The sequence below is a fragment of the Ligilactobacillus sp. 110_WCHN genome (genome assembly GCF_030518115.1).
Lineage (GTDB): Bacteria > Bacillota > Bacilli > Lactobacillales > Lactobacillaceae > Ligilactobacillus > Ligilactobacillus aviarius_C.
In genome coordinates, this window is record NZ_JAULLI010000012.1 from 1 (window position 1) to 53,890 (window position 53,890).

Below are 53,890 nucleotides of genomic sequence, written 5' to 3' on the forward strand. Positions count from 1 at the left end.
AACTTTTGTCAAAAGACAACTGTTTAATAATATCAATTTAATAAATCGATGTCAACCATCTTCATTAAAATAAATTATCAAATCATTCATCTCTTGCGAACATTTATTATATTACTAGCTTCCTTTCTTTTCGTCAATCACTTTTTTTAAATTTTGATAACTTTTTCTTAAATAAAAAAAGGTTGAGCCACCAGCTCAACCTTTTAAGTAAACGTCAATTATTTGTTGTTTTCTAAAGTGATCTTTTCCATTCCATGCATGTATGGACGCAAAACTTCTGGAATCGTTACACTGCCGTCTTCGTTTTGATAATTTTCAAGAATTGCAGCTACGGTCCGTCCGACAGCTAATCCAGAACCGTTTAATGTATGAACGAATTGTAATTTACCATTTTCATCACGGTATTGAATGTGTGACCGGCGTGCCTGGAAGTCTTCACAGTTTGAACAGCTTGAAATTTCACGGTATTTATTTTGCGCAGGCATCCAAACTTCAATATCATGCGTCATCGCAGCACTAAAACTCATGTCACCTGATGATAAAGTAATTACATGATATGGCAATCCCAATTTATCCAAAATGTTAGTTGCACACTTAGTCATCTTTTCTAATTCATCATATGAATCTTCCGGTTTCGTAAACTTAACCATTTCAACCTTATTGAATTGGTGCATCCGAATTAATCCCCGAGTATCCCGGCCAGCGCTTCCGGCTTCTGAACGGAAGCATGGAGTTAACGCTGTTAAGTAGACTGGAAGCTTTTCAGTCGGAATGACTTCATCCCGGTAGTAGTTCGTCAGTGGAACTTCTGCTGTTGGAATTAACGTCATATCTTCCCCATTAACTTGGTAAACATCTTCCTTAAATTTCGGGAATTGACTTGTTCCATACATTGAAGCAGCATTCACAATGTATGGTGGCAGAACTTCCGTGAATCCTTCCTTAGCATGTTCATCAAGCATAAAGTTGTAAACGGCCCGTTCCAACTTTGCCCCGGCTCCTAAATAGTAAACAAACCGGGCACCTGAAACCTTAGCAGCCCGTTCGAAATCTAAAATTCCAAGATCTTCGCCGATATCCCAGTGATTCTTCGGTTCAAAATCGAATTCAGTTGGTTTTCCAACCTTATATAATTCAACGCTTTCTGCTTCAGTCAAGCCAACTGGAACCGTTGGATTTGGCAAGTTTGGTAACCGTGATGCAATGTCTTGTTCTTCAGCTTCAACCCGATCCAAATCTTCATCTAAAGCTTTGATTCGAGTTCCAACTTCCCGCATTTTTTCAATTTGAGCAGTTGCATCTTCTTTGTTCCGCTTAGCCTTTGCAATTTCAGCTGAAACATCATTCCGTTGTTTCTTTAAGTTTTCAGCTTCAACTAGTAAGTCACGCCGTTCTTTATCTTTTTCCAACAAAGCATCAATTTTTTCAGGTTCAACTCCCCGAGTTCCTAAACGTTTCTTGTATTCATCAGGATTTTTCCGAATTTGGCGAATATCTAACATTTTAACTTCCTCCGATAATTTTTCTAAAATAATTAAAAAATAAGCCTTTCATCCACCTATGGGACGAAAGACTTATTCGCGGTACCACCCAACTTTGTTATTTTCCAAATGCATGCAAAATAACACACTCAACTTAATAACGGTCTCCCGTGCAGCATTGCCTGCCCGTCGTTTAGAAAGCTGGAGTTTCGGTAACGGTTCACACCACCCACCGCTTCTCTGTGTACCTACTTATGGCGATCCATGACGTTTTAATTATTTCAAATTCATTTTAACCTTTTACCTATAATTAATCAAGTCTAGTGATCTTCAACCAAGGTGTCATCTTCCTCATCAAAATCCTGCTTGATATCCGGCGTTGTTAAATCAACCTCTTCAAGCGGAATCATGTGCGTATGATGCTTGATCTTGTAATAGAAGAATAAAATCAAGAACAATGGAACTGACATATACGTTACAAGCATTGCCTTCCAATCAAAATGAGCGACAGCTTGTAAATCTTGACCGATAATCACAAGAATACACATTATTAATGCGAGAATTGGTCCAAACGGGAACCACTTTGCCTTATAAACTAAATCATTGACATCGCGTCCTTGAGCAACATATGCCCGCCGGAACCGGTAATGTGAAATTGCAATTCCAACCCATGCAATAAAGCCGGTCAATCCACTGGCAGCAACCAACCATTGATAAATTTGATTTCCAAAAATACTTGTCAGGAATGTTAACAAGCCAACAAAAGCTGTTCCAAGCAATGCAGCCATTGGGACTCCACGCTTATTGACCTTGGCAAAAATCTTTGGAGCATCCCCATCCTGAGCCATTGAATATAACATCCGCGTTGAAGCATACATTCCGGAGTTGGCAGATGATAACACGGATGTCAAAATAACCGCATTCATTACGCTGGCAGCGGCGGCTAATCCGGCACGCTTGAAGACCAATGTAAACGGACTGATTGCAATATCCGAAGCACTTGAACCAAGCAAATACTTACTTGTATATGGAATAATTGCCGCAATTACAAAAATTGATAAGATATAGAACAACAAGATCCGCCAAAAGACTTGCTTAATTGCTTTTGGAACACTTTCTGCCGGATTTTCTGATTCACCGGCCGTTACCCCAACTAATTCAGTTCCTTGGAATGAGAATCCAGCAACAACGAAAACGCTCAAAACTGCTGGAATTCCACCAACGAATGGAGCTTTCCTATATGTAAAGTTGTGTAAATACGTTGCCTTGCCGCCAAGGATCCCGAAAATCGTTAAGACCCCAACTGCAAGGAAAATAACAACCGTTAAGATCTTGATCAACGATAACCAGTATTCCGTTTCCCCAAACGACTTAACCGATATCGCATTGATCAAAAATACAAGCAACAGGGCAAATAAACTAAAGACCCATCCCGGAACGTGGGGGAACCAGAACTTCAAAACCAGCGCACACGTTGAAACATCGACTGCGACCGTGATTGCCCAGTTAAACCAATAATTCCAGCCCATTGCGAACCCTAATGCGGGATCAACAAAGCGCCGCGAGTACGTTGCAAATGATCCCGAAACGGGAAGGTACGTTGCCATTTCACCCAATGAAGTCATTAAGAAATATACCATGACCCCGATTCCGATATAGGCAACGATTGCTCCACCAGGTCCTGCTTGTGAAATTGCCGATCCACTCGCAACAAATAACCCGGTTCCAATACTTCCACCTAACGCGATCATCGACAAATGACGAGTCTTTAATGATCGCTTAACTTGATTTTCCTCTGCCATAACTTTAACCTCCTAATATATATCCGGTCAAAGAGCACAGATTCAATCACTACAAAGCAAAATAAAAACGCGCAGTCCGAAGCATGCGCGTTGAAGTTCTACTAAGACTAAAATTTTTAAATTTAAAATTAAAAAATATCATAATAATAGACTTTCGATAGCGCTCCGCAATGTTTTCACTGCGACAGTTCCTAGCCTCTTAAGCTAGACCCCAGCGGTTGACTTCTAAAGCAATCAATCACTTCGGCACCGATTCCTTTCACCTTCAATCATCATTGCTTTAGCAATTCATGAAGGCTACTGATAAGCAGTGCGACCTCTCTTCGATGTAATTATTATCGCTTTTAATTCTTATTAAATCAAGTCTAATTTACTCTTTTTTAAAATTTATTTTGCCGTTTTTTCCAATCTTCGACATTAAACGTATATGGGTTGTTATCCAATCGCGGCCCCATCATGCAAATAAACCAAATGAAAAATTGAGCGATCGGAATAAACCACAAAATTACAAACCACGCTGGCATTTGGATATCATGCAACCGTCGAATGATCGCGGTCAAGACCCCGAGACGAAAAACGACTGAAACGCCAGCTGAAAGCTTGAACATCGTCTTCATTGTCATTGGAATCTTAAAAAATGGTAGCAATTCAGATAATAACATGGCAGCAACCATACAAATCAGGAAGAAACCGAAAAAGCCCCACCAGAAGTCATTGACTCCAAGCCGCTTATTAACTTTGAACATGTCCCGGAAAAACAGCTTCGTTGAAGCAATCAATCCTGGCTTACCGGTTTCATTTTTTTCTTCTGGCTTGATGACCCGGACCTTGATTCCGGCATCTTGCATCTGCTTCATAAAATTATTCAGCGAATCCTGATCATCAAAGTTCGTATTCATTAATCCTTGAGCAAGTTTTTGTTCAGAAGTTAAATTCGAATTTGAATTTGACGTTGCCTTTTGATCGGCATCGTCGCGTTTAAGGTCTTCATTTAGGTTTAAAATTGCTTGGTCAGTTCCGCAATACGGACAAAAGTTAGCATTGACATAAATATCTTTACCGCACTTTTTACATTTTTTCGTTTCATAATCCTGATCGGAAAACCGTTTTTGAACCGCCCCGCAAAAGGCACAGCGCCGTTCATTTTCATCGAGCTTGTGACCGCACTTTTCACAATAATACGTCATTGATGTGATCATCCTTTCTCTTTATTCTTAATGGTATCATTTTTGTAACAATTTATAAATTTTGCTAAAACCGGCGATAGCTGCTGATCAGTCTTCCACACAAGGGCAAGGTTTGTTTGCCATGCTTCATGTCGAACAGGAATCAGTTTCACTTGCGAAGTCGCATACCGTTGAGCACACGTTGCGGGAACCAAGGCGACTCCGATTTCCCTTTCAGCCCACCGAATTCCAGTCCGGGCATCGTCGCATTCAAGCGCAAAAGTCGGTTGCAGTCCCCGATGTTCAAAGGAATCTTTGATAATGATCTTAAACCGGCGATAGACGATCAGCGGTAAGGTGCTCAATTTTTCAATCGAAATGCTTTTCCGTTTCACTAAATCAGTTGTCAATAAGCGTTCTGGAATGATCGCCATCATCGGTTCAGCCGGAAACATCCGCACTTGAAGGCCTTCCCGGTTAAATGGAGTTCGCAAAACCGCCACATCGATCAAATTCTTATTTAAAAGATCCAGTAACTGATAGGTATTACCTTCGCTTAACTCAAACTTAACCCCCGGGTATGCTTTGATAAGCTCTGCGGCCTGGTCATTTGGTAAAACGCCACCGCTAGTTGACGTTGCTCCGATTCGAAGCGTTCCTAAAAATCCCTGGTCGATATTTTTGACTTTATACTCCGTGATCTTGGTTAAATCAACGATTTGCTTCGCATATTCAGCCAGCGTACTTCCAGCCGGGGTCAGCTGAACTCCATGCGCCGTTCGTTTAAGCAGCTGAACTCCGAGTTCCTTTTCCAGCTGTTTCAGTTGATAACTCAACGGTGGTTGCGCAATGTTAAGCCGTTTAGCTGCGGCTGTAACCTGCTTTTCCTCGGCAACTGCAATAAAATACTCCAATTGTTTTAAATTCATAATTTAACTCCCTAAAATAATTACTCTCTATTATCATATACAATTTTTGCATATCTATCACAACAAATAAATATTTTTCTTTATGAAAGTTTAATGTTAGGATTTAAAAGGAAACAAAATGAGAGAAGGAATTTAATTATGCATACAGCATTTTTAATGTTGCTGATTGGTCTTTCTGCCGGGACCATGGGAGCAATTTTAGGAATTGGTGGGGGAATGATCATCACACCAATTATTACTTTAGGAATGGGCCTTCCAATCAAGTATGCGATCGGGGCAAGTATCATTGCCGTAATTGCAACGAGTTCAGGTTCAACCATTGCGTTTTTGAAAGATGATGTGTTGAATTTACGGGTCGCAATGTTCCTTGAACTTGCTACCAGTGTTGGAGCCATTGTTGGGGCCCTTTTAACCGGGGTCTTCAATCCGGCGATCCTTTACTTCTTATTCGGATGCCTGCTTTTATTTGCAAGCTGGAACATGGTTCGTAAATTACGTTCTGGAAAAGAGGTCCTTCACCGGGCAACGCCAGACAAACTGGCTGAAAAATTAAAACTGAATAACTCATATTATGACAAGAACCTCCACAAACAAGTCGATTATGAAGTTGAAAATGTTCCTGGTGGGATGACGATCATGTTCGGTGCCGGTCTTGCATCCGGTCTGCTCGGAATCGGTTCAGGAGCCTTTAAAGTCATGGCTCTTGATAATGTAATGAAGATGCCGTTAAAGCCATCAAGTGCAACAAGTAACTTAATGATGGGCGTTACCGCCGCTGCAAGTGCAACGATCTATTTCTTTAACGGCTCAATTCGGCCAGATATCGCGGTTCCATTGTCACTGGGAATCATTGTCGGTGCCGCTCTCGGAAGCCGAATCATGCAACACATGCCTTCAAGATGGTTGCGGATCATCTTCGTTCCAATTTTGGCATACTTAGGATTACAAATGGCATTCAAAGCGTTTGGGGTGACGATTTAAGATGAAAATGGATAAAAGAACCCAAGAAGAAATGAACCACATGGAAATCATTATCGGGAAGATCATGCGAGTCGGCGTTGCAACCGCTGCAGTCGTAATGCTGATTGGCTACATTTTAATGGTAGTTAAACACTCAACTGGATACCCTGGTGGAACATTTCCAACAACATTAACGGCGATTTGCCAAGGAATTATTCAGTTAAAACCATATGCAATTATGATGGGCGGAATCTTCTTATTAATCTTGACCCCCGCATTGCGGGTTGCAACTTCGATCTACACGTTCTTTAAGGAACACGATAAGTTGTATACGATCGTAACCACCGCCGTTTTAGTAATCTTACTGATTAGTTTCTTCCTTGGCCATGCTGACCATTAAAATCAATATTCATGATATAATGAGGTCAAATTGATTCTAGTAGATTATTTTGACTTTGCAATCATTCAAGGTCGTTAAATGCGACCTTATTTTTTTATGAGGGAGGAACCCTTATGAGTTTACATCGCTCACAACATGAAGAATTTGAAAACCAACCTGATGAGTTGGAGCGCGAAGAAATGATTTCGCGTCCCCGAAGAAAATCACGCAAAAAAACAATTTTCTTTTGGATTTTACTGATCTTAGTAATTGTACTCGGAATTGGTGGGCATGTGCTACACGAACACTACTTAAATGCCCGAAAAGCGGCCGATTCCGTTTATGCCCCGAACAGCGTTAAGAAACAGCGCGATGTTGATCGGTTACTTAAAGAAGGCAAACCGATTTCAATTCTGCTGATGGGAACCGATACCGGAGCGCTTGGACGGTCGTTTAAGGGACGGACTGATACAATGATGGTTTGCGTTTTAAACCCGAAAGATAAAACCATGACCCTTGTTAGTCTGCCGCGCGACGCCCTGGTTGCAATCAACGGTTATGAACAGTACTATCCAAGTAAATTAAACTCGGCATATGCTTACGGCGGTTCAGCAACGGCGGTCAAAACCGTTCAAAAATACCTCAACGTTCCGATCGATTTTTACGCTACGATCAACATGGGCGGTTTGGAAGGATTGATCAATGCCGTCGGCGGCGTTGACATTAAACCGTTGCTGTCGTTTTCGTTTGCCGGATACAATTTTGTAAAAGGTAAAAAGACCCACATGAATGGGACTGAAGCCTTACAATACTGCCGGATGCGTGATCAAGATCCATTAGGGGATTACGGACGCCAAAACCGGCAACGACAAGTTATCATGGCCTTGGCGTTTAAGGGAGTTCAATTAACCAGTTTGTTAAACGATGACTTCTTGAATTCGTTATCGAAACAGTTACGCACTGACTTGTCCTTTAACAACATGGTCTCCTTGAACATGAAATACCGGGTAGCAACTCACCACATGAAATCAACCCACCTTCAAGGAACAACTCAGGTAATCGGTGAAGCTGATTTTGAAGTTGCAAGCCGGAAAAACAAACAGGAAATTACGGATGTCTTGCGGAAAGCACTTGATTTACCGCATGCCGAAACCGGTGATACTTTGAAAGGCACTGACCTTGAATCGCCAAATCAGCTTGAAGGGACCGGAAATTCGAATGATGCGACTACTTCGACCGGACAAACATACCAAACATATCAAACACCTCAATATCAAGGACAATATTAAAAAGGTTGCGGCTTAAGCCGCAACCTTTTTTGCTTTCTTAAACTGCCTTATTCTTTACTGACCCTTTAATTCGGTAATACATGCGGGTAATCATTTCGGCAAGGAAAAAGCCCATTGCAATCGCGCCTGCAATCATAGCAACTTGTACAAGGTAATGCAAGGCAATGCTGTTTCTTCCAAATGCAAAGTTATAAATTGCTTTATACGATTGGCTTCCTGGAACCAGGGGCACCATTCCCGGAACGTTGAATAAAATCATCGGCATTTTTTTTGCACGCGCCATAATGGCTGCTCCCAGGCCGACAACTAACGCCCCGCTTAAATTAGCAAGCATCGTTCCTAAATGGGCGTGAAAAATCAAAATATATGTCATCCAGCCTAAACTGCCGACGGCCCCGCATCCCAACAGCGCATTATGCGGAATGTTGATCAAAATCCCAAACCCCATCGTTGCAATGTAGCTAAAAAGAAAATGAATAAGTAGGCCATCACCCGTAATCGGTAAAATATTCATTCAACCAACCTCCTAACTAAACCGCAAAACCAATGCAATTCCCATTCCAAGCGCGCATGCAGTGATCAATCCTTCAATCATTCGGGATGCGCCGCTTAAAATATGACCAGCAAGCAGATCGCGCACGGCATTCGTTAGCAACACTCCTGGAACCAACGGCATGATTCCACCAGTAATGATCATTCCCATATTCATTCCCCAATGAGCCTTGACGGCGCTGATTCCACAAATTCCAATTACCATTGCCGCAATGAATTCACTGGCAAATTCCGTTCTAAAGAACCGGTTTAAAATCACATAACTGGTATATCCTAAAGCAGCAATTCCCATCGTCAACAACATATCTGACCACCGGCCGCCATAAACAACTTCCAACGTTCCGCCAATTAAGGCTGCCGCAATCACTTTCAAAACAGGGCGAAAATCAGGGGTTGACTTATCGAGAATCACCAATCGGTCGTACATTTGCTGCAACGTTAATTTTTTCGCTTGAAATGCTCGGGAAGCATCGTTGACCCGCGAAATCCGTTCAAGGTCGATCCGCCGTTTGTCGATCGATTCGACCTGCGAATTTTCACCGCCCTGAATCGACATCATGATTCCCGTTGTTGTTTCGAAAATTCGCGGACTTTGAATTCCAGCATTCCGCGCGATCCGCTGTAAAGTATCATCGACCCGGGCCATATCTGCTCCATTTTCGATCATGATCTTGCCAGCCAATAAGACCGTATCGATAATTAAATTTGCATCCTCCATCCTTTTCACCTCGTTACTTTCTGCAGAATAAAACGATGAGGCATGACCGTCGTCAATGCCTCATTCGGAGTTTAATTCATTTTTATTTAACAAAAATATAGTGGGCCGCCTTATAGCCGATTCCCATTTTTTCACCGGTCTCTTCCACTTCGATCTCAATCGGTCCTTCAAATGGCTTGTGAGCTAAAACCTTGATCCGTTCACCCAATTTTAATTTAACCCCTGCTAAGTATGTCAATAAATCATGATTGTCAATAAAACGATCAACTTCAACGGTTGAGCCATCCGAAACATCCATCAAAATATCATGGCTATCTTCTTCATAATCGCCATTTTTATCCGGAATAACGCCGCCGTGCGGGCAGCGTTGCGGATGACCTAAAAACTCATCCAGATGATCCATTAAATTCCCGCTCGTTGCGTGTTCAAGCACTTCAGCATCTTCATGAACATCCTGCAATGAATAGTTCAATTTTGTAACCAAAAAGGTTTCCCACAAACGATGCCGCCGAATCAACTCTTCGGCAATCTGCACCCCGTTCGCAGTTAATGAAATTCCCCCGTAAGGTTCATGGTGAACTAACCCCTCTTTCACCAACTTACGCACCATTTCTGTTACTGATCCGGCTGCAACATTCAAACTCATTGAAATCTGCTTGTTTGAGACTTTCTTTTTCCGACCGCCTAGTTCAAAGATAATTTTTAAATAGTCTTCTTTTTTAGGTGTCATTGATTTCACCTCATTTTTTTAATTCGCATTCATTATATCAGAAACGGGCTTAATTTAAAGCCCCAATTAAGCCTGATTTTTTCGTAAATGAGTCAATGCGTCCTGAAAGTCATCCGGCAATGAAGCATTAAAGCTTTCAGGCTGACCAGTAAACGGATTGACCAATTCTAAATGGGCCGCGTGTAGCATTTGCCGGTGAATTAATTGCGTTGGTCCGCCATAAAGCTCATCCCCGATCAACGGAAATCCAAGATGGGCAAAGTGAGCGCGAATTTGATGTGTCCGTCCGGTATGCAACCGAACCCTGATCATCGTCGCGTTCTTAAAGCGTTCCTGAACCCAGTATTCAGTTTGCGAAGGCTTCCCATCCGGAGCAACGATTCGCCGCGCACTTTCATAACTTTCTTTTTTTAAAGGAAGATCGATCATTCCATGTTCATCCGGAAGCTCGCCGCTTACAACTGCAAGGTATTCCTTTTTCATCGTATGATTAGTGATTTGATCCTGGACCATGCTTTGAATAAAATTACTTTTGGCAAATAGAACCACTCCACTAGTATCAAAATCTAGCCGCGTCAGAATATGCGGAACATACGATTGTGACTGCTGCTGCGCATACCCCAACGCCCGATTAGCTAATGTTGTTGTTGAATTCGCCGGTCCGGGAACGCTTGTCGTTTGTGCATCCTTATTAAGTGCTAAAAAATATTGGTCCTCTGCAATAATTTCAATCGGTAACGTACTTTGAGCAACATTCGGATCCGGTTGTTCCGGTTTCAAATCCAAAATCAGGGTTGCTTGACCGTTGAGCTTCGTGCGTTCGGTGATCACCTTTTCTCCATTAAGGATCCGTCCTGCACCTTGCCGAATTTTCTTTAACGTTCTTCCACTAATTCCATTTTGCCGCAAGACATTTCCAGCAGTTTCCTTTTTTGAATCAGTTTTATAAATAAGATATTGCATTTCCTCTGTCCTTTGATTTGATTATTTTTATCATAATTTAAAAAATCATAAAAAAACAACTTTAATTAACAAAAATCCTGCGAGATAATGGTAAGATATTAAATGTAATTTTATTATTAATTGAGGTGAAACTTCTTGGACCTGAAAGAAAACAAAAATCGACCGATTTTAGCAACGGTCTATGCGATCATCTTTTTGATTCTCCTTTTATTGGTCAAATTAAACAGTCCAATTGTCCATGGGATCGATCATATTGTTCAGTCAATTGTTTTTTCATTCACTAATGAACATTTAACGGTTTTAATAAGTATTCTCACTAATTTTGGTTCGCCAGTTGTTTCGTTGATCCTTGCGTGCTTAGTATTGGCATTTGTCTTTTTCAAACGCGAATACGCCGCTGCAATCTGGGGATTCGGAACCTTGATCATCGGAAATGGTCTCGCATGGGTCTTCAAACACATCGCTGCCCGGCCGCGTCCAGCGCTTGCACAACGGCTTGCTCCTGCACACGGCTATAGTTTTCCAAGCGGTCACGTTTTTGGGACAACATTATTCGTCCTTCTTTTACTTACACTGATTGTTCCCCGGATCAAGAATCATACAACGCAGACGTTGATTCGAGTACTAGCAGTTATCTGGGTAGTTTTCATTATGCTTTCACGAATCTACTTACGAGTTCACTATCCAACTGATACATTCGGCAGTTTGTTGTTAGCCGGAGCAGTTTGGGAATTCGCCGTAATGGTTTGGATCAAGTTTTTCAAGAAAAAAGTTGATGCCGCCAATTCTGAAGGCCGGCACTTTCAATAATTAAGTAAACAAAAATGGTTGTGATGATTCACAACCATTTTATTTATGTTCTGATTTTAATGGATACGCTGGCATAAGAAACTGATCATTTTCATGTTTTAAATGTTTAGCTTTCGCATAGATCGAATCATAATACTGTTCTTTAATCCCGTGATATTTCAGAATTGAAGTCAAGAGCGTATTTGATTTAGCATAGTTCCCTTCTTCATTGCATTCAACCGCTTCATCATATATTTTTTCAAATGAAGCTAGCTGACTTTGAGCTTCTTCAATTTCAGTCGCATATGCACTGGAACGTCGAACTAAAACGTTTAATCCATGATCTGCATCAGCAGCCTGATCAAAAAACTTTTTGGCCTGATCATAGTTTTGCTGATTCAGGGCAGTTTTAGCTTTCATATACAAATCAAGCTGTTTAATATTGCGCTCGGCTTGCGGGTCATCTTGCTTCCGCTTAGCTGCATTTTGAAAGCTGATCTTTGCAGCCTGATACTCGCATTTTTTTGTTTGGGTCATTCCCCGTTCCATTGCTTGTTCATATTCCTTTTGGACTTCAACGTTTTTCGTAAACCCGAAGCCGATGAAAACAATCGCAAGAAGAATAACCCCTAATCCAATCAGAACTTTTTTTCGCAATTCAAATTCCTCACTTTAAATTAAAAGTTTTCGTGAAGCCATGTTTCCAATAATTCTGGCCAAACTTGCAACGTTGGAACGATTTGAGCGTCTTTGTTAGCTGTTTCCTTGGTTGCTAAACTGTGACCGTGTTGACCGTGTGGAAAGACGTGGAATTCAAAGTTAACGCCGTTCTTCCGCAAAGCTTCAACCATCATTAAGCTGTTTTCCATTGGAACCGTGGTATCTTCAGTTGTTGTCCAAATAAATGCCATTGGAGTATCCTTTGAAACATGCTTTTGAAGAGATAACTTTTCGCGTTCTTCTGGCGTTGCGTCTTCACCTAACAAGTGATCAAATGAACCTTGGTGGCCAAATTGTTGATCAGCTGTAACAACTGAATAACCCATAATCAAGCCATTTGGTTTAACATCTTCCGGATCGAATCCAAGGTCTTTAATTGTTTGTGAGTTCCACATTGTTGCGAGCATTCCTGCTAAGTGACCACCAGCAGATGTTCCCATCACAATGATCTTATTTGGATCAACATGCCATTGAGCGGCGTTGTCCCGCACCATTTTAACGGCCGTTGCTAATTGAGCTAATTGAGCTGGATGATGAACTGGCATGCATGAATAGTTCAACACGAATGCTTGAGCACCCATTCCTAAAAGTTTTACGGCAATTGGTTCCCCTTCGCGTTCAGAAACCATCTTGTAACCGCCGCCGGGACAGATAATAACTGCTGGCCGAACCCGATTTTCATCAATTTCTGGTGAATTATCTAAAACATATCCTGTTAATTCTGCATCTTCATATGATGTCTTAATTTTTTCCTTTAAATATTGCATCGCGATTAAACCTTTCTATTTAAAATCTATCTCAATTATACAACAAAAGTCACTGAATTTATTGAATCTGACCTCTTCAATCATTCAGTGACCCTTAACTTTTAGTATGTAATTATCCTGGAATTACCATTGACAATAAGGCAACCGCTGCGAGTCCTAACACAACTGAAAGCCCCATTGACCGTGATTTATATGCAACAACCATTACAATGACCGCTGCAAGCAATTTGGCCAAGTGACCAAATCCGATAAACGTATAGTGCGATGTATTAATGAAAATATCCTTCACGACTAATGCGGTAAACAGCGAAACCGGAACATATTTCATCCATTCATTGAACCATTCCGGGATTTTCCGTGTTGTAAAAAATTTCATTGGCAACAGTCGTGGTCCTAACGCAACCAACATTGATAAGATGATCAAAATAAAATGATCTGTACTCGACATATGCATAGCAAACTCTCCTACCTAAAATCACTGCTTATTCGGCTTGATGTTCTTCAACAAGAACCCTTTCTCACGACCATGTTTGCGTAAGTAATTTTCAATCGCAAACCCTGTCAATGAGGCAATGATGGTTGCAACAACCAGCCCCATCGTACTCTTAAGCAAGCACATAAAAATGACTGCCAAAACAGCTGAAAAAGCACTGATCAAAATCGTGAGTTTATTCCGAATCTGCATCACAATCATGTACAAGAATAACGATGTTAACGCAAAATCAACAATTTCCAAGTTGATCTTCGGTAACATTCCACCAACTAAACTGCCGATTACATTTGCAACCGTCCATGATAAAAGAGAATAGTGTTCAACCATCATCGCATCATTCGGTGACCACTCTTTATCAGTTGCAAACTTCAAATAGTTAACCGCATAGTTTTCGTCGTTCAACGAAATTGCAAAGAAGTAAATAAATTTCTTACTTGTTCCTTGAACATATTGTGACAAACTTGACCCTAACAATGCATACCGCAATTCAAGGAAGAATAACATGAATAAAATCGTATGCATTGGAGCATTTGCAGTTAACATCGACGCAATCAAGAACTGCGCCCCACCTGAGAAAACGAGCATTGACGCTAAGCCCGTCAAGATCGTATTAAAACCAGCTGCATGCAGAAGGACTCCACATGCAAGACCGATTGGAATGTAACTTAGGCAAAGCGGAAGTGCTACTTTGAGTACTTCCAACCAGCGTGGTTGTTCTTTAGTCACAATATACCTCCATTTATAAAAAAGTACCTATATTTTGAGTATAACATACTTCGAACAATATCCGCACTTAATAACTCATGACTAAAAGAGGTTGGTTACCCACCGCCATGCAATCTCAAAGATATTCGCCTTTTTAATGGCGGCCGTTGTTTGGGCATTAACCGCGCACTTCGTTCCGTTTACAGTTTCAAGGTTTTGCCCATCAACCGTAAACTTCATCGTCCCAACCGTTTCATGGTTCGATAATGGAGCGGCAAGCGCATTGCCTTTCTTGTTAAGCAGGCTCTTCTTCACGTTAACCTTGACTGCGACATTGTTAGCTTTCGTCCCCTTCTTTAACCAGAGACCTTCAGCCGATGCATTCGCAATTTTCACATTGACCTGTTTTCCATAATATACAGGTAAAGCGGCTGTCTTTTGGCCCTTCTTCAAGGTTACGTAATTGTATGTATGATAAATGTACGACATTAGTTTTTGAGTCTGAACAAACCGGGCCGGGTCAGAGTCGTTTTTGTGTGATGCGCCTAAAACAACCGTAATGATCCGGTGACCGTCTTTATTCGTTGTTCCAACGAAGCAAGCTCCCGCAGCATCGGATGTCCCGGTCTTAAGCCCATCAACTGGTAGTAAGGTGTATGAACATTGACCGCCTGGAAGCATCCAGTTCCAGTTCTTCATTTGGACTTGCTGATTGCCAGTATTAAAGCTCATTTCCTTCACACTTGAAGTCTTGACGATTTCTGGATATTCTTGCAAAAGTTTCATTGAAATCAATGCCATATCCTTGGCTGAAAACTTGTTTTCGGCATTCGGTGAAACTCCCGGATAAGCATCACTCTTCATCAATTTATTCGTTAATCCGTTGCAGGTATAAATTTGCGCGTCATTGATTCCAAGTTTCTTGGCTTCTTGCCGCATCATGTTAACGAATTTTTTTTGGCTGCCGGCAACTGCTTGGGCAAGGGCCATCGCTGCCCCGTTAGCTGAATAGATCAAAGTTGCCTGGTAAAGATTTTTTACTGAATACTGTTTGCCTTGTTCAAGCGGAACATTGCTCAAAGAAGTATCCTGACTGACAGCGCAGACATTATTCGATGGCTTAACCATTTGATTCCATGAAAGTTTTCCATCTTGAACGGCTTGGATAACGATGTACAGTGTCAATAACTTTGACAATGAAGCAACTGGAACTGATTGGTCAGCGTTTTGCTGATACAAAATCTGCCCCGTTTTCTCATCGATTGCAATCGCTGACTTAACGTCCAAATGCAAGCCCTGCGTCTGCTGAGCAGTCTTGGTCTTCGATGAAGCAGTTGTTGCTGAACTTGTCCTTGTCATTGCCGAAGAGCTTGCAGCTTGAACTGCCGCTGCTCCGCCCACAGCAAACACCGTTACTGCCGTTACCAATCCAATTAAAACTTTCTGTATTCTCTCCATTAAATGCATTTCTTAATCTCCAATACTAGTCAAGTTCTTCAACTTTTTCCTCTTTTGACGGTTGTTCAACCGGGAACCGCATGACAAAGGTTGTCAGGTGATTATTTGATTCAACCTTGATCGTTCCATGATGCAGTTCAACAATGCGCTGGGTAATCGCTAATCCTAATCCAGTTCCGCCGGTCTTTTGATTACGCGATTTTTCGACCCGATAAAAGCGTTCGAAAACTTGCGGCAATGAATCATGCGGAATCGGTTCGCCATCATTTGAAACTTGAACCTCAATTTCATCATCACTCATTCGCCGGGCCGAAAGATAAATGTTCTTCCCGCCCTTGCCATACTTCAACGCATTGGTGATCAAATTATTGACAATCCGGGCAAACTTTTCCGGATCGGCTTCAAGTTTTAGATCACCATCCGGCATTTTGGTTGAAATCGCCATGCCTTTTTCTTTGGCTTCCAGTTCAAAACTTGCTTCGAGCTGTTCAAAAAGCGACATCAAAGAGACCGTCATTAAATTCAACGGCGTATCAGCCTGACGGACCTTTGTATATTCAAATAGATCATTAACCAGCGACTTCATTTGGTTTGATTTGACAAATGCAATGTGGGCAAACTTGATCAAATCTTCTTCTGACTGATACTGTTTATTTTCGATCAGTCCTAAATATCCAATAATTGAAGTCAATGGTGTCCGAATATCATGACTGACATTCGTGATCAGCTCATCCTTTGATTTCTCAATTCGCCGTTCCTCTTTCATTGACTCAACGGTGCTATCAACCAAAGCATTAATGCTTTCAACTACCCGCTGCATTGATCCGTTAAGCACAAATGGAATCCGGTGGTCAAAATGACCTGACGCAATATAATGCAACTCAGAAATCACGTGATAAAGCTGAATTTGACGGTATTGGTGGACGATCCGCCAATACAGAATAAAACTGTCAAAAACAGTTGCAATGAACACAAAAAGCAATCCCCAGTTACCGAATTTAACGGTATTCGGTCCCAATGTAAGCGACATTTTGATATCAAAAATTCCACTGGCAACTCCGGGAATATGTCGCGTCCATTCATTCAATAAAATATAAATTGCGAAATCAGCTGCCAACAACAGGACAAGGGTAAACAAAATCTCCAAAAGAAGTTCCCGTTTTTCCTTGGAGGTCATTTTCAACTTCATTGTTGTTCGCCTTCTTCGCGCTCCCTATTTCTAATGTGTTTCAATTTTATAACCTACACCCCATACTGTTTGAATAACTTTCTCACCGTTTGTTGCTTCTTCGATCTTATCCCGCAAGTGACTCACATGAACCATAACCGTTTTTGCTGAAACAACTGATTCTTGCTGCCATACGCGTTCAAAGATCTCATCAGCAGAAAAGACCCGGTTGGGATGACTAGCAAGCAAGTACAAAATTCCAAATTCAAGTGCTGTTAGTTGAATTGGTTTGCCGGTTGAAGTCATCACTTCATGTGAATCCTTTTTGATAATAAGCGGCCCAATTTCAATTTGATCTGGTTCTTCATTGCGAACATCATGTTGTGACCGCCGGAGCAACGACTTGACCCGGGCCATTACTTCTAATGGATTAAATGGCTTCGTGACATAATCATCGGCCCCTTGGATCAATCCTTGAATTTTATCAAGATCGTCGGTTTTAGCTGAAAGCATTAAGACTGGAATTTGTGAATCTTTCCGGACTTCACGCAAGACAGCTAAACCATCCATTTGCGGCATCATAATATCTAAGATCATCAGTCCAATATCAGGATTTGTATTGAGCTTTGTAATTGCTTCTTTGCCGTTGTAAGCTTTCTCTACATCGTACCCCTCATTTGTAATGTAAATGCTCATCAATTCGACAATATCTTTATCATCATCAACAACTAAGATCTTCATATAGCATCTTTCTCCTATTCTGTGGTATCCAATCATCATTTAAATCTTCGATGACTGTCAAATAACCTAGTGTACTTTCCTATTTTAACAAAAAATTTAACTAAACGAAAAATTTATGTTGAATTTCATTAAATATTCTTATTTTTCTTTAAATTTATATTTTCCAAAATTTCAAAATTATCATAGAATAGAGATATAAAACTTCGAAGGAGGATCACTTGATGTTAGTCAAAGACTTTATCGATAACACGTTAACATCAGATAATTTTAATAAAATGGTTGTCAACTTGATCGGTCATTTTGGAACAATGGTCCGTGAAATCGAACACAACCGTCCAGAATTCAGTCAGATCATGGAACGGAAATTACTTTGGACAGATGATAACGCCCTTTTAGGTGCCAAGGACTTTCCTGCAAAATACAACGCTGAATACGGCATGTACTTCTCAACTGAAGCTTATGAAGACAACCCAACATTTCTTGCATTCAAAGAAAAACTAACCCAATTCCAAGAAGCAGTTAAGGCATTGCCTGCTGAAATCAGCAAAGAAGATGAAGGATTGATCAAAACTTCAACGTTGCGGAACCTCTTCCCCGTTGAAAAAGAAGACGACAAGGTTCAAATGCCACGGATTTTTGCAGCCAAAGACGGTAACGTTCAAGTCTTGACGGAAGAAAATTACGGCTTCAACGGTAAACGTGATCTTGATTTCTACGATATGTTCAACACTGGCGTATACTCATTTGAAGAAGTTGCTTACTACGAATTGAATAAGGAAGACGGCAGTTCACTTGAAGCAGCTGATTTAAAAGATTTCGATTGCGATACAATTCTTGGTCACTTATTAGTCTTCATGGTTCGTTACGGTTACACCGCAGCTGACTTTGAAAACTTTGTTGAAAACTTCGATATCATCGGCTAATTGATCAATTAAACTACGTTAAAAAGACGCGGAAAATTTCCGCGTCTTTTTTATTTTACAAGCCAAACCTGATCATTAATAAAATCAAACGGGCGATGATGCTGATTAAGCTGATCGATCAGCTGCAACCGCGCATTTTGCCAAAACTTTGCCGAATTGGTTGCGCCATTGCGTTCACCAATCACAATCAGATTCCCTTGAAAGTGATTTTGGCGCAAAAATTGCAAAATTTGCCAATCAACATCCCCACTATCCGGCGCCCAGGCCATAATGATATTATCCACATGTGAATAATATTGGCGAACCGCAGCGGCAGCATCCAACTTTTCCACCGCTGTCCACGGGCACGGCCGATCATTATCCTGCCCTTGCCAATCAAGGTTATCCGTCGCAATCGTATTTTTCAAGTTTGCACTGATCACGGCGTTGCCCGCCATGATCTCCAAATTGTGCGAATCCAATCCGCAAAAAGCTTGCAGATCATTGATCCACAACTGATTGCAAATATGCCAAATTCCAAAATTTTCAATCATTACCTGTCTTAAATTCTCAAATTGCGGTGAAACATCCATCAATTGCGGATATTCAATCAAATTATCGAAAATCAAATCCGTTGAAAGTTCCAATGCGGTTAATTCAACTTCGGGTAGCCGCTGCTGTTGATAAGCGTTAATTGTTGCTAAAATTTGATCACATTTTTCCACAACCGGGGTCAGTTTAAGACAATTTTGGCGAATTGCCTGCACTTGTTCCACATAATTATCAAGCTCCATTGTGATTTCACCTGCCATTATCCGGTATAATTAAATTATATCAAAGAAATGAAGTGAATCTTATGCAGTTACCCACAGTTAATCCCCATAAACAATATTGGACAGTTCATGACGTGATCCTGCTTTCGCTGATCGCGATTTTCTTTGGCTTAATCTATCAAGGATGGAATTACGTTTATTATCTGCTGGCAGCAACGCCGTTAAAGCCATATGCTAACGATTTAACGCTTGGAGTCTGGCTGATGGCCGGTCCGGTTTCTGCGCTGCTATTAAAGAAACGCAACGCGTGCTTAATCGGCGAGCTGCTGGCTGCAATTTTAGAGATGTTTATTTTTTCAAGTTGGGGCGTTGCCACAATCATTTCAGGGCTGATCCAGGGGCTCGGATCGGAATGCGGCTTTGCCCTTACTGGATACCATCATTTTGACAACCGCGGATTATTTTTATCCACAATTACGGCAACCCTGATCACTTTCGGGTGGGATCTTTTTCAAAGCGGGTATCTGCATTATCCACTGCATATGTTGATTACTCTGTTACTTTTACGCTTCATTTCAATCGGAATTTTTGCTGGGATCACGGTCGCGGCAATTCAAAAATTACTTATTAAGACAAAGGTGGTGGCTGCATAATGGACCTTGAAATTCAAAACCTGACTTTTGCATATCCAACGCAGTCATCCTTGCTGGAAAATACTACCTACCATTTTCCATCCACCGGGTTAACGGTCATTGCTAGTCAAAACGGCAGCGGCAAGTCAACTCTGCTTCAACTACTGGCAGGAATTCTTGCACCTTCGTCTGGAAAAGTTCAACTGAATCATCAAGATGTGAGTTTAATTGTGCCGGCGGCACGGGTTCAGCATCTCGCATACCTTCCGCAAAATACCCGCCACTTTTTTACGTTTAAAACCGGACGGGAACAGCTGACCTTTATGCTTGAAAATCTTCAAACACCAACGGACCAAATTCCCAAAATTATCCATCAAATCATTAGTGAAAATTCTTTGGAAGCCCTTGTTGACCAGCCGGTAACGACGCTTTCCGGTGGCGAATTGCAACAGATGGCACTTGCGATGATCCTCAGTCTTGATCCTGAATATCTGCTTTTGGATGAACCGTTTGCGAACCTGGACCGCGACCACCAGCTTCGGCTTATCCACATGTTAAAAAGCAAAAAAACTAACACTGCAATCATTGTGACGGATCATCAATTGCAATATTATCAAGATTTAGCTGATAACTGGCTCAGCGTTACTGCGCAAAAATTACAATCATTCAGTCCCCAGTTTCAAGATTTGCAGGCTGTTTCACGTGTAACCGCCGTTTTGCCACCTTCAACATCGTCCCGGCTCCAATGGCAAGAATTAACGTTTAATCAGTCCGGGCGACCACTCGTTGCTGAAAGTACCTTTAAGTTACCTCAAGGAATGGTTGGACTATTGGCTGGCAAAAATGGGAGCGGCAAGTCGACCCTTTTGAAGGTCCTTACCAAGCAGCACCCATATTCCGGCCAAATTGACTTTGATCAGCAAAATGAACAACGGGTCAGCGTCCGGAAATGGATCCAGCACATTACCCTTGGTTTCCAAAATAGCGAAGATCAATTTATCAAAACAACGGTGCGCGAAGAACTTCAAAGTGCACAACAAGCTTCGCATCACCCGGATTTTTGGACAGATGCGCAAATTAGTTCGTGGGTTCAAAGACTTAACTTGCAAGATGTCCTTAGTGAAAGCCCATATTTTATTTCCGGCGGCCAGCAAAAGAAAGTCCAGCTTCTGATCTTAGCAATCATCAGCAGTCCTGTAATTTTGCTTGACGAAATTTTAACCGGCCTTGACCACGCCTCCGTTGCGCTTGCATGGAAACTAATCGAAACCCTTAAGCAGCTCGGATGTGGAATCTTGATCATCGATCATCAATTTCAATCGTTTGAACATTATGACTATGTTCTTGAAATTCATAATGCACAACTTCAGCTTTTATCGAAGGGAGGAACCCTAAATGAAATCGACCGCTAAGCCCCGGCTGAACCCAACAATCGCCGTTTTACTAATGCTCGCTCTCGGGTTAATTTTGACGTTTGCTTCGAAAATTTGGTTAAACGTTGTTGTCTTCATTGGGTGTTTACTATATCTTTCGGTTTGTCGCGTTTCATTTAAAAAAATTGGAATTGCCCTTTTGATCGCGTTTCCGTTTGCCCTTGGAAGCTGGCTATCATTTGTTTCATTTAGTCACTCATTTACAAGTGCCTGGTTGTATGCCACCCGGATCTATACCTATTTTTCACTGGGAGCACTTGTTACCCTGTGCTATTCCTTGAAAACAGTCCTTTTAAGCCTGCATCAGCATTTTCATCTTTCAAATACATTTGTTTACGGGATTCTTGCTGCTGTGGGAATGGTCCAAAATGTAAAAGCGCAAATCAAAAAAATTCGGATTGCCGCCAATATGCATAATCAAACGCTGAATTGGTGGAATCCGATGCTTTATTTAAAAATTATTGTCAGTTGTTTGAATTGGTCAGATAACCTTGCCGTTGCGATGACGCTTCAAGGATTTTCCAACGATTATCCCCGCACCGAAACTTATCACGATTCGATTTCAATTTTTCAGTGGGGCCTCTTAATTCTTTTAGTCTTGATTTGCGACGGATTGGCGTTTTTTTAATACCTGATCGATCAAGTGCCAGTCCTTTTCAATTTCAGGGGCTAATTTTCGGTTATAAAAAACTGCTGCGGGATGGAACGTTGAAATCACCGTATATTCCCGATCAGATAAAATATAGCCGTCTCCCGTTGCATTTAACTGCTGGATTGGCTGGCGGAATACTTGACCATGATGGGTTCCAACACTAAATTTCGGTCCCAAAATACGCCGCAAACTCGTATTGCCAACCGTTACGATGACTTTCGGATCAACCTGTTCCAGTTCCCAATCAAAAAGCGGGGCATAGGCTAACACTTCTTTTTTCGTTGGTGTCCGGTTCGGCGTTTTGGTTTCAATTTCGCCAGTCTTTTTATTCTTAACTTTTTTGACCGAGTATGGACGGCTGCGAACAACACTTGTAATGTAAACATCATCCCGCGTCAGTCCGGTAATCGCTAATGACTTCATTAATTCCTGACCAGACTGCCCAGAAAACGGTATATGCGCCGTAATTTCCTTTCTTCCGGGGGCTTCACCAACAATCATCAATGGCGGATTGATTTTCCCTTGACCGGACAAAAAACCTTCAAGCCGATAACCAGCTGCCCGCTGCTTTACCCGTTCTACTAATTCTTCAGGATATTTCATTTTAACCTCTTAAAACACAAAAAGCCTGTCAGGCGACAATCACCCAACAGACTTAATTGTCTAACTTTCAATTAGATTATTTTTCACGAACTGAGTCAAGAACTTCTTTAAGTTCTGAAGCTGACTTGTGTAAGCCGGCCATTTCTTCGTCTGTGATGTGCATTTCAACAATGCGTTCTACACCGTTTTCGCCAACGATTGCTGGGATACCTGTATAGATGTCCTTCAAACCGTATTCACCGTTGAAGTATGCTGATGTTGTCAAGATTGCGTGTTCGTTTTCTAAGATTGCACGAACAAGACGAGCTGTACTCAAACCGATACCCCAGTTTGTGATCTTCTTACGATCAATGATGTAGTAAGCAGCGTCACGAACTGTCTTACGGATGTCTTCAAGTTCATCTTTCTTGATAACACCTTCGTCGCCGTCTTCGATCCAGTCCATTAATGGCTTGCCACCGATTGTAGCTTGTGACCATAATGGTTGTTCTGAGTCACCGTGTTCACCAACGATGTATGCTGAGATGTCGTGTGCGTCAACACCTGTCTTGTTTGATAATTGCATCCGTAAACGAGTTGAGTCAAGTGATGTACCTGTACCGATAACACGGTTTTGTGGTAAGCCTGATTCATCCCATGCAACATATGTCAATACGTCAACAGGGTTTGAAACGATAACTAAGTTGCCATCGAAGCCTGAACCCATAACTTCCTTAACGATTGAACGCATGATCTTTGCGTTTGTACCAACTAATTCCAAACGTGATTGACCTGGTTTTTGGTTGATACCAGCTGTAATGATAACCATTTGGGCATCTTTACAATCTGAGTAGTCACCATGGTAAACTTTGCAGTTTTCTGGTGCGTATGTAACACCGTCCATTAAGTCACGAGCTTCACCGTCAGCCTTGTCACCGGCAACGTCGATTAATACCATTTCATCAACGAGACCTTGGTTTAAGATTGAGTATGCACAACCCATACCTACACCGCCGACACCGACGATAGCAATTTTTCTTGATGTTCTTGTGTTAGCCATCTATATCACCTCATAAATTATTTAAGGAAAATCCTTAGAAAAAGTTTTAATTGCTTAAAACTTTCAACGACTATTATTTTACCAAATCAGATAAATAAATGAAAACATTTACGCCCAAATTTTGATAGAATTATTTTATTTTATTCTTTAATAATAATTAAAAAACTTATGGAACTCCTTATAAAAAAAGAGAAATCCGCATGAAACCAGATTTCTCATAAGATTATTTACTTTTGGTACGGACTATCTTTAAGAGCATTTGCGTAATAAATAATTTCTTGAAATACAATTTAGATAATCTCAACGTTGTATTCAATCTTTCTTACATCACATGATCCTTGATGTAACTCAAAAAACGAATGATCGAATCGAGCTCATCACTGGTAAAATCAGTCGAAATTTTTTCCTGAAGCTGGCGGTAAAGTTCTTGGTGCATTTCAGCATGTAAGTTGGCAATCTTTTGGCCTTCGGGGGTCAGTTGATAGTAAATGTTCTTCTTATTGTCTTCATGCCGCACAGCAACAATCAATTTTTCATCCTGCATTTTGCGAGCCGCCCGGGTAATTCCGCCACGGGTAACTCCCAGCTCTTGAGCAATTTTAATTCCGGTAAGCTCTTGATGCTGGCTTAACGTATCCAAAATATGATATGCCACAACTGAAAGTTTTGGAACCTTCTTCTTTAGTTCCGGATCCTTAACGTGCTCAAGCATCCATTCTTGGGCAACCGTTAATTCACTGTTATGTGCATTTTGAATTTGGGAAATTAAAATTGTAATTTGATTGATTTTATTATTCATTGATTAAAACTTCTCCGCGATCTTTGCAGCATCCTGCATTGCTTTTTCTTTAATTGTATCACGCCGATCACGAAACTGATCAACCCCTTCAATATAAAGATCAGTAAAGTCGTCCACACCAAACAATTTCAACGCTAATTTAAGATAGGTCCCACCAAAATCAAATTTTTCAAGTGGTGTTCCATGATAAACACTTCCGGCCGTTTGAATATGCAAGGCCTTCTTATTTTCAAGCAAACCAACCGGACCTTTTTCAGTATATTTGAATGTCTTCCGTGGAACTGCAATAATATCAACATACTGCTTCATTTCTGCCGGCAAAAAGAAGTTATACATTGGGTTGACAAACACATACTTATCAGCTTCTAAAAACTCGTTTAACCATTGATTATGCGCCGCAATTACCTGCTGTTCTTCATCAGATAATGGTTGACCGTTTCGTTGGTGCTTCCACGCTTTCATTGTCGTGTCATTTAACGGCGGGACTTTTTCGGCATATAAATCATGCGTAATGATCTCATCATCGGGATGAAGTTCCCGGTACTTCTTAATGAAATAGTCAGCGACACTGATTGAAATACTATCCTCAGCATGCGGATGCGCCTTGATTACCAATACTTTTGTCATTTAATTACCTCCCAAATTAATTTCCAAAAGTATTATCTAATTATTTTTGTTGCTCGTCAACATTAATGTTGATTGACAACAAAATTAGATGTGACAAAACGTTAAAAACGAGCGTGGCGGAAGCAGAAAAGCGAATGAATCGCGTCAGCATAGATTCAGAGGTTTGCGTCTTTCACTAGCTTCGCGTCGTAGCTCGTTTGTTTTGAAACCCGATTATGCAGTATAGCAAAGAGGTTGTGACTTGCGTCACAACCTCTTTTCATTTCTAAACTCAATTAAGCCTGATACCGTGACTTTCCATCCAAGTATGTTTCACTTAAAGTCATATCCGGATTCAGAATCAAGAAGTCCGCATCGGCACCTGGAACAATTGAGCCAACCTTATTTTCCATGTGCATGCTCTTAGCAGGAACTAATGAGCCCATCCGAACGGCTTCTTCTGGCGTTACAATGTTCCAGTCAACAACGTTCTTCAAGGCATCCTTTAACAGAAGAATGCTTCCGGCAAGGTTATTGCCAACCTTTAACCGTGCCATATCGTCCTTAACGTAAACTTCAAGTTCACCAAGCATGTAGTCGCCATCAGGCATTAAGCCGGCCCGCATGCAATCGGTAACCAACGCAACGTTGTCCGGCGTCTTTTGATCGATCAATACCCGAACAGCAGCTGGTGCATTGTGGTGGCCGTCACAGATGATTTCGCATGTTGTATCATCCATCGTGTAAGCAGCACCGACCATTCCAGGATCACGGTGACCGAATTCGTTCATTCCGTTGTATGTGTGCGTAAACATTGATGCGCCGGCTTCAATACATCGCTTTGCTTGTTCATACGTTGCTGAACTGTGACCGATCGAAACCACAACACCTTCTTTAACTGCTTGACGGGTAAATTCTGCGGCTCCCTTCCGTTCAGGCGCAATTGAAATCTTGTTCAATAATCCATGTGCGGAATCTTGCCACTTGTGGAACTCATCAATGTCTGGGTCACGTAAATACTTCGGATCTTGAGCTCCCTTATGTTCTTCCGTGAAGTATGGGCCTTCAAAGTGAATTCCACGAATTTTGGCACCCGTTTCTTGACCTTGATGATCGCCAATTGCCTTACATACATTATTCAATTGATCAAATGAAGCTGTAACCGTTGTTGGCAGCCATGAAGTAACCCCGGCTTTTAACAGCCCTTCTGACATTTCATTGATTGCATCCCAGTCTCCATCAGTAACATCATGACCAAGAAGACCATGAATATGCGTATCAAACAATCCAGGGGCAACCCACTTGTCGCCGTATTCAACGATTTTGCCAGCCGGCTTTGCTGATTCTGGATAATATGAACCAAACTTGCCGTCATCGGTAATTTCCAAGTAACCATTCGTTTCAGTTGTATTCTTTAAAAAGAATTTTGCTGCATGAATGTAATATGCCATAATATTCTTCCTCGTTTTCTAAATTAGTTTCGTTAAAATTGGAATAGACCATTTATTACAATCACTATTCTTTCACATTTTGTTATCGCTTGCAAGTGTTTTTGCATAATTTTCCTGTTTTATACTTCTTTATACTTTCATTTTTGTTTTATACTTCTTTATACTTTTAGGCAAAAAAGAAGATGGACCTAAAAAGTCACATCTTTCTTTTACTAAAACAATTGATCTAAAGTCACTAAAACCCCATCATCTTCGTTTGATGGACACACATGCTTGGCAACTCGTTTGACTTCTTCGCCAGCATTGGCCATTGCATAACTGTGCTTGCAATACCGCAGCATTTCAATATCATTTCCGCCATCGCCAAAGGCCGCGCATTGATCAGGCGTGATCTTCCACCGTTCAACCAAACATTTCAATCCCGCAGCCTTATGACAACCCGGAATAATTAAATCAATGGCCCCAAAGCCGCTTGAAGTTGGTTCAACTTTTCCCGCAAATTTCTCACGAAACAGCGCCATATACTCATCCGTTTTTTCTTCTGGTACATTGGCAGCAAATTTCAAAATCTGATCATCAACGTCACTAAAATCATCGACCCATTCTAAATGATGATAGTAAAAATTCGTCAAATCAAAAAAGGCTTGGTCAACTGTCCCGCGTTCACAATAGGCACTTTGCGCCCCGCACATTACCATTTTGATTTCGGAATGATGATGAGCAAAATCAATCATCGCTTGAATTGTTGGTTCTGCCATTTCTTGGGTAAAAAGACGTTCACCGTGGCTTTCAATTAAAGCGCCATTTTCAGAAATAAACGTAATTTGATCGGCACAGTCAGCAAATAAATCCCGAATCGTAAAATACTGACTGCCGCTTGCAACCACAAACTCGCATCCAGCAGCGTTCATTCGGTCTAAAATCCGTTTGAAACGTTCCAGATCATAAGTATGGTCAGCATGCGTAAATGTTCCGTCAATATCGGTTGCAACCAGCTTAATATCATTTTGCATTTTAAAATTCTCCTCGTAAAAGATTGAATCTCCTTCTCCGATACATTAAATAAACCAAAAAAAGAACCCAAAGGCAAGTTCCTTTGAGTTCTTCTTTATTGATCATTAAATTATGCGTTTGCTTTTTCAAATGTTTCTTCAAACAAATCATAGCTGAAATCAGCAGTTGTTGGAACAACCTTGTCAGCCTTTGCTAATTCGTTTGCGTCACCCACTGCAACGGCAACCATGCCAGCGTCTTTGATGGCTTGGACCCCAGCAACCGCATCTTCAACCCCGACGCATTCGCTTGGTTTCAAGTCAACAGCAGCCGCCCCAGCTAAGAAGATATCTGGAGCTGGTTTGCCATGCGCAACCTTTGCGGGATCTGCAATGGCATCGAATTTATCGAACAAGCCAAGTTTCTTTAAGATTGCCGGAGCGTTCTTTGAAGCTGATGCAAGTGACATTTTAACGTTGTGAGCCTTTAATTGAGCAATCAATTCAGTGATTCCTGGTAAAATATCATCTTTTGATAAGCCTTCGATTGCTTCCAAGTAATAGCCGTTCTTCTTAGCAGCTAATTCTTGAATATCATCGTCAGAAAATTGGTCAAGCTTGTTGCCATATTCCAAAATCTTCTTTAATGAATCGATCCGGCTAACACCCTTTAATTCAGTTTCAAATGAAGCTGGTAATTCGATGTCCAAGTTTTCCTTTGCTAACTTACTCCATGCAGCAAAGTGATACTTTGCTGTGTCAGTAATAACCCCGTCTAAATCAAATACTGCACCCTGCATTTGCATAAAAATCTGCCCTCTTTCTTCTTTCTGATGAATGAGACTCTGGAAACTTCCAGAGCCTCATTATTTGTTAACGTCTGACCGTTATTTATTATTTAACTTCAATTTCTTTGCCGTTTAACTTAACTGTTAATGGTTCACCCTTGATTAACTTGATTTCAGTATTGTCCTTGGCAACCTTAACTTCTAATAAGCGGCCACGGAATGTTAAGCGGAAGTTGTATCCGTTCCAAGCCTTTGGTACGAATGGCTTGAATTGCAATTCGCCGTCGTTGACCCGCATGCCTGCAAATCCTTCAACGATTGCTAACCAACCACCTGACATGGCTGTGATGTGCAAGCCGTCAACGGTATCGTTGTTGTAGTTATCCAAGTCAAGCCGGGCTGTCCGTTCATACAATTCAACTGATTTTTCTTCGTACTTCAAATCAGCAGCCATGATTGCATAAATTGAAGCTGACAAGCTTGATTCGTGAACTGTCAATGGTTCATAGAAGTCGAAGTTGCGCTTCTTTTGTTCTTCGGTGAAGTCATCCATGAAGTACCACATTGCTTGTAAGACATCAGCTTGCTTTACGTATGGTGAACGTAAGATCTTGTCCCATGACCAGTGTTGGTTGATTGGTAATTCATCAGCTGGAATCTTGTTGATTGGGTTGTTGTTTTCATCCAATGTGATGTTTTTGTCTAAGAAACCATCGTGTTGAACAAAGATTCCAAGTTCCTTATCTTCTGGTAAGTACATCTTATCAGCGATTTCTTGCCATTTTGAAACTTCTTCATCTGTGATGCCAAGTTTCTTAACTTGTTCATCAGAGATTTCCTTGGCAATTTTGGCTGTGTAATCAAGTTCCCATTTAGCAGTTACGTTGGTGTACCAGTTGTTGTCAACGTTGTTTTCGTATTCGTCAGCACCTGTTACCCCGTGAATCATGTATTGACCGTTCCGTTCTGAATAGTGAACCCGATCTGCCCAGAACCGTGCGATTTCAACTAAGACTTCGCTACCTTTGTTCAAAACATAGCTCTTGTCACCAGTTGTCTTTGTGTAGTTGTAAATTGCATAAGCAATATCACTGTTTCGGTGAATTTCTTCAAAGGTGATTTCCCATTCGTTGTGGCATTCAATTCCGTTGAATGTAACCATTGGGTATAAAGCACCCTTCAAGCCTTGTTGTTGGGCATTGTGATGGGCACCGTCTAATTGGTTGTAACGGTATAAAAGCAAGTTGCGGGCAACTTTAGGATCAGACGTTCCTAAGTAAACCGGTAAGCAGAATGCTTCTGTATCCCAGTATGTCGCACCACCGTACTTTTCACCAGTGAATCCTTTTGGACCAATGTTCAAGCGGGCATCGTTACCATAGTATGTTGAGAACAATTGGAATAAGTTGAACCGAATTCCTTGTTGAGCAGCTTCATCACCATCAATTGTGATGTCTGATTTTTCCCAACGTTCTGCCCATGCATTTGCCTGTGCATCTGCTAATTGGTCATATGTTTGTTCGCCGGCCTTGTTCATTAAGTCGTTTGTTGCCTTGTCTAAAGCATCAACCGTGTCGTAATCCCGTGAAGTTGTTACGATTACGCGCTTTTCAAATGAAACTGTTTGGTCAGGTTGGATTGAACCTTCAAAATTGTTAGCAACGTATTTTTCTTCATTTTCTGATCGAACTGCCTTCAAGTCTGTTTCATGACTCATTGCCATTTCAACAGTAAAACGAGGTGTGCCGAAGTTATTTTCAGCAGTCTTTCCAACTAAGCGGCCTGACTTGTCAGCAACTGACTTGTCGATTACGCCCCAGAATTGTTCGCCGTAGTTTGAATCTTCGTTATAAACATCAGCGTTGATCAATGATTGAACTTCGATCTTAACTGGTTCGTCGCTTAAGTTTGTAAATGTCAACTTGTTAGCGTACAATTCCTTGAATGCGATGCTAACAAACCGTTCAGATGTCACCTTGATCTTGTGACCATCTTTTTCAACGATGAATGAACGATCTAAGACGCCGCGCTTCATGTCTAAGCAAAGTTCAAAGTCTGAGAATGAATCCTTTGCCAAGTCAATTGATTCACCGTTGATCTTGATGTCAACACTGACAAAGTCGATAGCATTCGGAACCTTACCGAAGTATTCCGGATAACCGTTCTTCCACCAACCAACACGGGTCTTGTCAGGATACCATACACCGCCAAGATAAATTCCTTGGTGGGTGTCGCCAGAATAGTTTTCTTCAAACATTCCACGCATTCCCATGTATTCGTTCCCGATACTTGTCATACTTTCTTGAAGACGCTTATCTTCAGGATTAAATTCATGTGTTACGATCTTCCAAGGATCGATTTCAAAGATTCTTTTCATCTGTGTCACCTCTTATTATTTTTTAGTAACCTTCAACTTGATAGGCAATTTTGATTTGTTTATGTTCGCCAGCCGCTAACCGCACATTGCCGAATTCATCGTGATGCAATGCATCCGGTAACGTTTGAACTTCAGTTGCCAGCGAGTCAAAAATGCCTTGACGATCATTTTCGCCGTTTTGCGGATCAGCAGTGAAAATCACTAATCCGTTCCGGTCGCTGAAGACTTTAATTTTAACTTTTTGATCTTTTTTATTAATTTCAACAACAGGACTCGTCATTGACGGTTCAACCGCATAACCATTATCAAATCCTTTTTGATTTTCTTCTTTCCGCAACGTTTCAACGGCTTCTGCCAAATCACGCGGTTTCGAAAAATCAAACGCCGTTCCTTTATTCGTTAACAGTTTTCCAGTTGGAATCTTTTCCGCATCAACTTCTTGGCGTTGATCACCGTTGATTTGAACATCAACGTTCTTCAAGCCTTGCGGAAGCGCCCAGTAAATATGAATCGTTGGATCATAGACCGTTGCACTTTGGACGGTAATGTCATAGGTAACATCTAACCGGTCATTATCGTGCAAGATGTAATTGATCATCAGCGTTAAGTTCCCTGGGAACCCGTCAACCGTTGGATCCAAGTTCAAACTTAATGTCACTTCATTCGCTGAAACTTGATACCCATCAAAGATTTGCGTGCTTACGCCCCGGTCACCGCCGTGAAGACTGTTATGGTTCTCATTTGCGGGAACCTGAACTTCTTGGCCATCAAGTTCAAACCGAGCATCTTTGATCCGGCCAGCAATCCGCCCAATTTGTTTGCAAATTTGGTATGGATTATCAGCATATTCTTGAGCACTGTCAAAATTAACAACTAAATTTTCACGTTGACCATTGTGCATGATCGAATATTCTTGAATGATTCCGCCAAGTGACAAAATCGTTACCCGCGTATCATTCGCATTCGTTAACGTGAAACGTTCAATTTCTTTCCCCTGATACATCTCTTTTTTCATCTTTTCACCTGCTTAATTACTCTTCTTCAATTGGAGTATGTGGTTCTTCAGGTGCTTCAGCACTTGTTTCCTTAATTGCAAATACTGCGACGGCACCTAAAAGCATTACGATTCCTGCCAAGAGGAACATGTTGGTTTGCTTACCGCCAAGCAATGGGAAGATGACGAAACTGGCAAGTGAGGCAACAATTTGTGGCAAGCAAATTGAACCGTTGAACAAGCCAAGGTATGTTCCCATGTGCTTTCCTGACAATGCGTTTGTAACAATTGTCAATGGGTAAGTATTCATTGCAGCCCATGCAATTCCGACTAACGTGAATGAAACGATCAATAACATCTTTGAGTGAACAAAGAAGACTGAACCGAAGCCGATTGCACCAAGAGCTAAACTTCCAGCATAACCTAATTTGTGCATGTTGTTTGGCAACTTAGCCAAAACATATGACCAAATAACAGCGGCGATTGATTGAACGGCAGCTAAAACCCCATACCAGTTACCAGCTGCTTGGAAGCCGGCTGAAGCGGTGTTCGTTGTGTGCCATACGTTGGCAGCAATTGCCCCGTTTGAGTATGTCCATAAGTATTGGAAAGCAAACCAGCAGAAGAATTGAACTAATGTAACTGTCCAAAATGCCTTTGGGGCCTTCTTCAACAATGTGAACATGCCAACTTTTTCTTCGTTGTCTTCTTCAGAAATGCCATGGTACTTAGCATATGTTTGCGGATCATATTCGTGAACCCGGAAAACAGTGAACAAACTTGTAACGATTAAGATTGCAGCACCAATGTAGAATGACAGCTTAACTGACATTGGAACGTCGCCCTTGTGAGCAGTGTTAGCAACCCCAAAGAATGTTAAAACGAATGGGAAAACAGCTGCTAAAACTGCACCGGTATTTGATAAGAAACTTTGAATTCCATATGCGTAACTCTTTTGCTTATCATTAACCATGTCACCGATCATCATTTTGAATGGTTGCATTGCAACGTTTGATGATAAATCAAGGAAAGCAACAGTTACGGCAGCAAAAATCATTGCAGCCATTGATGCGTAACCCAAGCCTAAACTACCTGAGTTTGGTAACAAGCACATAACGATAACAGCAACGATCGTTCCTAAAAGAAGGTACGGAAGCCGCCGTCCACCGAGTTTCGGTGCCCATGTCCGGTCTGAGAAGTAGCCGACTAATGGTTGAACAACTAAACCAGCCAATGGTGGCAAGATGAAGAACCATCCTAAATCATTCGGGTTAGCCCCGATTGTTTGGAAAATCCGGCTCATTTGTGAACTTTGCAATGTGAAAGCCATTTGAACCCCTAAGAAGCCGAAGTTGATCATCCAAATGATACTTGGTTTCAAATTAGGAAGTCCTGCTTTCGGTTGATCGTTTTTCATTTCGCGATTCCTCCTAAATTGTTTCCAAATCGAGTACTTAAATAACTGTTCAGTTTATGTAAACGATTTCCAAAAATAATACAATTAAAAGTATACCGCTTTCTCGAATTTTGTGCAATCGGTTGCACGAAATTCAACACAAACATAAGTAATTTCTTAACAAAAATTACTTACCCTTATTAATGAATTTCAACCGCAAAAGCCTCATATGGCCGTAACTTATAATCATTCAAATTAATTTTTTCAATATTATAATTTGAAATCCAAGGCTGTTGGACTCCATAGTCAAGTTTTAAGGTCTGATCTTTCCCAGATAAATTAGCAACTACTAATAACTTTTGACCATCCATTTCACGAAGATATGCATAAACATCATCTGCAGTATCAACAAGGCTGTAACTTCCTTCAACTACTAATAAATGCTTTTTTCGATAATCGATTAGTTCTTTGTATGTATTATAAATGGAGTTTGAATCGCGAAGTTGATCATCTACATTTATTGTTTTATAGTTTGGATTTACATGCAGCCACGGCTTTTGACTTGAAAAGCCCGCATACTTCTGATCACCTTTCCATTGCATTGGTGTTCGTGCATTATCCCTTCCCCGGTGATTGATCAAACGAATGATTTCATTATCATTGAATCCTTCATTTTTCTTTTCATGATACATATTGATGCTTTCAACATCGTTAACTTCATCAATCGAACTTACAGGACAATTGGTCATTCCAATTTCTTCGCCTTGATAAATATACGGTGTTCCCTTCATCAAATGTAAAAGAATTGCAAGCATCTTTGCACTTTCAACCCGATACTCTTGATCGTTTCCAAATGCTGATACTGCTCGCGGTAAATCATGATTATTCCAAAAAAGGCTATTCCATCCTGTTGGGTTCAACCCGACTTGCCATTTATTTAATACTTTTTTCAATTCGTAAAAGTTCAGCGGTTTAATTGACCACTTTCCTTGACCATCTTGTTGATCCAATTGGGTATGTTCAAATTGAAAAACCATGCTTAATTCATGCCGTTGTGGATCAGAGTATAACTTTGCAATTTCAGGGGTTGCCCCCCATGTTTCACCAACCGTCATTAGGTTTTTCTTGCCAAAGGTTTGCTGATTCATTTCTTGGAGAAATCGATGCAAATCTTTTCCATTGGCCATCTGCATCGTATCCGGATTTTTTCCAATCAAGTCAATCACATCTAGTCTGAAACCACCAATTCCTTTTTCAATCCAAAAATTCATCATCTTATATATTTCCTGTCGCAATTTTGGATTTTGCCAATTTAAATCCGGTTGTTGCTTACTAAATTGATGTAAATAGTATTGACCTGTTTGTGAATCAAATTCCCATGCCGATCCGCCAAACGTTGATTGAAGCTCATTTGGTTCATGTCCGTCAACCGGATCGCGCCAAACATAGTAATCATGATACTTGTTGGTTCGATCTTGGCGGGACTTAACAAACCATGGATGTTTATCTGATGTATGATTAACAACTAAATCCATAATAATTTTAATCCCACGTTTTTGAGCTTCATCAACTAATAACTGCATATCTGCCATTGATCCATACATCGGATCAATTTGTTCATAATCCGAAATATCATACCCATTATCGATTCCCGGAGAACAATACACCGGATTAAGCCACAAAGCAGTTATTCCTAGATTCTCAAGATAATCTAAACGATTCATTATTCCCCTGATATCACCAATTCCATCAGCGTTAGAGTCTTGAAAGCTTTTAGGATAAACCTGATACACGACCGTGTTCTTCCACCAATCTTGTTCCATAAAATCCTCCTTTCTAAATTAGAGTGTAATCGCTTTCTTTTTAATAATCAATATCTTTTTTAACTTTATTTTTTTATTTCATATTTGTAAAATAGATACAAAATATAAAAGCGAGTGTAATTTATGAAACTAAAACAATTATTAAACTTATATCCTCAGGCTTCTGTGCAACAACAACCTCAAAACTCAGATACATATTTGAGTATTAAAGTTGACAACCAGTGGCTTATCCTTCCCAAAAAGGGATTATCTTCAACTGAAATTCAATTACTCCAAATTTTTTCTAACACAAGTGATATTCCGCAATCATTAAATCAAAGAAAACACCCATGGGCTGATTTTCTTTTAGAAGATGGCAGTCTCCCTACGACAAACGAGAAAAAAGTTCGTTTCATCCAAGCTTTTGTAACAGTTGACGACAACAGGGAAGAATGGGCAAATTCTTTTAAAACAATTTTTTCGAGTTCTAATGTCTGTGATTCATTCTGGCTTACTCCTCAAAAATATATCTTAGTTGAACAAATCAGTAATGAAAATTATTCACAAGAAGACTTTGCCGGAATCGCTGAAACACTAGACATCAATCTTAATACCAAAACTAGATTTTTCATTGGAAATTATTGGGAAACAACTGATCAACTTGTTTCGATTTTCAGTGAAGAACAAAAAATTACCGATTATGCGGTTACGAAATCAAACGAAACAGCAATCTCTATCAGCCAAGTTGCAATTGATTACTGGCTTAATAATTACATTAAAAAAAGCCATCTATTTTCCAATTATAAAAAACAACTGCACCTATCTGATCAAATGATTAAAGTTATTACAACTTTATACAATGAATGTGGAAACATTTCATCAACAGCTAAAAAATTATATATTCACCGAAATACCCTTCAATACCAAATTGAAAAATTTCGCCATCAAACTGGCTTTAATCTGAAGAATATGAACGACTTAGTATTTTGCTATCTTCTCACAATTTAATTTCGGCACTTTGCACAAATTTAATTCCTAAATTTGTGCTTTTTTCGTTTTATTTATGCAATCGCTTTCATTATTATAAAGATGTAATCAATTAGATGGGAGATTTAATTATGGTAAAACTAGATTTAGATCATGTATATAAAATGTATGATAATGCAGATTCATACTCTGTAACTGACTTCAACTTACACATTAAGGATCGTGAATTTATCGTTTTTGTCGGCCCTTCTGGATGTGGGAAATCAACAACTCTTCGGATGATTGCTGGACTGGAAGATATCACTAAAGGGACATTTAAAATCGACGGTCGGGTCGTTAATGACGAAGCCCCTAAGGATCGCGATATCGCGATGGTTTTCCAGAACTATGCTTTATACCCGCATATGACTGTCTATGACAACATGGCGTTTGGATTAAAATTGAGAAAATATGATAAAGATGATATTGATAAACGGGTTCATAAAGCAGCCTCAATTTTAGGACTGGAAGAATATCTTCAACGGAAACCAGCCGCATTATCTGGTGGACAACGGCAGCGGGTTGCTTTAGGACGGGCAATTGTGCGTGATGCACCAATCTTCCTGATGGATGAACCTTTATCAAACTTGGATGCTAAACTCCGGGTTTCAATGCGTGCTCAAATTTCAAAACTTCACCAAGATTTAAAGACAACTACCATTTACGTTACTCACGATCAAATCGAAGCAATGACGATGGCTGACCGAATCGTTGTTATGCGAGACGGAAAAATTCAACAAGTTGGAACTCCGCAAGAAGTTTACGATCAACCAGCCAACGTATTTGTCGGCGGATTCATCGGGTCACCCGCAATGAACTTTTTCAACGTAACCTTAAAAGATGGAAAAATCGCAGATGAAAATCACGACTTTAACATTAAAGTTCCTGAAGGGAAACTTAAGGTCTTACGCGAAAAAGGCTATGATGGTAAGAAGCTCATCTTTGGAATCCGGCCAGAAGACATTCATACAGAACAAGCTTTCTTTGAAGCATTCCCTGACGCAGTTGTAACGGCTACCGTTTCAGTTTCAGAGTTACTTGGGGCTGATGCCCAAATTTATAGCAAGGTCGGTGATACCGAATTCGTTTCTAAGGTTGACGCTCGCGACTTTGTTCAACCAGGTGATAGTATGAAAGTCGGATTTGATATTAACAAAGCTCACTTCTTTGATCCAAAAACCGAATTAACATTAGATGAATATTAATCAAGGTGATAATCATGCAGCTTATTGATGTAACTAACAGTTATGCCACAACAATTCGGCAGCAGCTTCTTAAAACAACCGCCCATTTTATCAAAATATACACTTTAGGTAATTCACGGGTTGTATATCGCAAAAAGCGGGACGTCGCTGAAATCGTAATTTCCAATAAAGTTCGTCCAATCACTGAACAGGAAATTGAATTTGTTAAAAATAATTTGCTCGGCGATGAAGCTAATCAGGCTGTAACAACTAAGCAAGGCAAGTTGGTTGAAATAAGTATTAATATTTAACAATAAAAAATCCACTCACGTTTGATTAAACGTGGGTGGATTTTTTTATAAACTATTCCTGAATCATAAACTGGTTAGCAACATATTCATCATTAAAGTGTGTTTTACCGTAGATCATTAACAAATAAACAACTGCTACTAGAGTTTCAACCATCATAATCATTGAAATATCGAACTTAAAAAAGCCTACTATTGCAGTGATAAAGCATGATGGCCCGATCACATAGTCAAATATTGCACAAGCTTCTTTAAACGTTGCAATCGTTGTAAATGAACTTTTACGAGTTAGCCATAAGAAGAATGCCCCAACAAATAGGAAAATAAGGTTCGTAAATAAAATAATTGCTCCTAGCATGTACATCGTTGAAAAGGTTACACCCATTCGATTAATACGGAACCATGTTTGAGAAACTTTAGAATAGAAGTTTCCTTTACTTGGATTAATATCCTTCATAAATCGAATTGTCGATGTCGTCCCATTTTCTTTTAAAACAATTTCTTGATTCCTCAAAAACATGCCATTTTGATAATGCTTTTCCAAATTTGCTGGAATATTAATGCCAATAATTCCATTTGAACCATTTTCAATTATCTTTTCGCCTTTGAAATCAAATGTTCCATTATGATATGGAGTTTGATGAATTGTCTTTTGCAAATCCTGATTCTTCAGCATTCGGTTAACCTTAGGCATAAACATTCCCAAATTGACACTTGACTGTCTTGCATAATATGCCGGAACCGTCAGTAAAATCAGCGCAAATGAAAATACCAACGTTAAAACCATCTGTCCCCATGATAATTTCTTTCGGTTAGTAAACATTTTTTGCGGATTGATCCACGTTGAAAAGTAGCTAAATGGAAATTTATCAGTCATTTTAATACGCTCCTTGAAAAATTCTTACAATATAAATTGTATAACATTATCTTTTTAATAGAAAAGGGACTGCCAACGCAGTCCTTTTCTATTAACGTTGTTAAAACTATCCTTTGGCACCACCAGCAGTAAGGCCTGATACGAAGTACCGTTGTAAGTATAAGAACAATAAACAAATTGGTAAGGCAACTAAGATTGCTCCTGCAGCAAACAGTGCAAATTGCTGGTTTTGAGCATCGCTAATGAAGCTTTTCAGACCAACTGCAACTGTCCACTTGTTTTGTGCACGAAGTAAGTAACTTGCGGTCATATAATCTCCGAACGGTCCCATGAAAGCCCATAAAGCTTGCACAGCTACCATTGGTTTAACTAATGGAAAGACGATCTTCCAGAAAATCGTAAAGTTTCCAGCTCCATCAAGTTTAGCAGATTCATCAAAATCATATGGAACAGTATCAAAGTAACCTTTCATCAGATAAGCATTCATTGGAATCCCGCCACCGATGTAAACTAATGTGATGTACCAGAAACTGTTCAATCCATGAACTAATAATCCTAATACGAAGAAAGCAGTTAAAGCAGCCATTGTTGGGATCATTTGAACAACCAAGAAGAAGATCAATGACCACTTTTTCCCTGCAAAGTTGTATCGACTATACGCATATCCTGCCAATGTAACGGCGGCAACCTGAACGACCATTGTCATTACAGAGATAATCAAAGTGTTCATGTACCACGTTCCATATAATGTCGTTGAAAATAGTTGCTTAAAGTTATCTAATGACCACGGTCCGTTAAAGTTCAACGTGAACGCCTGTAAGTTAGTGTTCTTAAATGCTGAAATAAACGTAATTGCTAATGGATACAAGATGATAATCGATAAAATTATCATATACAGATACGTAAAGAAATGTTGGAAAAATCTTTTACGCTTAATTGAACTTGTCGTTGTTTTCTTTATTTTTTCAGCCATTTATTTCATCCCCCTTAATCCATATTAAAGGCGTGGGTCTTCTTGAAGACAACCAGTGATACGCCGATAACAATTGCTGAAATCAACAATGTGATTGCTGAAGCCAGTCCATATTGCGGTGTATTACTTGTTGTTAACTTATAAATCCAAGAAATCAAAATATCTGATCTTCCGGCACCGCCGCCAACATCTCCAGGACCCCCATTATTAAACAGGTAAATGATCGAGAAGTTGTTGAAGTTAAATGTATATTGAGTTACAAACGTTGGAGCTGCAACCGCCAAAATTGCTGGCAATGTAATGTGGTTAAATTTTTGGATTGCCGTTGCCCCGTCAATTGTTGCGGCTTCGTATAAGTTTTGGTCAATTGACTGCAAAATTCCTGTAACTAAAACATAAATATATGGGAAACCGAGCCAACCTTGAATCATAATCAAAGCAACCTTTGTCCAAAGCGGATTGGTCATCCATGGCAGACCATGTAAGTGCAAAAATGGTAATAAGTGATTCAAAAATGGAATAACTTGAACATTGATCGCACCAGCCGAGTCATTGAAAATATTTGAAAAACTCATAATTGTTACAAATGCCGGAACGGCCCATGGAAGCAAGAAGATAATTCCAAACAATCGTTTTCCTTTAATAAAACTTTGGTTAGCTACAATTGCTGTAAATACCCCTAAAGTAATTTGAAGGGTTGTTGCTGCAAAAGTCCAAATTAAAGTCCATCCAAATACTGAAAGGAACGTTGCACGATATGAACTTAAGAAGAACATGTCGTGGAAGTTCTGAATTCCGATCCAACTAATCAAAGACTGCGGCGGAACGTGGTTGAAATTATAGTTGGTAAATGCCATGAATAAAGTAACAAGAACCGGTAAAATAATAACAAAGATCATTAAAGCATATGCCGGGAAAGTTAACATATATGGGAACCCATTTGTTGCTAATGAATCCCGAATACCTTTCCATCCATCTTCAACTTCTTTTCCCTTTTGAATTCGAACCGCGGTTTGATATGCATCGCGAATTTGAACGCCATAGAAGAAAAGCGCAATAATTGTTACCAATAATTGCAATGTCCCTTGAACCATCAAGAACATTGAATTATCTACCCCTGGATTAGTTCCCAAGGTAATTAATCCAACAAGTGCATTTCCTCCAAAGAAGATCATTTCAATTACAAACAGAATGAATAACCCTAGGAAAATTCCACCTTTTACTTTTTGTCCGTTTTTAAACTGGCCCAGTCCCGGGATGATGGACAACAAGGCCGAAGTCCGCGGACTTTGCTTATTTTCTTTCATCGTTCTTCTCTCCTTGTATGAGATTCATAAAGAAAAGAGTTTAAGGATCTGAAATTCTTAAACTCTTTCACACTTCTATCTACATTAGTTTACGTGATACTTCTGCTTGATTTGTTGCTTAATTTGCTTTGTAGCTTGTTTTGCAGCTTGTTCAGGTGTTTCCTTGCCAGAAGCAGCATTTACAAGTAGATTTTGTGCTCCAGTCCAAACTTCTGTCATTTCAGGAATGTTTGGCATTGGGTCAGACTTTTGATATTGATTATTAACAGCAACTGCTAATGGATCACCTGATTTAACGGCTGCTGCACGTGATTGGTCATTAGCCGGAATTTCTCGTGTATCCTTGTAGAACAATGTTTGATTCTTTTCAGTTGTTAAGTAGTTAATAAACTTCTTAGCTAAAGCTTTTTGATTTGAACGAGCATTGACTACCCACGCTTTCCCACCAGCAAATGGTTGGTATTGTCTGTTACCTGGTAACATCGGTAATGCTGCAACACCTAAGTTATCTTTCATTCCGTCTTTCTTGTATGTTTGAGCCGTCCAAGGGCCATCAATTACAACTGCTGTCTTCCCTTTTGTGAATTGTGATGTAATGAAGTTTTCATTTGATGTTGTTGCTTGCATCCCTTTTGGCCAGATATTGAACCAACTTGTCATGTACTTGATTCCGTCGACTGCACCTGGAGTATCCAAGCCTAATTGCTTTGGATTTGTGTTATTGTTGCCAAATACATAACCACCGTATGCTTTAATTACTCCGTATGCATTGTAGAAGTTTGTCCATTGGCAAAGGAAAGCAACGTTCTTTGACTTGTCATGAGCGTATGCATATTTTGGATCTTTTGCCATTTGTGATAATTGATCAAATGTTGTTGGTGCATCCTTAACTAAGTCTTTGTTGTAATATTCAACTAAAGTTTCAATCGTTGCAGGATCTCCGTATTGCTTGCCTTTTAATGTTACGTTTTGCTTATCACGACTATTGTAACGACCATCAGTCGGTAAAGTTACATTTGCAAGTAAACCTTGCTTTGCCAATGTTCCAACTTGATCATATGGTGCAAGCATTACATCAGCAGCGTTTCCTGATTGTTCATCTTGTGAAAGTTTTTGCAAAGTATCCATCGTTGGATTCTTCTTTACAACAACCTTGCAGTGATTTTCTTTTTCGAACTCACCCTTTACGCTTTCAGCGTATTTGTAGTAGTTCTTATCAACTGAAACCGTGATTGTTTTCTCACCACTATCAGCTTTTTTACTATTGCCACACCCGCCAAGTGCAAGTGCAGTTAAGCCAGCGGCAACAGCCACAATCCCTAACTTTTTAATACCCTTTTTCATAAAAATACCTCCTTGGGCTTTGAGCCATCTTCTTTACACTTATAGTATTAAACTTTTCTTACATTTTTGCAACCGTTTTCACAATGTTAGCGTTAACAAGATTTAACATTTGTAAAAAAATCCCCATCTTTCTTATAAGACAGGAATTTCTTAAAACTAATTTTTATAAATAATCAATCCTTGCGGCTGCAAATGACCATCTTCAAAGTTTTGATTCAGAATTGGTGAGTCAACCCCATCAACTGCAATTCTGTCTTGACCAAAATTAAAAATGCCCCTAACTTTTTGACCATTCAATTGCCGTTCAATTTCAATTACTTTATGAACATCATCGACTTTAAGCCACCGTATTTCACCCTTACTTAAAAGTTGGGAATTCTCTCTCCGGAATGCAATCAACTTTTGAATAAATTGAAACATCTTGTGGTCCTGTTGGGGTGAGTCCCAAATCATACATCTTCGATTGTCCGGATCAAATCCTCCAGTCATTCCAATTTCAGTTCCGTAGTAAATACATGGACTTCCAGGTTGGAGAAACATCAAAGTTAATGCTTGACGGGCCAAATCTTTGTTTTCCTTACATAATCTTAATAGTCGAACGGTATCATGGGTATCGAGAGAATTAAGCATTACCTGATTGGTTTGATCTCGATAAAGCATCAACTGTTCGTTTAACATCGATACCATTTCTCTTAATGTAATTTCCTGTAACACGGTCCCTTGAATCAAAGATTCTGTATATGGATAATTCATCGCTGCGTCAAATTCATCATGCCCGACCCATTCTTGAGCTGAATGCCATACTTCACCAACTACATAGAAATCGGGTTTGATCGCATGAGTTGCTTGATAAAATTTTTGCCAGAAATGGTGATCAATTTCATTTGCAACATCCAGTCTCCATGCATCAATATCAAATTGTTTGATCCAATAAGTTGCAATATTAAGTAAATAATCAATTACTTCCGGATTAGCAGTATTGATTTTCGGCATATGTGGAGTATTCGCAAACACTTCATAAGTGATATCAGTGGCAAACTCATTATTTTTTGTTTTTTTATATGAGACCGGAAACTTTTTTATGTGAAACCAGTTTGCAAAATGTGACTTTTCGCCATTCTTTACTACATCTTGCCATTGCATCGAAAAATCGCCCATATGGTTAAAGACTGCATCCAGCATTACTCTCATTCCGCGAGCATGTGCTTGATCAACTAATTCTTTAAAGTCTTCCTTGGTACCGAAACTCGGATCGATGTTAAAGTAATCGATTGTATCATACTTGTGATTCGACGAGGCAGTAAAAATCGGACAAAGATATATGCCATTAATTCCTAAATCTTTTAGATAATCTAACTTCTGTGTTATTCCGCGTAAATCACCGCCAAAGAAATTCTCACGCGTTGGTGCTTCACTTCCCCATGGAAGAGTTCCTTGCGGATCATTTTGAGGATCGCCATTTGCAAACCGTTCTGGAAAAATTTGATACCAAACAGTCTTTTTTACCCAATCCGGAGTCTTAATCCGATCAATTTGATGTAAGTAAGGCATCCGAAAACATGTTAATTTTTGAACCGCTTCATCAGTGTATTTAACAACTTTTCGGTCATCATATAAATATTCATTGCCATTGTTTCCCACTAAACGAAAAGCATACTGTAACCGATTAGTCGGAACCTTGATATTAGCAATCCAATAATCGTGATATTCAGATTGAAACTTTCTTTCCATTCCTAAAACATTGTGTTCCCACTCACTTTGATCTTTTTCATTAACTTTCGTACCATATGGATCGCCGTATAATAATTCTACTTTTTTTAAATCATTATGCTTTGTTCTTAATCGAATCTGAAACAAATCTTCATTAACTAAATATGCCATTTCACTATCTGGCCGATGATAAATTGCTGAGATTTCCATTCTACTTCGCTCCTATCATAAATACTCCACTTGCGTATGGGCTTAAATACAAACTATCTTCGCTAAATTTAATATTTCCATTACTTAAAATACATTTTAATTTGTTTTGAACCTTACTTTCATACTTTTGTTCATTACCTGTAAGATTACAAATCACAATTGCTTCTTCATTCTTCAAAATCCGATGATATACATAAAGATCATCGGAAGTATTCTCTAAATAATATGTTCCATCAATAAACAACGGCTGCTTTTTAACTTTCAAAACCTTGCGATAATGTTCGAGAACACTTGTCGAATCTTTTAGTTGCTCAATTACCGGTTGAGTATTATCTTTACCGTAATTCCATGGAACTGCTGTCGAAAATCCACCATACTTTTGGTCATTCCATATCATTGGTCCACGAGCTGCCATTTTGTGTGCCCTGCTAATAATCTTTAGTGCCTCACTATTTGAGTATCCGTTCATAATAGCATGTTCATAAAAGCCATAGGCCTGCTGATCATGAAAATCTTTGATATCATCCATTAACATTGATTTCATTCCCAACTCTTCACCATAGTAAATACATGGAACTCCTCTTTGAAGATACATCAACGTTGCTAACATTTTAGCAGCATCCTTCGCATAGGTCTCCTTAACATTGACCTTGGTTAGAATGCGTGCCATATCATGATTATTCCAATATAATACTGGATAACTAATACCTTCTAGTCTTTTCTGCCATTCAACCATCGTATTTTTCAGCTTTGTAAAATCGATCGGAAATGGTTGTCCATTCATAGGAAGATTGGGTAACGGATTATCTTTTTTCTCATCAAAGTATCGAAAGGTGACAACCGTATCACATTCATCATTTTGAGGATTAGTATAATCTGCTGCCAAATTAACATTGGCACTTGCTGCTTCTCCTAAAATAAATAAATCTTCTTTCAGCGATTTAATTTGTTGAATAAATTCACTCAAATATGTTTGAACTGCTGGCAAATTAGCATAAAACTGTTCAGCCAACTTTAACCCTTTTCTCCCGCTATTAGGAACATTTTGCCTAAAATCAGCTTTAGCAATATGAATAAACGCATCCAATCGAAAACCATCAACTCCATGATCAATCCAGAATTTTGCAATCCGATACATCGAATGTCGTACTTCAGGATTTTTCCAATTTAAATCAGGCATGTGTTCATCAAATAAATGAAAATAATAATTATCCTTTTCTAGGGGATCCCTAGCCCAAACACTACCACCAAAGAATGAAGCCCAGTTATTAGGTAATTTTCCATTTTCCCCTTTTGCCCATAAATAGTAATTCCGATATATGCTATCTTTATTTTCACAGGCATCCTTAAACCATGGGTGCTGATCAGAAGTATGATTCATTACAAAGTCAAGAATTACTTTCATTCCTCGTTCATGAGCCGCTATTACTAATTCATCAAAATCTTCAATTGTTCCCAATCGTTCATCAATCGCATAATAGTTGGCAATATCATATCCATTATCAACTTGCGGAGATACAAAAATTGGATTTAACCAAATTGTATTTGCTCCTAATTCCTTTATGTAATCAATTTTTTCAATTACGCCACGAAGGTCACCAATTCCATCCTCATCAGTATCCTTGAAACTTTTTGGATATACTTGATAAACGACTCGGTCTTTATACCAATCAGCTTCCATAAATATCCTTCTTTCATTACTTTCTTCCCGATACTATCGTAAATAAAAAAGCGCTAACATTCAATACAGATATTGAATGTTAGCGCTATCATAATTTATCGAAAAATCAACGGGTTGTATCTCTTAAAATCAACTCTGATTTAAAATGCTGATTTCCAACCGAAACATTATGGAAGAAAATCTTCTTTAAAATTGAAACCGCGCATTGCTCTCCCATAAAAACAACATTTTGCCGAATGGTAGATAATTTTGGAAAAGCAATTTGGTCAAGAAATACCCCATCATGGCCAATAATTCCATAATCTTGTGGTATCTTTCCATTCTGACTATGAACCGCTCGTTCAACTCCAAGGGCAATTCGGTCTGATGAACAAATGAACATCGTATTCGGCTCAAAATCTTCCCAATTTTTTTCAATTAACTCGCGAGCTGCAGTTGAGCGATTGATACAGCGAAAAATGGTTGGAACCAAGTGTTCTTTTTGCATTTCGCGAATGTATCCTTCTTCTCGTGAATACTCAAATGGCTCATCCATATCAATTCCTATAAAATTAATGTTTGCGTAATGCTGCTTAATTGCATATCGTGTTGCTTTTGCAATTCCACCAACATTATCAGTATCAATATAGTCATAACCATGACGATTTTCACCAAAAATAATAACTGGTTCTTTAATCGTATCGATCCACTCAAAATCTTTATCACGAGCGCCAGTTATGATATACCCATCACAGTCACCAAGACTGATATTACGATGAGTTACTAACTGTAAAGTGTACTGATGTTTTTCAAGTTCATTTGCGATTCCTGTAAGTAAGTACATATAGTATGGTTCAACCGTATCAATTTCTTCAAGAATCACAAACTTAATAATTTGCGTTCGGTTATTCGCAAGCGCTTTCGCAGCAATGTTAGGATGATAATTCAAAGTTTTCATCGCATCATAAACAAGTTGTTTTAACTCCTCTGTAACTTGTTCAGGATGATTGATAACCCTTGAAACTGTCATTTGCGAAACGTTTGCTTCGCGCGCAACATCTTTTAAGGTCGTCATACTGTTACTTCCCCTTCAATATTCCTATTTCATGATTATAATATCATACTCTTATTTAAGTTAATATATAGATTTTTGAAACTATCTTCTTGTGTTAATTCCTGTCAAAAATTACAATTACCTATATTTAGCTTCTACTTTTCGGTCATTTTAAAATTCAAATTTTATAAAAATACACAAAAAGCAGGCTTTTTACCTGCTCTTACTCATTTATCTTTTTGTCGATTCCCGTTCAACAATTTTATGTGGAACTGATACATGTTTTATCTTTGAAAAATCCCGATCATCCACATTCAAAATCAACACCGCCGCTTCCATTCCCAAAGAAGTTGGGAAAATTTCAACTGAGGTTAATGATGGGTGCGAAGCCCGGGCAAACAGCGAATTGTTAAAGCTGATTATGCCGTAATCAGCTAAATTCTGATGAATGGCCAACAAACCGTTTTGCAAGGTCACGCCCATAATGTCATCACAAGCAACCATTGAATCAACTTCGGGGTGCTGGTCAATGAATTCTTGAAGTTCTTCCTTGGTATGCTCTTTTTTGATTTGATAGCTTAACGGTGTCCGCTCGTCCGCTTCCATTGCGTGCGAATAACCGATAAAACGATCCTTTTGCACCATTTCTTCTAAATCTTCATAAACATAAACTGGATGGTGATAACCATTACCAAGCAGGTACTCCGTTGCATCCTTTCCCGCAGCCACATTATCATTGTTGACATACAACGTTTCAGCGATATTTTTGATCGGCTCTCCAATCAAAACATACTCTGCATTATTCTGATCTAAATATTCCAAAACATCATCGCTTTGTTGGGAGAAAGTCACGATAAACCGTTTAACCCGCCCACGCTCCATCATCATTTGAACGTTTTCGATCAGCTCAGCGTTATCCTTGCCCGTCGCAACCGATACCATGTAGGCTTGCTGATTACAGACTGACGTAATTCCCTGTAAAATTTGTCCGAAAAATGGGTTATTCGCAACTGATTCCTCATTCGGCGGGAGAATTACCCCAATAATATTTGAAGTGTTATTTGCTAAATTTTGCGCCGCAAAATTCGGGGAGTAATTTAATTTTTTCATTGCCCGCCAAATTTTCTCTTTGGTTTCTTGACTAATTAACGAACTGTCATGCAAAGTTCGCGAAACCGTTGATGGTGACACGCCGGCTTCGCGTGCCACATCTTTGATTGTTGCCATTTCAATTTCCTCTTCTTTATTTCACCAATATTAAAATTATAGTTCAATAATAATTAAAATCAATCACACCTGATAAACGACTGGGTGTTATCAAACTTGATCACTTGATCTACCATCTGTTCAAGTTCGGCAAAATCTGACTCAAGTTTTGTAAACCGTTTGATGATCAATGCTGGATCCGCACCAAAACCGCCTGCCTTGAAGCGATGTAAAATCCGTTTAACCGCAAGAGCTGCATCCCGAATTCGAATTTCAACCACCGTTACAGAATATTGCATTGAATGCGCTAAATCCATAATTTTAATCAAACTGCGGGCATTGCCACCCAGGTTAACTTCATAAACAATATTTATTTGCTGATTAATTAGCTTTCGAATTGCTGCATCCGTCTGCAACAGTGCTTTGATTTGATCATCACTTTTGCGCCAATTACCATGCATCTTTCGCAAAAATTCATCCGCACTGACATACGTAAATCGATTAAATCGTTGCTGGTTTTGCTGGTAAAAGGTCGTCTTTCCCGCGCCATTGATTCCAGCAATTATTACTAATTCTGCTTGTTTCATTTTCTGCCTTTCGCTATCATATCCAATTATTCGATATCATTTAGGGTGATTTGATATCGAATCAATTAAAATGATTCTCAATAATCACTTCAAAATATATTTTGTATTTTTTCCCTTACCAATCATTTCAATTCGTTGCTCATCGCGTAATTTACGTACCGTTCGTTGAATGGTAATTTTGCTAAATTGAGGAATTTTTTCACTAAGTTCGCTCATTGAAAGTGGCCGTAATTCCTGGCGTAAAATTTTGATTACCAGTTTCGAGGCTGACAATGATTGATGACCGACAATTCCCAAACGTTCTTCAAACAGCCAATATGCCTTTACGATTACTCCCAAGAAATAATCTAAAAACGGTTCGTAATCATTCTGATTATCATTCCATCCTGCTGAACTTTGCTTTAAAGTTTCATAATAGGACGGTTTGGTTTCCTCAATGATTTTTTCCAAACTAATATACTTACCGACATCAAATCCCGTTTTATAAAGAGTCAACAGCATTAACAGCCGCGACATTCGCCCGTTTCCATCTTTGAATGGATGAATTGAAACAAAATCAAAAATAAACGCTCCGGCTAAAATTAACGGCGAAAAATCTGACCTTTCAACGGCTTGATCATACGCAGCGCATAACTGTTCAACCAGTTCAGGGGTAATCAACGCAGCCGACGGGGTAAAGCGAATCTCCTCGCTGCCATCCGCATATTTTGTAATAATTTGATTATTTGTATCTTTAAACTGACCGCCCCATGAATCACCAGTATATTCAAATAACTGTTTATGCATTGCTAAAATTGTGTTGTTACTAACCGGCATGTAAGTATAATTTTCGTGAATCAGCTTCAACACATCCCGATATCCCGAGATTTCAGCTTCGCTGCGGTTATGCGGTTCAACTTTACTTTCAACGATCTTTTTCAATCGTGAATCGGTGGTATAAATTCCTTCAATTCGGTTAGAAGCATCCGTACTTTGAATTTTTGCAACTTCTGTCAATCGTTCAAGAACCTCTGTCGCTTCCGCTTGATAACTTACTGTTTGCCCGCGAATCTCATATATTTTATTTAGTTTATTAACAATTGAATTTGTAAGTTTCAAATGATTTAAGGTCTTATAATCAAACTTTTTCATTATCAGTCTCCATTATTCAATATCATTTGTAAGTAAATGATATCGAATATTCGCTACCATGTCTAATTATTCAATATCATTTAAGTCAATTTGATATCGAATCGATTAAAATGATATCAAAAATAGAAGGTATGACAAAACTTCAAAAACGAGCGTGGTGAAAGCAGAAAAGCGAACGAATCGTGCAACGTAGATTCGGAGATTTGCGTCCTTCACTAGCTTCGCGTCGTAGCTCTTTTGTTTTGGAACCCGATGATATGAAGATAGCAAAGAGGCCGTGACTTATGTCACAGCCTTACTTTTTTATTTTTCAAACGGATACCGCATTCCCCAATCAGAACGCACATCATCCAAAATATGGGCAACATCACGACTGAATTCTAATTCACCATCATCGTGTCCCTGTTCAATGTAGCGTTGCATATCGCGCACTTCATATTGCAGTGCCTCATCAGTTTTCCCTGCACTGATTTTGTCAGTTTCAGAAGTATGGGCATCATAAGTGTATGTAATTTCTGCTTCCGTTGCTCGCGGATAGTTATTGATTTCAACATAGCCCTTGGTTCCAGAAACAACACCGCGTTTGGGCTGCTTGGCCCGGAATGAAAGGTTGATTACTCCCATTTGCTCCTTGGCATTTTTCAAAATGATCCCTGACATTTCATCAACCCCGGTTTCAAAAAACTTAACCGACGTTTCCGCCACGTGCGGTGTATCAAGAAACATCCGTGCAAATGCCGTTGCGTAACCGCCGATGTCAAGTAAAGCCCCGCCCGCAAGGTCTTTGCTGAAGAACCGTTGCGTCGGATCATCGTTCTTCAAACTGCCGAAGTTGACCTGAACCATTTTGATCTCACCCAGTTTGCCGTCCGCAATCAATTGCTTAACTTTGTGGTAAATTGGCATGTGATATAACGTAAAGCCTTCTGTCAAAATCAGATTTTTTGAGCGTGCAAGCCGTTCAACTTCATCAAATTGAGCTGCATTAACGGTGATCGCCTTTTCACAAAAGACATGCTTACCAGCATTTAATGCTTGCTTGATTTGTTCATAGTGAAATGTATGCGGGGTTGCGATATAAGCAATATCCACGTTGGGATCCGCAAGCATTGCTGCATAATCATAATACGTCTTTTTTACCTGATACTTTTCCGCAAATTGATCAGCATGTTCCTTATGCGGATTGACCACTGCGTAAATTTCGCCATTTTCTTTATTTAATGCATCCGCCATATCACTGGCTGCCCAACCAGTTCCAACGATTGCCCAATTATATTTTTTCATTGCTTTTCCTCCATTAACGTTTACTTGTATTATATAAGTAAATTTTAATTAAGACAACGCTTACATGATGTCTAAATAAAAAAGCCCACACCGCTGTGTGAGCCTCACTATCCCATCTGATATTAGGATAATACTTAATTTAATAAAAATCAATCACTCAATATTTACCTCGAACATATTTTCGCTTATAACAAACAAGTACTAAAAGTACAATCAAAGTTTAAAGGTGGTGATTTCATCCACTATCCCATTCACCAAACTCTTGTCATCCTTGTAAAGGCGTACGCCCGTGCCTGCATGGATTGATCAAATTTCAGGGAACCCTATTTAGGGTTCTTTGTGCCGTTCTTATTTTTTAAGGTTTTTATCATATCAACAAACATTCTTCCAAATACTATCTTCAACCATATAAAAAAGCCACAGACGTGACCGCCTGTGACTTAAAGGTAATTCTTAATTTCTAATTATCCACGCTTGCGGAATAAGAATGCACCGGCTGCAGCAATTGCAAGGGCACCGATTCCGGCTAAAATACCAGCGTTGTTTGCTTCACCGGTTTGTGGCATTGAAGCTTTCTTAGCTAAGTTAGCTTTCATTGCTTTTTCATTCTTAGCAACCTTTTTAGCTGTCATTGAAGAGTTAGTTTGTGAACCTGATTTCTTAGCTGAAACAGAAACTCCATTATGTGAAACTGTCTGAGCATGAACTGAGTTCTTATTATTTAAGTAAGCTTCTAACTTATTTACGGTTGCTTGATAAGCGTCTAATTCATCTTGTAAAATATCCTTTACTGTTGGGTTCTTTTCATTGGCAATTTGTTTTTGTAAATCAGCAATCTTATTTTCAAAGCTCTTAATTGCATTCATTGTATCAGCAGGGGTTGCCTTGCCATAAATGTAATCGTTAACTGTATTTGTAATTTCATCAGCGGCCTTAGCAGCACCTGAAAGGGCATCAATTACTGCCGGATCATTTGAATTTTCATTTTTATTGATATCATCTGCAATTTTATCAACTTTTGGTTGAAGTGCATTTACAATATCATCTGATTGGGCAGGTGTTACATTTGGAGTACCATTTCCGTGATTTTGACTTGATGATTGAGCATCATTCTTCTTTGAGCTTTGTGATGAAACTGAGTTTGAAGCTGAAGATTGTGACGATGCTCTGCTTGATGAAACCTGACTTGATGATTGTGATGATGCTTGAGTTGATTCACCATTTGTCAACAAGTTATATAAGTTATTCCATGCTTCATATACATCTTTGTAAATTTGTTGCTTTGCTTGCAAGTTAGAAACGCCTGAAAGAGTTTTACTCATATCATAATCAGATTTGGCATTCTTCAAACTGTTAGCAACATCCTTGACAATATAGTCATAATCACTCTTATTTGCATAATCACCCTCGTCATATTGTTGGGCAATTTGCATAATGCTATCATAAGCCGTCTTTGCATCACTAGCGTCATATGATAAATCACTGTCACTTGAATTTGACCATTTATTATAGTCATTCATCAATGTATCAGTCGTCGACTTAACATCATTCACCATTGCACCTTGTTGAACAGCTGCCAAGTTCATCGGTTGAACACGCTTCATTGATGAAGTAGATACCTTAGCTGCTTTAGCTTTAGCACTTGATGAAGAAACTGACTTTTTTGATGATTTAACTGATGAAGTTGAAGAAGTCTTTGATGATTGTGATGACTTCAAAACAACCTTCTTACTTGATTTAACAGATTGTGATTCTGATGAAACCTTTGTTGAAATGCTTGATTTTTGTGATGATACTGGTTGGTGAACGTTATCAGCGTTTACCATTGCCCCTGCACCCATTGTTGTTACGGCTGCCATACTTGAGACGGCGATTACCTTTTTAAGATTTTTGTGATTTGCCATTTTATTATTCACTCCTTATTTTTTATATATTGATTGCTAATCACAAGGGTACTTTACTAAAATAAATACTAAATTTCAAGGTTTTATGAAAATAATTTATATAATTAACAAATAATTAATATTTGTCATATTGACTTCAAAAAATAAACCATTAACACTTTTATGTGCATTTTCACTTTTTTGTGTGCATTTTTAAAATTCAAAGTCTTTTCCGTTTATAATAACACCATCATAGCAGATAGGCGGTGATAACCGTAAACTATGATAAAGTTTGTAAAGATTACTCTGATACCGATATTGCTAATGGTAAATGTGAACTTTCACAAATTTATAACCAGTATCTTCCACTTGTTCGAAGTGTCTGTAAACGATATTACCTCCATTTATATGATACGGATGATTTGCAACAAGAAGCTTTAATCGTATGTCACAAATCTATCCAAAGGTATAATTTGGATTATAAAATTTCATTCGGAGCTTTTTATAAATTAAATCTTGAGCGCCATTTTTGCAGCCTTCTCCGTCATGAAAAAAGTCAAAAAAGAATGGTTGACTCAATCGCAACATCGTATGAACAATATCTTGAAGAAACTGCAAATGAAATTTGTGATCAGACCACATCTTATTTTAGTGGTATCGAAGCAACTTTCTTAAGTAAAATTGATTTTATTGATACTCTTATTCAACTCTCAGCTTTCGAAAAAAGCGTTTTGTATTTACATTTAACTACCCACAAAAATACAAATGAAATTGCAACTGAATTGAATGTTAAAGTTGAAAAGATCTATTGTACTTTCTATCAAATCAAGAAAAAGTTAAGAAACAAGTTTGTTGACTAATTCAGAGTAATCAAAAATTTCTGATTTTATTCAGAAAAACAATAAGAGACCGTGACTTCAATCACGGTCTCTTATTTCATCGAATCGAAAGTTATCAAGCGGAAGACGGGATTCGAACCCGCGACCCCCACCATGGCAAGGTGATGTTCTACCACTGAACTACTTCCGCATAACAAGCACGGCAACTTCCTACCCTCGCAGGAGGCGTTCCTCCAACTACTATCGGCGTTTTGAAGC

51 protein-coding genes, 1 tRNA gene and 1 riboswitch are annotated in these 53,890 nt (G+C 39.4%); of the genes, 12 read left to right on the forward strand and 40 right to left on the reverse strand.

Annotated features, from left to right (window positions below; all coding sequences use genetic code 11):
* Positions 1 to 218: 218 nt before the first annotated feature.
* The 4 genes from serS to Q3C15_RS05335 form a co-directional block, all read right to left on the reverse strand.
* Positions 219 to 1,502 carry a serine--tRNA ligase gene (serS, locus tag Q3C15_RS05320; protein WP_302704577.1) on the reverse strand — a complete coding sequence of 428 codons (1,284 nt, stop codon included), beginning with the start codon at positions 1,500 to 1,502 and terminating at the stop codon, positions 219 to 221.
* 299 nt (positions 1,503 to 1,801) lie between these two features.
* Complete coding sequence (locus Q3C15_RS05325; protein ID WP_302704578.1) at positions 1,802 to 3,283, reverse strand: amino acid permease; 1,482 nt, start codon at positions 3,281 to 3,283, stop codon at positions 1,802 to 1,804.
* Positions 3,284 to 3,433: 150 nt separating this feature from the next.
* Positions 3,434 to 3,613, reverse strand: a riboswitch (Lysine riboswitch).
* 50 nt (positions 3,614 to 3,663) lie between these two features.
* Positions 3,664 to 4,470 carry a zinc-ribbon domain-containing protein gene (locus tag Q3C15_RS05330; protein ID WP_162257616.1) on the reverse strand — a complete coding sequence of 269 codons (807 nt, stop codon included), beginning with the start codon at positions 4,468 to 4,470 and terminating at the stop codon, positions 3,664 to 3,666.
* An 8-nt stretch (positions 4,471 to 4,478) separates the two neighbouring features.
* Positions 4,479 to 5,378 carry a LysR family transcriptional regulator gene (locus tag Q3C15_RS05335; RefSeq protein ID WP_289554728.1) on the reverse strand — a complete coding sequence of 300 codons (900 nt, stop codon included), beginning with the start codon at positions 5,376 to 5,378 and terminating at the stop codon, positions 4,479 to 4,481.
* Between the two features lie 135 nt (positions 5,379 to 5,513).
* Here Q3C15_RS05335 and Q3C15_RS05340 point away from each other — a divergent pair, with 135 nt between their 5' ends.
* The 3 genes from Q3C15_RS05340 to Q3C15_RS05350 all read left to right on the forward strand — a co-directional run bounded on the left by Q3C15_RS05340 (position 5,514) and on the right by Q3C15_RS05350 (position 8,006).
* Positions 5,514 to 6,359: a sulfite exporter TauE/SafE family protein gene (locus tag Q3C15_RS05340; RefSeq protein WP_302704599.1), complete on the forward strand. Its 846-nt coding sequence runs from the start codon at positions 5,514 to 5,516 to the stop codon at positions 6,357 to 6,359.
* Between the two features lie 7 nt (positions 6,360 to 6,366).
* Positions 6,367 to 6,738 carry a DUF1634 domain-containing protein gene (locus Q3C15_RS05345; protein ID WP_057827296.1) on the forward strand — a complete coding sequence of 124 codons (372 nt, stop codon included), beginning with the start codon at positions 6,367 to 6,369 and terminating at the stop codon, positions 6,736 to 6,738.
* Positions 6,739 to 6,917: 179 nt separating this feature from the next.
* Positions 6,918 to 8,006: an LCP family protein gene (locus Q3C15_RS05350; RefSeq protein WP_302704600.1), complete on the forward strand. Its 1,089-nt coding sequence runs from the start codon at positions 6,918 to 6,920 to the stop codon at positions 8,004 to 8,006.
* 37 nt (positions 8,007 to 8,043) lie between these two features.
* On the opposite strand, the gene Q3C15_RS05355 is transcribed toward Q3C15_RS05350, so the two are convergent.
* The 4 genes from Q3C15_RS05355 to Q3C15_RS05370 all read right to left on the reverse strand — a co-directional run bounded on the left by Q3C15_RS05355 (position 8,044) and on the right by Q3C15_RS05370 (position 10,969).
* Positions 8,044 to 8,520: a threonine/serine exporter family protein gene (locus tag Q3C15_RS05355; protein WP_204779308.1), complete on the reverse strand. Its 477-nt coding sequence runs from the start codon at positions 8,518 to 8,520 to the stop codon at positions 8,044 to 8,046.
* 12 nt (positions 8,521 to 8,532) lie between these two features.
* A complete protein-coding gene (locus Q3C15_RS05360) occupies positions 8,533 to 9,276 on the reverse strand; it encodes a threonine/serine exporter family protein (protein WP_204779307.1) in 744 nt (247 codons plus the stop codon).
* A gap of 82 nt (positions 9,277 to 9,358) precedes the next feature.
* Positions 9,359 to 10,006 carry a metal-dependent transcriptional regulator gene (locus Q3C15_RS05365; protein ID WP_204779306.1) on the reverse strand — a complete coding sequence of 216 codons (648 nt, stop codon included), beginning with the start codon at positions 10,004 to 10,006 and terminating at the stop codon, positions 9,359 to 9,361.
* Positions 10,007 to 10,072: 66 nt separating this feature from the next.
* Positions 10,073 to 10,969 carry an RluA family pseudouridine synthase gene (locus Q3C15_RS05370; RefSeq protein WP_204779305.1) on the reverse strand — a complete coding sequence of 299 codons (897 nt, stop codon included), beginning with the start codon at positions 10,967 to 10,969 and terminating at the stop codon, positions 10,073 to 10,075.
* Between the two features lie 135 nt (positions 10,970 to 11,104).
* On the opposite strand from Q3C15_RS05370, the gene Q3C15_RS05375 reads away from it, so the two are divergent.
* The gene (locus Q3C15_RS05375) at positions 11,105 to 11,779 is read left to right on the forward strand and encodes a phosphatase PAP2 family protein (protein WP_302704579.1); all 675 of its coding nucleotides are present in this window, start codon (positions 11,105 to 11,107) and stop codon (positions 11,777 to 11,779) included.
* A gap of 39 nt (positions 11,780 to 11,818) precedes the next feature.
* Here Q3C15_RS05375 and Q3C15_RS05380 read toward each other — a convergent pair whose 3' ends face one another.
* The 7 genes from Q3C15_RS05380 to Q3C15_RS05410 all read right to left on the reverse strand — a co-directional run bounded on the left by Q3C15_RS05380 (position 11,819) and on the right by Q3C15_RS05410 (position 17,810).
* The gene (locus Q3C15_RS05380; protein WP_204779303.1) at positions 11,819 to 12,415 is read right to left on the reverse strand and encodes a hypothetical protein; all 597 of its coding nucleotides are present in this window, start codon (positions 12,413 to 12,415) and stop codon (positions 11,819 to 11,821) included.
* 20 nt (positions 12,416 to 12,435) lie between these two features.
* Positions 12,436 to 13,245 carry an alpha/beta hydrolase gene (locus Q3C15_RS05385; RefSeq protein ID WP_057827283.1) on the reverse strand — a complete coding sequence of 270 codons (810 nt, stop codon included), beginning with the start codon at positions 13,243 to 13,245 and terminating at the stop codon, positions 12,436 to 12,438.
* Between the two features lie 112 nt (positions 13,246 to 13,357).
* Complete coding sequence (locus Q3C15_RS05390) at positions 13,358 to 13,699, reverse strand: AzlD domain-containing protein (RefSeq protein WP_086427346.1); 342 nt, start codon at positions 13,697 to 13,699, stop codon at positions 13,358 to 13,360.
* Positions 13,700 to 13,720: 21 nt separating this feature from the next.
* Positions 13,721 to 14,464, reverse strand: coding sequence for an AzlC family ABC transporter permease (locus Q3C15_RS05395; RefSeq protein ID WP_057827282.1), 744 nt, complete (start codon positions 14,462 to 14,464; stop codon positions 13,721 to 13,723).
* An 81-nt stretch (positions 14,465 to 14,545) separates the two neighbouring features.
* Positions 14,546 to 15,910, reverse strand: a complete 1,365-nt coding sequence (locus Q3C15_RS05400; RefSeq protein WP_302704580.1) for a D-alanyl-D-alanine carboxypeptidase family protein — start codon at positions 15,908 to 15,910, stop codon at positions 14,546 to 14,548.
* 16 nt (positions 15,911 to 15,926) lie between these two features.
* Entirely contained in the window at positions 15,927 to 17,090 is a 1,164-nt protein-coding gene (locus tag Q3C15_RS05405) for a cell wall metabolism sensor histidine kinase WalK (RefSeq protein WP_302704581.1), read from the reverse strand.
* A gap of 30 nt (positions 17,091 to 17,120) precedes the next feature.
* Complete coding sequence (locus Q3C15_RS05410; RefSeq protein WP_278852586.1) at positions 17,121 to 17,810, reverse strand: response regulator transcription factor; 690 nt, start codon at positions 17,808 to 17,810, stop codon at positions 17,121 to 17,123.
* A 221-nt stretch (positions 17,811 to 18,031) separates the two neighbouring features.
* Here Q3C15_RS05410 and Q3C15_RS05415 point away from each other — a divergent pair, with 221 nt between their 5' ends.
* A complete protein-coding gene (locus Q3C15_RS05415) occupies positions 18,032 to 18,733 on the forward strand; it encodes a hypothetical protein (RefSeq protein ID WP_278852584.1) in 702 nt (233 codons plus the stop codon).
* 50 nt (positions 18,734 to 18,783) lie between these two features.
* Here Q3C15_RS05415 and Q3C15_RS05420 read toward each other — a convergent pair whose 3' ends face one another.
* Positions 18,784 to 19,506 (reverse strand): SAM-dependent methyltransferase, encoded by a 723-nt coding sequence (locus tag Q3C15_RS05420; protein WP_283599689.1) that lies wholly within the window; start codon positions 19,504 to 19,506, stop codon positions 18,784 to 18,786.
* 62 nt (positions 19,507 to 19,568) lie between these two features.
* Here Q3C15_RS05420 and Q3C15_RS05425 point away from each other — a divergent pair, with 62 nt between their 5' ends.
* From Q3C15_RS05425 to Q3C15_RS05435, 3 genes are read left to right on the forward strand one after another with little or no spacing between them, the layout of a single operon-like run.
* Positions 19,569 to 20,138, forward strand: coding sequence for an ECF transporter S component (locus Q3C15_RS05425; RefSeq protein WP_204779298.1), 570 nt, complete (start codon positions 19,569 to 19,571; stop codon positions 20,136 to 20,138).
* On the forward strand, positions 20,138 to 21,529 hold the full coding sequence (locus Q3C15_RS05430) for an ATP-binding cassette domain-containing protein (RefSeq protein WP_302704582.1): 1,392 nt from the start codon (positions 20,138 to 20,140) through the stop codon (positions 21,527 to 21,529). The genes Q3C15_RS05425 and Q3C15_RS05430 overlap by 1 nt, the downstream gene beginning before the upstream one ends.
* Positions 21,513 to 22,178, forward strand: a complete 666-nt coding sequence (locus tag Q3C15_RS05435) for an energy-coupling factor transporter transmembrane protein EcfT (protein WP_302704583.1) — start codon at positions 21,513 to 21,515, stop codon at positions 22,176 to 22,178. The genes Q3C15_RS05430 and Q3C15_RS05435 overlap by 17 nt, the downstream gene beginning before the upstream one ends.
* Here Q3C15_RS05435 and Q3C15_RS05440 read toward each other — a convergent pair.
* The 11 genes from Q3C15_RS05440 to Q3C15_RS05490 all read right to left on the reverse strand — a co-directional run bounded on the left by Q3C15_RS05440 (position 22,143) and on the right by Q3C15_RS05490 (position 35,070).
* Complete coding sequence (locus tag Q3C15_RS05440; RefSeq protein ID WP_302704584.1) at positions 22,143 to 22,805, reverse strand: uracil-DNA glycosylase; 663 nt, start codon at positions 22,803 to 22,805, stop codon at positions 22,143 to 22,145. The genes Q3C15_RS05435 and Q3C15_RS05440 overlap by 36 nt on opposite strands.
* Before the next feature lie 76 nt (positions 22,806 to 22,881).
* On the reverse strand, positions 22,882 to 23,844 hold the full coding sequence (locus Q3C15_RS05445) for an L-lactate dehydrogenase (protein ID WP_064212583.1): 963 nt from the start codon (positions 23,842 to 23,844) through the stop codon (positions 22,882 to 22,884).
* A gap of 322 nt (positions 23,845 to 24,166) precedes the next feature.
* Positions 24,167 to 24,643, reverse strand: a complete 477-nt coding sequence (locus Q3C15_RS05450; RefSeq protein ID WP_064214642.1) for a MarR family winged helix-turn-helix transcriptional regulator — start codon at positions 24,641 to 24,643, stop codon at positions 24,167 to 24,169.
* 3 nt (positions 24,644 to 24,646) lie between these two features.
* Positions 24,647 to 25,270: an FMN-dependent NADH-azoreductase gene (locus tag Q3C15_RS05455; RefSeq protein ID WP_278852573.1), complete on the reverse strand. Its 624-nt coding sequence runs from the start codon at positions 25,268 to 25,270 to the stop codon at positions 24,647 to 24,649.
* Positions 25,271 to 25,545: 275 nt separating this feature from the next.
* Entirely contained in the window at positions 25,546 to 26,700 is a 1,155-nt protein-coding gene (nagA, locus tag Q3C15_RS05460) for an N-acetylglucosamine-6-phosphate deacetylase (RefSeq protein ID WP_302704585.1), read from the reverse strand.
* Positions 26,701 to 26,912: 212 nt separating this feature from the next.
* Positions 26,913 to 27,713, reverse strand: a complete 801-nt coding sequence (locus Q3C15_RS05465; protein ID WP_283577589.1) for a Cof-type HAD-IIB family hydrolase — start codon at positions 27,711 to 27,713, stop codon at positions 26,913 to 26,915.
* A 110-nt stretch (positions 27,714 to 27,823) separates the two neighbouring features.
* Positions 27,824 to 28,492, reverse strand: a complete 669-nt coding sequence (gene pgmB, locus Q3C15_RS05470; RefSeq protein WP_057827294.1) for a beta-phosphoglucomutase — start codon at positions 28,490 to 28,492, stop codon at positions 27,824 to 27,826.
* A 94-nt stretch (positions 28,493 to 28,586) separates the two neighbouring features.
* Complete coding sequence (locus Q3C15_RS05475) at positions 28,587 to 30,857, reverse strand: glycoside hydrolase family 65 protein (RefSeq protein WP_302704586.1); 2,271 nt, start codon at positions 30,855 to 30,857, stop codon at positions 28,587 to 28,589.
* A gap of 22 nt (positions 30,858 to 30,879) precedes the next feature.
* The gene (locus tag Q3C15_RS05480; protein WP_302704587.1) at positions 30,880 to 31,872 is read right to left on the reverse strand and encodes an aldose epimerase family protein; all 993 of its coding nucleotides are present in this window, start codon (positions 31,870 to 31,872) and stop codon (positions 30,880 to 30,882) included.
* A gap of 16 nt (positions 31,873 to 31,888) precedes the next feature.
* On the reverse strand, positions 31,889 to 33,268 hold the full coding sequence (locus tag Q3C15_RS05485) for an SLC45 family MFS transporter (protein ID WP_204779288.1): 1,380 nt from the start codon (positions 33,266 to 33,268) through the stop codon (positions 31,889 to 31,891).
* A 179-nt stretch (positions 33,269 to 33,447) separates the two neighbouring features.
* Entirely contained in the window at positions 33,448 to 35,070 is a 1,623-nt protein-coding gene (locus Q3C15_RS05490; protein WP_302704588.1) for an alpha-glucosidase, read from the reverse strand.
* A 123-nt stretch (positions 35,071 to 35,193) separates the two neighbouring features.
* On the opposite strand from Q3C15_RS05490, the gene Q3C15_RS05495 reads away from it, so the two are divergent.
* From Q3C15_RS05495 to Q3C15_RS05505, 3 genes are all read left to right on the forward strand, one after another.
* Positions 35,194 to 36,057 (forward strand): helix-turn-helix domain-containing protein, encoded by an 864-nt coding sequence (locus Q3C15_RS05495; protein WP_283580713.1) that lies wholly within the window; start codon positions 35,194 to 35,196, stop codon positions 36,055 to 36,057.
* Between the two features lie 110 nt (positions 36,058 to 36,167).
* Entirely contained in the window at positions 36,168 to 37,280 is a 1,113-nt protein-coding gene (locus Q3C15_RS05500) for an ABC transporter ATP-binding protein (protein ID WP_302704589.1), read from the forward strand.
* Between the two features lie 14 nt (positions 37,281 to 37,294).
* Complete coding sequence (locus Q3C15_RS05505; RefSeq protein ID WP_302704590.1) at positions 37,295 to 37,570, forward strand: DUF1827 family protein; 276 nt, start codon at positions 37,295 to 37,297, stop codon at positions 37,568 to 37,570.
* A 52-nt stretch (positions 37,571 to 37,622) separates the two neighbouring features.
* Here Q3C15_RS05505 and Q3C15_RS05510 read toward each other — a convergent pair whose 3' ends face one another.
* The 12 genes from Q3C15_RS05510 to Q3C15_RS05565 all read right to left on the reverse strand — a co-directional run bounded on the left by Q3C15_RS05510 (position 37,623) and on the right by Q3C15_RS05565 (position 52,814).
* Complete coding sequence (locus tag Q3C15_RS05510) at positions 37,623 to 38,444, reverse strand: DUF1189 family protein (RefSeq protein ID WP_302704591.1); 822 nt, start codon at positions 38,442 to 38,444, stop codon at positions 37,623 to 37,625.
* A gap of 106 nt (positions 38,445 to 38,550) precedes the next feature.
* Positions 38,551 to 39,417, reverse strand: a complete 867-nt coding sequence (locus tag Q3C15_RS05515; protein ID WP_283573589.1) for a sugar ABC transporter permease — start codon at positions 39,415 to 39,417, stop codon at positions 38,551 to 38,553.
* Positions 39,418 to 39,431: 14 nt separating this feature from the next.
* On the reverse strand, positions 39,432 to 40,724 hold the full coding sequence (locus tag Q3C15_RS05520; RefSeq protein ID WP_283573588.1) for a carbohydrate ABC transporter permease: 1,293 nt from the start codon (positions 40,722 to 40,724) through the stop codon (positions 39,432 to 39,434).
* An 84-nt stretch (positions 40,725 to 40,808) separates the two neighbouring features.
* Positions 40,809 to 42,068, reverse strand: a complete 1,260-nt coding sequence (locus Q3C15_RS05525) for an extracellular solute-binding protein (RefSeq protein ID WP_283573587.1) — start codon at positions 42,066 to 42,068, stop codon at positions 40,809 to 40,811.
* 156 nt (positions 42,069 to 42,224) lie between these two features.
* Positions 42,225 to 43,988, reverse strand: coding sequence for a glycoside hydrolase family 13 protein (locus Q3C15_RS05530; protein WP_302704592.1), 1,764 nt, complete (start codon positions 43,986 to 43,988; stop codon positions 42,225 to 42,227).
* Position 43,989: 1 nt separating this feature from the next.
* Positions 43,990 to 45,669: an alpha-glucosidase gene (locus Q3C15_RS05535; protein ID WP_302704593.1), complete on the reverse strand. Its 1,680-nt coding sequence runs from the start codon at positions 45,667 to 45,669 to the stop codon at positions 43,990 to 43,992.
* 106 nt (positions 45,670 to 45,775) lie between these two features.
* Positions 45,776 to 46,723 carry a LacI family DNA-binding transcriptional regulator gene (locus Q3C15_RS05540; protein WP_204779277.1) on the reverse strand — a complete coding sequence of 316 codons (948 nt, stop codon included), beginning with the start codon at positions 46,721 to 46,723 and terminating at the stop codon, positions 45,776 to 45,778.
* 210 nt (positions 46,724 to 46,933) lie between these two features.
* A complete protein-coding gene (locus Q3C15_RS05545) occupies positions 46,934 to 47,929 on the reverse strand; it encodes a LacI family DNA-binding transcriptional regulator (protein WP_302704594.1) in 996 nt (331 codons plus the stop codon).
* 59 nt (positions 47,930 to 47,988) lie between these two features.
* Positions 47,989 to 48,495 carry an AAA family ATPase gene (locus Q3C15_RS05550; RefSeq protein WP_278852553.1) on the reverse strand — a complete coding sequence of 169 codons (507 nt, stop codon included), beginning with the start codon at positions 48,493 to 48,495 and terminating at the stop codon, positions 47,989 to 47,991.
* Positions 48,496 to 48,579: 84 nt separating this feature from the next.
* A complete protein-coding gene (locus tag Q3C15_RS05555) occupies positions 48,580 to 49,626 on the reverse strand; it encodes a Fic family protein (protein ID WP_302704595.1) in 1,047 nt (348 codons plus the stop codon).
* 303 nt (positions 49,627 to 49,929) lie between these two features.
* Positions 49,930 to 50,910, reverse strand: a complete 981-nt coding sequence (locus Q3C15_RS05560) for a Gfo/Idh/MocA family protein (protein ID WP_302704596.1) — start codon at positions 50,908 to 50,910, stop codon at positions 49,930 to 49,932.
* A 464-nt stretch (positions 50,911 to 51,374) separates the two neighbouring features.
* The gene (locus tag Q3C15_RS05565) at positions 51,375 to 52,814 is read right to left on the reverse strand and encodes an LPXTG cell wall anchor domain-containing protein (RefSeq protein ID WP_302704597.1); all 1,440 of its coding nucleotides are present in this window, start codon (positions 52,812 to 52,814) and stop codon (positions 51,375 to 51,377) included.
* Positions 52,815 to 53,059: 245 nt separating this feature from the next.
* On the opposite strand from Q3C15_RS05565, the gene Q3C15_RS05570 reads away from it, so the two are divergent.
* On the forward strand, positions 53,060 to 53,653 hold the full coding sequence (locus Q3C15_RS05570) for a sigma-70 family RNA polymerase sigma factor (protein WP_302704598.1): 594 nt from the start codon (positions 53,060 to 53,062) through the stop codon (positions 53,651 to 53,653).
* 97 nt (positions 53,654 to 53,750) lie between these two features.
* On the opposite strand, the gene Q3C15_RS05575 is transcribed toward Q3C15_RS05570, so the two are convergent.
* Positions 53,751 to 53,822, reverse strand: a tRNA-Gly gene (locus tag Q3C15_RS05575).
* Between the last annotated feature and the right edge of the window lie 68 nt (positions 53,823 to 53,890).

Bases quoted from the DNA above. Each gene is read 5' to 3' on its own strand.
- Q3C15_RS05545 (WP_302704594.1), bottom strand. From the start codon at position 47,929: ATGGCAACAATCAAAGATGTGGCACGCGAAGCCGGCGTGTCACCATCA.
- Q3C15_RS05415 (WP_278852584.1), top strand. From the start codon at position 18,032: ATGTTAGTCAAAGACTTTATCGATAACACGTTAACATCAGATAATTTT.
- Q3C15_RS05390 (WP_086427346.1), bottom strand. From the start codon at position 13,699: ATGCATATGTCGAGTACAGATCATTTTATTTTGATCATCTTATCAATG.
- Q3C15_RS05405 (WP_302704581.1), bottom strand. From the start codon at position 17,090: ATGAAGTTGAAAATGACCTCCAAGGAAAAACGGGAACTTCTTTTGGAG.
- Q3C15_RS05400 (WP_302704580.1), bottom strand. From the start codon at position 15,910: ATGCATTTAATGGAGAGAATACAGAAAGTTTTAATTGGATTGGTAACG.
- Q3C15_RS05435 (WP_302704583.1), top strand. From the start codon at position 21,513: ATGAAATCGACCGCTAAGCCCCGGCTGAACCCAACAATCGCCGTTTTA.
- Q3C15_RS05370 (WP_204779305.1), bottom strand. From the start codon at position 10,969: ATGCAATATCTTATTTATAAAACTGATTCAAAAAAGGAAACTGCTGGA.
- Q3C15_RS05430 (WP_302704582.1), top strand. From the start codon at position 20,138: ATGGACCTTGAAATTCAAAACCTGACTTTTGCATATCCAACGCAGTCA.
- Q3C15_RS05350 (WP_302704600.1), top strand. From the start codon at position 6,918: ATGATTTCGCGTCCCCGAAGAAAATCACGCAAAAAAACAATTTTCTTT.
- Q3C15_RS05515 (WP_283573589.1), bottom strand. From the start codon at position 39,417: ATGGCTGAAAAAATAAAGAAAACAACGACAAGTTCAATTAAGCGTAAA.
- Q3C15_RS05540 (WP_204779277.1), bottom strand. From the start codon at position 46,723: ATGACGACCTTAAAAGATGTTGCGCGCGAAGCAAACGTTTCGCAAATG.
- Q3C15_RS05480 (WP_302704587.1), bottom strand. From the start codon at position 31,872: ATGAAAAAAGAGATGTATCAGGGGAAAGAAATTGAACGTTTCACGTTA.
- Q3C15_RS05365 (WP_204779306.1), bottom strand. From the start codon at position 10,006: ATGACACCTAAAAAAGAAGACTATTTAAAAATTATCTTTGAACTAGGC.
- Q3C15_RS05345 (WP_057827296.1), top strand. From the start codon at position 6,367: ATGGATAAAAGAACCCAAGAAGAAATGAACCACATGGAAATCATTATC.
- Q3C15_RS05510 (WP_302704591.1), bottom strand. From the start codon at position 38,444: ATGACTGATAAATTTCCATTTAGCTACTTTTCAACGTGGATCAATCCG.
- Q3C15_RS05500 (WP_302704589.1), top strand. From the start codon at position 36,168: ATGGTAAAACTAGATTTAGATCATGTATATAAAATGTATGATAATGCA.
- Q3C15_RS05425 (WP_204779298.1), top strand. From the start codon at position 19,569: ATGCAGTTACCCACAGTTAATCCCCATAAACAATATTGGACAGTTCAT.
- Q3C15_RS05450 (WP_064214642.1), bottom strand. From the start codon at position 24,643: ATGAATAATAAAATCAATCAAATTACAATTTTAATTTCCCAAATTCAA.
- Q3C15_RS05440 (WP_302704584.1), bottom strand. From the start codon at position 22,805: ATGAAATATCCTGAAGAATTAGTAGAACGGGTAAAGCAGCGGGCAGCT.
- Q3C15_RS05360 (WP_204779307.1), bottom strand. From the start codon at position 9,276: ATGGAGGATGCAAATTTAATTATCGATACGGTCTTATTGGCTGGCAAG.
- Q3C15_RS05355 (WP_204779308.1), bottom strand. From the start codon at position 8,520: ATGAATATTTTACCGATTACGGGTGATGGCCTACTTATTCATTTTCTT.
- Q3C15_RS05535 (WP_302704593.1), bottom strand. From the start codon at position 45,669: ATGGAAGCTGATTGGTATAAAGACCGAGTCGTTTATCAAGTATATCCA.
- Q3C15_RS05560 (WP_302704596.1), bottom strand. From the start codon at position 50,910: ATGAAAAAATATAATTGGGCAATCGTTGGAACTGGTTGGGCAGCCAGT.
- Q3C15_RS05420 (WP_283599689.1), bottom strand. From the start codon at position 19,506: ATGGAGCTTGATAATTATGTGGAACAAGTGCAGGCAATTCGCCAAAAT.
- Q3C15_RS05330 (WP_162257616.1), bottom strand. From the start codon at position 4,470: ATGACGTATTATTGTGAAAAGTGCGGTCACAAGCTCGATGAAAATGAA.
- Q3C15_RS05530 (WP_302704592.1), bottom strand. From the start codon at position 43,988: ATGGAAATCTCAGCAATTTATCATCGGCCAGATAGTGAAATGGCATAT.
- Q3C15_RS05495 (WP_283580713.1), top strand. From the start codon at position 35,194: ATGAAACTAAAACAATTATTAAACTTATATCCTCAGGCTTCTGTGCAA.
- Q3C15_RS05455 (WP_278852573.1), bottom strand. From the start codon at position 25,270: ATGACAAAAGTATTGGTAATCAAGGCGCATCCGCATGCTGAGGATAGT.
- Q3C15_RS05485 (WP_204779288.1), bottom strand. From the start codon at position 33,268: ATGAAAAACGATCAACCGAAAGCAGGACTTCCTAATTTGAAACCAAGT.
- Q3C15_RS05410 (WP_278852586.1), bottom strand. From the start codon at position 17,810: ATGAAGATCTTAGTTGTTGATGATGATAAAGATATTGTCGAATTGATG.
- Q3C15_RS05490 (WP_302704588.1), bottom strand. From the start codon at position 35,070: ATGGAACAAGATTGGTGGAAGAACACGGTCGTGTATCAGGTTTATCCT.
- Q3C15_RS05385 (WP_057827283.1), bottom strand. From the start codon at position 13,245: ATGCAATATTTAAAGGAAAAAATTAAGACATCATATGAAGATGCAGAA.
- Q3C15_RS05475 (WP_302704586.1), bottom strand. From the start codon at position 30,857: ATGAAAAGAATCTTTGAAATCGATCCTTGGAAGATCGTAACACATGAA.
- Q3C15_RS05555 (WP_302704595.1), bottom strand. From the start codon at position 49,626: ATGAAAAAGTTTGATTATAAGACCTTAAATCATTTGAAACTTACAAAT.
- Q3C15_RS05445 (WP_064212583.1), bottom strand. From the start codon at position 23,844: ATGGCTAACACAAGAACATCAAGAAAAATTGCTATCGTCGGTGTCGGC.
- Q3C15_RS05335 (WP_289554728.1), bottom strand. From the start codon at position 5,378: ATGAATTTAAAACAATTGGAGTATTTTATTGCAGTTGCCGAGGAAAAG.
- Q3C15_RS05520 (WP_283573588.1), bottom strand. From the start codon at position 40,724: ATGAAAGAAAATAAGCAAAGTCCGCGGACTTCGGCCTTGTTGTCCATC.
- Q3C15_RS05465 (WP_283577589.1), bottom strand. From the start codon at position 27,713: ATGCAAAATGATATTAAGCTGGTTGCAACCGATATTGACGGAACATTT.
- Q3C15_RS05550 (WP_278852553.1), bottom strand. From the start codon at position 48,495: ATGAAACAAGCAGAATTAGTAATAATTGCTGGAATCAATGGCGCGGGA.
- serS (WP_302704577.1), bottom strand. From the start codon at position 1,502: ATGTTAGATATTCGCCAAATTCGGAAAAATCCTGATGAATACAAGAAA.
- Q3C15_RS05565 (WP_302704597.1), bottom strand. From the start codon at position 52,814: ATGGCAAATCACAAAAATCTTAAAAAGGTAATCGCCGTCTCAAGTATG.
- Q3C15_RS05505 (WP_302704590.1), top strand. From the start codon at position 37,295: ATGCAGCTTATTGATGTAACTAACAGTTATGCCACAACAATTCGGCAG.
- pgmB (WP_057827294.1), bottom strand. From the start codon at position 28,492: ATGCAGGGTGCAGTATTTGATTTAGACGGGGTTATTACTGACACAGCA.
- Q3C15_RS05325 (WP_302704578.1), bottom strand. From the start codon at position 3,283: ATGGCAGAGGAAAATCAAGTTAAGCGATCATTAAAGACTCGTCATTTG.
- nagA (WP_302704585.1), bottom strand. From the start codon at position 26,700: ATGGCATATTACATTCATGCAGCAAAATTCTTTTTAAAGAATACAACT.
- Q3C15_RS05525 (WP_283573587.1), bottom strand. From the start codon at position 42,068: ATGAAAAAGGGTATTAAAAAGTTAGGGATTGTGGCTGTTGCCGCTGGC.